Raw genomic sequence first — 54,019 nt, forward strand, 5'->3', positions numbered from 1 at the left:
GCGTGGAGTTCGAGGACCTGTGCCGGCAGCGCGACCAGGCCCGGGAGTCGCTGCGGTGCCTGACGGACCGGATCGGCGCGGCCCTGCAGGCGGTCGGCGTCCCGCCGGCCGAGGAGCTGGCGCTGCTGGGCGCGCGGCGCGAGCCCGTCGCGGGCTGACGGCGCGGCGCGGCGGCGCCGGTGACGTGACCGGCCCCGCGTGATGAGAGGCTGACCCTCACGGTGATCGCACCGGCGCGCGCCAACAGGGAGGTCAGCGGTGGACGAGGTCCGTGAGGTCGTTCAGGTCGAGGGTGGCGTCGTCGTCGGGCACGACGGTTCCAAGTGTGCGCAGGAAGCGCTGCGGTGGGCCGGTCGGCTGGCCCACCGCGCCGACGTCGACCTGCACGTGGTGCGCGCCTGGTCGATGACGACCGCACCGCGGCCCGCGACCTGGGAGCCGGGCTACGTGCCGCCGCTGCCCGACTGGGAGCAGGCGGTGCACGACGAGCTCACCGCGCACGTGGCCGCGGCCGGTCTGGACCCCGCGGTGCGGGTCACCGGCCACGTCGTCCACCGCGCGCCGGTGCCCGGCCTGCTCGCCGCCGCCGAGGGGGCGGCCCTGCTGGTGGTCGGTGCGCGTGGCCGCGGTGGCTTCTCCGGGCTCCTGCTCGGCTCGGTCAGCGACCAGCTGGTCCACCACGCCGCCTGCCCGGTCACGGTGGTGCGCACCGGGGCCCAGGGGCGGGACTTCACCGCCGACGAGGTCGGCGCCGCCGTCGGGGAGTGACCCCGGCGGCCCGGGGCGGGCGTCGGGCAGACTGCCGCTGACCTGCGGACCCACCGCGGGCAGGCGGCGGGAGGAGACGCGCGTGCGCGACTTCGCGGGCACGACGGTGGTACCGGTCGGCGAGGGGCCGGAGGACGTGCTCGTCGACGCGGCTGGGCGGGTCTACACCGGTCTGGCCGACGGCCGGGTCGTGCGCACGGCAGGACCGGGCGCCCCGGTCGAGACGGTCGCCCGCGTGCCGGGCCGTCCGCTGGGCCTGGAGTTCCTCGGGGCGGACGAGCTGCTGGTGTGCGCGTCCGACGCCGGGCTGCTGGCGGTCTCGCTGGCCGACGGGGCGGTGCGGACGCTGGTCGACCGGGTGGCCGGCCGCCGGCTGGAGGCGGTGAACAACGCAGCCGTCGCCGCGGATGGCACGATCTACTTCACCGACTCCTCCCAGCGGTTCCGCATCCCGCAGTGGCGGGCGGACCTGGTCCGGCGGACCGCCAGCGGCCGGCTGTTCCGCCGCACCCCCGACGGCACCGTGACCGAGCTGCTCGGCGGGCTGGAGTTCGCGAACGGGGTCGCGCTCGCCGCGGACGAGTCCTGGGTGGCGGTCGCCGAGACCGGCGCGGCGCGGCTCCGGCGAGTGTGGCTGACCGGCGCCCGGGCCGGCGCGAGCGAGGTGTTCGTCGACGACCTCCCCGGCCACCCCGACAACATCGCGCTGGGATCCGACGGGCTGGTGTGGATCACCCTCCCCAGCCCGCGCGTCGCGGCGCTGGCCGCCATCCACCGGCTGCCCGCACCGCTGCGGGCGCTGCTGAGCGCGCTGCCGCCGGCTCTGCAGCCCAGCCCCGGCCGGACGCTGGGGGTGCTCGCCGTCGACGACCACGGGGCGACGGTGCACCGGTTCAGCGGGGAGATCCCCGGGTTCGAGATGCTCACCGGGGTGCGCGAGTCCGGCGGCACCCTGTGGTTCGGCAGCCTCACCGGCAGCACGGTGGCCACGGTCGCCGTCTGACGGCCGGGATCAGTCCGGCGCCGTCGTGCCGTAGACGGCGGGGAGCCAGATGCCGAGCAGGACCTCGACGACGTCCTGCTCGGCGACAGCGGGGCCGTCCCCGCTGAAGATGGCGTAGAGCACCCGCTCGTTCATCGAGGTCAGGGCGACGGCGAGGTCGCGCGCAGCCGGCCCCGGCGGCGCGGCGCCCCGCGCGCGCTCGGCGTCGATCGCCGCCGCCGAACGCTGCACCCAGCGCTCGAGCACCGCCGACCACAGCGCGCGCACCTCGTCGTTGGTGGAGCGGGCCTGCGCCCAGGCGACGGTGAGCGAACGGTGGGTCCGGAAGGTGTCGTAGTAGGCGCCGATCGCGCGTGCCCAGCCGTCCCGCGCCCCGGCCGCCGGGGTGTCGAACGCCCGGCGCATCGCCGTGTCGGCCTCGGCCACGACGCGATCGAGCAGCGAGAGCAGTACCGCGTCCTTCGACGAGAAGTAGAAGTAGAACGTCGGGCGGGAGATGCCGGCGCCGCGCGCGAGGTCGTCGACCGAGATGGCCGCCAACGGCCGTTCGGCGAGGAGGCGCTCGGCGGTGGCGAGGATCGCGAGCTCCCGGTCGTCGCCGGAGGGCCGGACTGGACGCCGCCCCCGCCCAGCGGCGGGCACATGACTCGCGGCAGCCGGCACGGAGCGGAGGATAGCCGCACTCGGCCCCGGCTCGACATCCCGTTGACTCGCTCGACACTGCGTCGATAGCGTCGGCCGGCCACCCGCGGCGCGGGGTGCGGCCGAACGGCCCGGCGGAGCGAACCGGAGAGTGCTGGCATGACCACCGAGCACGTGGACGTCCTGATCGTCGGCGCCGGGCTCTCCGGTGTCGGGGCCGCCTGCCACCTGGAACGGGAGCGGCCGGGGACCAGCTACGCGGTGCTGGAGTCGCGGGCGGCGCTGGGCGGGACCTGGGACCTGTTCCGCTACCCGGGCATCCGGTCGGACTCGGACATGTTCACCCTGGGCTACTCCTTCCGCCCGTGGCGGGAGCCCGAGTCGATCGCCGACGGGCCGACCATCCGCCGGTACATCGAGGAGACCGCCCGCGAGTACGGCGTCACGGAGAGGATCCGCTACCACCATCGCGTCGTGTCGGCGGAGTGGTCGAGCGCCGAGGCCCGCTGGGCGGTCACCGCCGAGCGCGCCGACACCGGCGAGACGGTCACCCTCACGTGCACGTGGCTGTCGGTCTGCTCCGGCTACTACCGCTACGACCAGGGGTTCCGGCCGGAGTTCCCGGGCGAGCAGCGCTTCCGGGGGCAGCTTCTCCACCCGCAGCACTGGCCCGAGGGCATCGACCTGACCGGCAAGCGGGTCGTCGTCGTCGGTAGCGGCGCCACCGCGGTCACGCTGGTGCCCAACCTGGCGGAGCAGGCCGAGCACGTGACCATGCTGCAGCGCACGCCCAGCTACGTCATGTCGCTGCCCGGCCGTGACCCGATCGCGCAGAAGCTGCGGGCGCGGCTGCCGGAGCGGGTGGCCTACTCGGTCGTGCGGTGGAAGAACGTGCTCACCAGCACCGCGCTCTACCAGCTCAGCCGGCGCCGGCCGGCCCTGGTCCGCTCGCTGATCCGTCGCATGACGCAGAAGCAGCTGCCGGGGGTCGACGTCGACACGCACTTCAACCCGCCCTACGACCCCTGGGACCAGCGGCTGTGCCTGGTGCCCGACGGAGACCTGTTCCGAGCCCTCCGCCGGGGCGCGGCGTCCATCGTCACCGACCGGATCGCGACCTTCACCGAGGAGGGGATCGAGCTGACGTCGGGCGAGCACCTGGCGGCCGACGTCGTCGTCACCGCGACCGGCCTGAACCTGCTGCCGGTCGGCGGGATGCGGATCGTGGTCGACGGGGAGCCGGTCGAGCTGCCCGAGCGGGTGTCCTACAAGGGCATGATGCTCTCCGGCGTGCCCAACTTCGCCATGGTCATCGGGTACACGAACGCCTCGTGGACCCTCAAGGCCGACCTGGTCAACCGCTACGTCTGCCGCCTGCTGGACCACCTCGACGAGCACGGCTACGCGTCGGCCACGCCGGTCGCCCCGCCGGAGGGCGGGGGAGCGCCCTTCCTCGACCTCGCGGCGGGCTACGTCCAGCGCAGCCTCGCCGGCCTGCCGCAGCAGGGGCGCCGCACACCCTGGCGGCTGCACCAGAACTACCTGCGGGACGTCGCCATGATGCGCCGGGGCTCGCTGGAGGACGAGGGCATGACCTTCCAGCCGCGCGTGCCTGCAGCCGCCCACGCGGATCGGGTCGTGGCCTGATGGGGCCCTACGCCTTCGCGGGCGGGACGGCGGTCGTCACGGGCGCCGCCAGCGGGATCGGCGAGGCGCTGGCCGCGCAGCTGGCCGACCGGGGCAGCCACCTGGTGCTGCTGGACCGCGACGCCGACCGGCTGGCGGCGGTGGCCGGGCGGATCGCCGCCGACCACCCGGCCCTGCGGGTGGCGACGCACGTGGTCGACCTGGCCGACGACGAGGCGACAGCGCGGGTGGCCCGGACGCTGGTGGCCGAGCACCCCGAGACCACGCTGCTGGTCAACAACGCGGGGGTCGCCCTGGGCGGTCGCTTCGACCAGATCGGGCTGGCGGACTTCGAGTGGGTCCTGGCGGTGAACCTGCGCGCCGTCGTCCGCCTCACCCACATGCTGCTGCCCGTGCTGAAGACCCACCCCGGCGCCCACGTCGTCAACGTCTCCAGCGTCTTCGGCATCTTCGCCCCGGCCGGGCAGGTCGCGTACGCGACGAGCAAGTTCGCCGTCCGCGGGTTCAGCGAGGCGCTCCGCCACGAGCTCGCCGACGACGGCATCGGCGTCACGGTCGTCCACCCGGGTGGGATCCGGACGCGGATCGCCGAGAGCGCCCGCACCGGCGCGGGCGTCTCGGTGGAGGAGTACGAGAAGGGGCGGGCGCAGTTCACCAAGCTGCTGCGGATGCCGCCGGAGGACGCCGCCGCCCGCATCGTGGCGGCCGTCGAGCGCCGCCGCCCCCGGCTGCTGATCGGCTGGAGCGCCACGGTGCCCGACGTGCTGGTCCGCCTGCTGCCCGGCACCTACTGGCGGCTGATCGCTCGCCGGGCGACCGCGCGGCCGAGGGGCTGAGCGCCGGAAAAGGTATTGCCGGTGCCAGTAGAACGGGGACGTGACCGACCCCTCCTGCCGGATCGTCGAGCTCGGCCCCGACGACGACCTCTTCCCCTCCTGGTGCGAGGTGTGGGCCGCCTCCGGCCGGGCCGCCCGGCCGCAGGACCCGCCCCGGCCGGCGCAGGAGGACGTCGCGCTGGGGCGGGAGCTCGTCGCGCCCGGTGGCTCCCGGGACGGCACCCACCGGGCCGCCCTGGTGGACGGCGCGGTCGCCGGCGCGCTCCGGCTGATCCTCCCGCGCAAGGACAACCCGACGCTGGCGGTGGTGGACCTCGCGGTGCACCCGGCCTCCCGGCGCCGTGGCCTCGGGAGCGCGCTGCTGGCCGAGGCCCGGGTACTCGCCGCCGCGCACGGCCGCAACTCGCTGGTGAGCGAGGTGGACGAGCCCGGCCCCGGGGCGCCGGGCCGCGCCTTCGCCGAGCGGCACGGCTGGTCCTGCGACCTGGTGGAGACCCGCCGGGAACTGGTGCTGCCGGTCGACGAGGACCGGCTGGGGGCGCTCGAGGCCGCGGCCGGCGCCGGGTACGAGATCGTCACCTGGCGGGACCGCACCCCGGACGCGCTGCTGGCCGACCGGGCGCTGCTGGAGCGGCGCATGACCACCGACGCACCCCACGGCGATCTGCCGGTGGGGGAGGAGGAGTGGGACGGGGACCGGATCCGCGAGTACGAGCGGACCCACGTCGCCCGGGGCCGGACGGTGCTCAGCGCGGGCGCGGTGATCGGCGGCCGGCTGGTCGGCTTCACCGACCTGCAGATCCCGCTCGCCCAGCCGGCGCTCGCCCAACAGGGCGGCACGCTGGTGCTCCGTGAGCACCGGGGGCACCGGCTCGGCGCCCGGATGAAGGCGGCCGTGCTGCGGGAGCTGGCAGCGGGGTTCCCCGGCGTCCGGCGGATCAGCACCTACAACTCCGAGGGCAACACGCCCATGGTCGCGGTCAACGAGGCGCTGGGTTTCCGCCCCGCCGGCGCGCTGTCGTCCTGGTCGACCCGTCTCTGAGCCGGGCGGTCCCACCGCCGCCGGCCGCGTGCGGTTGACTGCCGGGGTGGACCGTTCCATCCCTGCGGAGTTCGTCCGCGCCCACACCCGGCCGGTCCGGCCGGACCTGGTGCCCGAGGTGGAGCTGCTGGTCGCCGCCGACGTCGTCGCCCTGTGGGAGGCGATGGAGGCCGAGCACGGGCGCACCTCCACGGACCCGCCGTTCTGGGCCGCGGCCTGGCCGGGCGGCCAGGCGCTGGCCCGCCACGTGCTCGACCACCCCGGCCTGGTGGCCGGGCGCACCGTGCTGGACCTGGGGGCGGGCAGCGGCCTGGTCGCGGTCGCGGCGGTCCTGGCCGGCGCGACCGCGGTGCTCGCCAGCGACGTCGACCCGTTCGCGCTGACCGCGATCGCCGTCAACGCCGAGCGGAACGGCACCCCGGGCATCACGCCCGCCGGCGACGTGCTCGGGGGCGAGCCGCCCGACGTCGCGGTCGTCCTCGCCGGCGACGTCTGCTACGACCGGGAGATGACCGACCGGGTGCTGCCCTTCCTCGAGGCGGCCCGGGCCGGCGGTGCCGAGGTGCTGATCGGTGATCCCGGGCGGGTGTACCTCCCCGAGGACCGGCTGGAAGCGCTGGCGGTCTACGACGTGCCCGACACCGAGCCGTCGCCCACCGGGCCGGTGCCGGTGCGCCGGACCACGGTCTGGCGGCTCCCCTGACGGTCACCTCCCGTTCCTTTTCCCGCCAGGGGATTGTCACGAACGGATAACGCTGGTTACCGTGGGTCCCGCCCGGCCGGTCGTTCTCTCCCCATCCGGGGGAGGTCCGCCGGGCGCCGCCGAGTCGCCCGCCGAGGGCGAGCCGGGGACCCACCGAAGTACTGGGGTGAATCGCGCGCCGGGGCACGTCCTGGCGCGGGTAGGGCCGCTTCCCGCCCGAATCCGTCAGCTAACCCGGTAGGCGGCACGACGGAAGAAACGGAGAGCCGCCGCATGGCGAGCCTGCGGGCCCACCTTGCACGGAACCGCAGCCGGTACGGAGCCTCGCGCGCGCCTTCCCCGCGCTGAGCGCCCGGGCGTACGCCCGACACCGCTGCCCCTCGACCATCCCCGCAGCAGTTCCCGCCGCCGTCGCCGGCCCTGCCGCCCCCTGCCCCTGGAGCAGTTCCTCCCCATGAACCTTCGCGCCACCTCGATCACCCGTGCTCTCCGCCCCACGACCGGGCGCCGTTCGACGAAGACGGTCCGCCGTTCCGCGCTGCTGCTCCTGGCGGTCGCCGCGGCAGGCGGCCTGCTGGCCAACGGCGTCGTCGCCGACGAGCCGGTCGCCCAGGCCGAGCCGGAGCTGGCCTCCGTCAGCGTCGCCGAGCAGCTCGGCATCACCGACGAGACCCCCGCGCCCGACGTGACGGTGGCCGCGGCCGACACCCTCGGCCAGCTGGCCGCGAGCCGCAGCGAGCGCGCGGCCGAGCAGGCCGCCGCAGCGGAGGCGCGGGCCGCGGCCGAGCAGGCCGAGCTGGACCGCCGTGCCGCCGAGGAGGCCGCCCGCCGCGCCGCCGAGGAGGAGGCCGCGCGCAAGGCCGCTGCCGAGGAGGCCGCCCGCAAGGCCGCTGCCGAGGAGGCCGCCCGCGTGCAGGCGGCCCGGGAGCAGGCCGCCCGCACCCCGGCGCCGGCCGCACCAGCCCCGGCCCCGGCCCCGGCTCCGGCTCCTGCCCGGAGCGCTCCCGCGCCGGCCGCCGCGGCCCCGGCCGGCTCCTTCCAGGAGTACGCGATGGGCAAGCTCGGCGGCTCGGGCAGCGAGTTCAGCTGCCTGGAGAGCCTGTGGGGCAAGGAGAGCGGGTGGAACCCGAACGCCCAGAACCCGCGGAGCACCGCCTACGGCATCGCGCAGTTCCTCGACTCCACCTGGGCCGGGACCGGCATCGCCAAGACCTCCGACGGCTACCGGCAGATCGACGCCGGCCTGATCTACATCAACAACCGCTACGGCTCCCCGTGCGGCGCGTGGTCGCACTCCCAGGCCACCGGCTGGTACTGAGCGGGCCTCTGCCCCCGCCCCTCGCCCGCGCGGGGCGGGACCCTGCGGCGAGGCCGTTCCAGCACGTCACCACGCTCGGGGTGGTCTTCGGACGGGGGCGTCCCCGCTGAGGCATTGGAGGCTTTACCTGCGTCGTCGGCCCCGAGGACGCAGGTAGAGCTTCCAATGCCCGGGGTCGGCTCAGCGCAGCCGAGCCTCGGCTCCAGGCCTAAGGTCGGTGCAGCGTGCACGGAGGGGGAGCGATGACCGAGGCCGACGACGCCGACCGGACCACCCCGCAGAGCGGGATCGTCGGGCGGTCGATCGACGAGTTCGTGAACCAGCTGCGGTTCTTCTCCGATCGCGCCCGCAACCTCGCCGGGAATGCGACGTCCCGCCTCCCGCTGCCGGCCCTGCCCAGCCCGCCCGGGGCGATGTCGGCGGCCCAGCTGCGCGCCGTCAAGGAGATGGTGACCGCGCAGCGCACCTCGATCGCCGCCATGCGCGCTCAGCTCGACGCGTTCGACCAGCAGCTCGCCGTCTTCGAGCGGATCCTCGACCCCCTGGTCGAGTGGAGCACGACCTGGGCGCGGCTGGAGGAGGCCGTCGGCGACATCGTGCGCCGGGAGCCGCCCGTCGAGCAGTGACGGTCAGCCCGCCAGCGACCTGACGAGCAGCACCGCGCCGGAGAGCAGGCACAGCACCAGGGCGGCGCGGCGCATGGCCGGCAGGGCCAGCCGCCGGCGCAGGGGTCCGGCGAGGAGGAAGCCGGTCAGCACGAACGGCACCAGCCCCGCACCGGTGAGCAGCCCGCCCCCGTCGAGCTCGCCGCCGGCGACCAGCACGCCGAGGGACAGCAGCGTCGTCCCGACGAAGAACACCGACAGGTTCGCCCGCTGGGCGGCCGGGGTGGGCGCGCGGTAGGTGACCACCAGGGGCGGTCCGGGCGTCGCCGCGACAGTCGAGAGCGTCCCGGAGGCGAAGCCGGCGACGGTGAGCGCGCGCCGCCCGCCCGGCAACCGCACCCCGGCGAGCGACGCGCCACAGGCGAGCAGCACGACGACAGCAACCGTTATCCCCAACAACCGGCCGTCGATGACCTGCACCAGCCCCAGGCCAGCGACAACGCCGGGGGCCGAGGCGAGCATCGCACCGCGGAGGTTGTCGAGCTCCAATGCGGACCGTTCGCGCCACACCACCGGCAGCAGCGCGGTCAGCGTGCCCACCAGCAGCGGGCCGGGCACGAGAGCGGGCTGCACCAGCAGCACCAGCGGTCCGGCGAGGAGGCCGAAGCCCATGCCGGTCGCCGTCTGGACGACGGACGCCACCAGCACCGCCAGGCCGCACGCCAGGAGTGCGAGCGGGTCGGTGGCCAGCTCCACGCTCAGTAGCCGTCGTCCTCGTCCTCCGGCGGACGACGACGGAGCAGGCCGGTGACCGAACCCACCCGGCTCTGCGCCTGGCGCAGCCCGTGGACCAGGGGCATGAGGTCGTCGTGGATCCGGCGCAGCGTCTCGGGCACGGTGTCGACGGCGGGGTCGTCGAGCACGCGACCGACCCGCTCGATGCCGGGGCGCAGCGCCCGCACCGGCTCCTCCAACTCCTCGAGCAGGCTCTCCAGGCGTTCGGTGATCCGCTGCGCGGAGGCGATCGTCTCCCGGGCGGACGTGGTGGCGGCGGTCAGCTCGCGGACCGTGCCGTTGAGGTCGGCCAGCGTCCGGGGGAGCTGGGAGAGCGCCTCGGTCTGGGCCTGGAGCAGCGCGAGCAGCTCGCCGAACCCGGGGATGCGGGGCATGCCGAGACCGCGGAAGGGATCCACCTGGCAACCGTCGGCGACCGGTGCCGCGGGCGCAACCCGGCGACCGGGCGTAGCGCCGGCGACCGGCCGCGCCGGGCGGTGGGGACCCTTGCGCGCGGTCGATCAGGCGGCGTCGGTGAACGCGACGCGCGCCCACCGGTCGAGCGCCAGCAGCTGCCAGGCCCGCTGGACGAGCGGAGGCGCGTCGCGCAGCTCCACCCGGACTCCGGCGTCGGCCAGGGACCGGGCCCAGCGGGCGATCGCCCGGCAGCCGGCCACGTCGGCGAACCGGAGCCCGGAAAGATCCAGGGTGCAGGCGTCGCCCTCGATCGGGACGGCCCCCAGGATCCCCGCCAGCCGCTCCGCGCAGGCGACGTCGAGGTCCCCGACCAGCGCAATCCCGTACCGGTCGACGTAGGCGCGGAAGGCCGGCGGCGCGGACGGTGCGCTGAGCTGCGCCGCCGGGCGCACGTGGTCGCACCCCCGCGGCGACGCGCCCTCGCTCAGCGGAACGTGCGCGTGCATGTGCACAGCGTAGGCGCTTCGGGGGCGGCGGGCCAGGCCGAACGGCTCACAGCGCCTTGAGGATCGCCTCCACCTGCTCCCGGGCGTCGCCGAAGAGCATCCGGCTGTTGTCCCGGAAGAACAGCGGGTTCTGCACGCCGGCGTAGCCCGTGTTCATGGACCGCTTGAACACGACCACGTGCTCGGCCTCCCACACCCGCAGCACGGGCATGCCGGCGATCGGGCTGGTGGGGTCGTCGGTGGCGGCCGGGTTGACGGTGTCGTTGGCGCCGATGACCAGCACCACCGAGGTGTCGGCGAGGTCGTCGTTGATCTCGTCCATCTCCAGGACGACGTCGTAGGGCACCTTGGCCTCGGCCAGGAGCACGTTCATGTGCCCGGGCAGGCGCCCGGCCACCGGGTGGATGCCGAAGCGCACGTCGACGTCCTGCGCACGCAGCTTGCGGGTCAGCTCGGCGACGGCGCTCTGCGCCTGGGCGACCGCCATGCCGTAGCCCGGGGTGATGACCACCGACTTCGCGTTCCGCAGGAGCTCTGCGGTCTCCTCGGCCGAGATCTCGGTGTGCTCGCCGTAGTCCACGTCGGAGGCGGCCGCCGCGCCCTCGTTGCCGAACCCGCCCGCGATGACCGAGAGGAACGAGCGGTTCATCGCCTTGCACATGATGTAGGAGAGGTAGGCGCCGGAGGAGCCGACCAGGGCGCCGGTGATGATCAGCAGGTCGTTGCCCAGCAGGAAGCCCGATGCGGCAGCGGCCCAGCCGGAGTAGCTGTTGAGCATCGAGACGACGACGGGCATGTCACCGCCGCCGATCGAGGCCACCAGATGCCAGCCCAGCGCCAGGGCGAGGACCGTCACGACCGACAGCACGAGCAGGTTCGGCTCGACCACGAAGACGACGGTCAGGACGGCGAACAGCGCCAGTGCGCCGAGGTTCAGCCAGTTGCGCCCCGGGAGCATCAGCGGGTTGCTCTTCATGCGCGCGGAGAGCTTGAGGAAGGCGACGATCGAGCCGGTGAAGGTCACCGCGCCGATGAAGACCCCGACCACGACCTCGCCGGAGTGGATGCCGGCCTCGGCCCCGGTGAGCAGGGGGCCACCGTCCTGCGGCTCGACGCCCTCGACCGACAGGTAGCCGTTCCAGCCGACGAGGACTGCGGCCAGGCCGACGAAGCTGTGCAGCAGCGCGATGAGCTCCGGCATGCCGGTCATCTCGACCTTGCGGGCCCGCCACAGACCGATCGCGGCACCGATCGCCACGGCGACGACGAGCAGGGTGAGCCCGACGGCCGAGATGTCCTGCGTGGCCACGCCGATGGTGGCCGCCAGGGCGATCGCCATGCCGGCGATGCCGTAGGCGTTGCCCGCCTTGGCGGTCTCGTGCCGCGACAGCCCGGCCAGGCTCAGGATGAACAGCAGGGCGGCGACGATGTAGGCCGCGGCCGCGGCGCTGGTGGCGGTCATCGCGCGGCCGGGAGGGTGGTGCGGGCCGGAGCGCCCGTGCCGCGGGAGAACATCCCCAGCATCCGGCGGGTGACGGCGAAGCCGCCGAAGACGTTGATGCTGGCCACCAGGGTGGCGATGAAGGCGAGCGCCAGGACGACGCCGTCGCCGCTGCTCAGCTGCAGCAGTGCGCCGACCACGATGATCCCCGAGATCGCGTTGGTCACCGACATCAGCGGGGTGTGCAGGGCGTGGTGCACGGCCCCGATGACGTAGAAGCCGACGACGACGGAGAGCGCGAACACCGTGAAGTGCCCCACCAGCTCGTCGGGGGAGTAGGCGGCCACCAGGAACAGCAGCGCCGCGGCCAGTCCCACGAGGGCGAACCGCCGCGCCGGCGCGGGCGTCTTCTGCGGCACGCTCGGCGCCCCTGCGGTGGCGCCGGCCGGGGGAGCGGGCGGAGGTGGTGGTGCCGCGGAGACCTGCACCGGTGGCGGGGGCCAGGTCTTCTCGCCCGCGCGCACGACGGTGATCGCCCGCTGCACGACGTCGTCGAAGTCCAGGACGAGGTGCCCGTCCTTGGCCGGGGTCAGCAGCTTCAGCAGGTTGACCAGGTTGGTGCCGTACAGCTGGGAGGCCTGCGCGGGGAGCCGGGCGGGCAGGTCGGTGTACCCGATGATCGTGACCCCGTTCTCGGTCACGACCACCTCGTCGGGCACGGAGCCGGCCACGTTGCCGCCCTGTGCCGCGGCCATGTCCACGATCACCGAGCCCGAGCGCATGGCGGCGACCATCTCCTCGGTGATCAGCCGCGGGGCGGGCCGGCCGGGGATCAGGGCGGTGGTGATGACGATGTCGACGTCCTTCGCCTGCTCGGCGTACATCTGCGCCGCCCGCCGGTTGAAGTCCTCCCCCATCTCCCGGGCGTAGCCGTCGGCGCTGACCTCCTGCTCCCCCGCGGGGACGGCGACGTACTCACCACCCAGGGAGCGCACCTGCTCGGCCACCTCCGGGCGGACGTCGGTGGCCCGCACGATCGCGCCCAGGCTGGACGCGGTGCCGATCGCGGCCAGCCCGGCCACACCCGCGCCGGCGACCAGCACCTTGGCCGGGGGGACCTTGCCCGCCGCGGTCACCTGGCCGGTGAAGAACCGGCCGAACACGTTGGCCGCCTCGACGACCGCCCGGTACCCGGCGATGTTGGCCATCGAGGACAGCACGTCCATCGACTGGGCCCGGGAGATCCGGGGCACGGCGTCCATGGCCAGCGCCGTGATCGGGCGGGCGGCGAGCGCGTCCACCAGGTCGGGGTTCAGCGCGGGGGCCAGCAGGCTGATCAGCGTCGCGCCGTCGGCCAGCCGCCCGATCTCGCTCAGCGAGGGGGCGTTCACGCGCAGCACGACCTCCGCACCCCAGGCCTCGGTTCCCGAGCCGACCCGCGCACCGGCCTCCGCGTACGCCTCGTCCGGGAAGCTGGCGGCCGCCCCGGCGCCGGTCTCGACCACGACCTCGTAGCCCAGCCGCACCAGCTGCGTGACCGTCGCCGGGGTCGCCGCCACCCGGGTCTCGCGGGGCCGCGTCTCGCGCGGGACTCCGATCTGCATCGTGGCGCTCCATTCCTCGGTGGGCAGGCCTCGTCGCCTGCTCGCCAGTGCTGGGGTCGTGCGCGGTGCTCGGTTGGTTGGACGGATCTTGCCTGCTGACGCAGGGTCGCGGTGCCCGGCTCCGTGAGTGTGAGGCACGGCACGTCCGCAGCCCGGCCGCGCGGTGACCGACCGTGTGTCCCTCCCCCCGACGGGGGGCTACGCCCCGTTGCCGGGTGCAGACCACCCCCCCGACCCGCCGAAGGTCTCCTGTCGGAGCGGACATGGACGTCCGCGCCGCGGGAGGGGAGGACCGTGTCCGTCAGCATGAACCGGCCCGGCGACGACCGCGTCCCACCGGAGATCGTGACCTCGGTCTTCTACAGCGCCACCGTCAGCGACACCCTCGCCATCGTGGTCGCCGAGATGGTGGCCGGGCGCCCCAGGGTCAGCTGGGGCAACGTCGGCGCCGTGGAACTGCTGGGCTACGGCCTGGACGATCTCCGCGCGCTCCCCGTCGAGCACCTGTTCCCCAGCCTCGGGGGCGGGGAGCTCAAGCTGCTGCTGCGGCGGGAGCGGACGGCCCGGATGACGCTGCCCGTCCGCACGGCGAGCGGCGCCGCCATCGAGGCCCAGGTGACCACGACGCCCTCGCCCCGGGGCGGGATGTGGACCGTGCGCATCGTCGACACGGCCAACGAGCAGGAGCGCGCGCTGCGGGCGACCGCGGACGCCCACGAGCGCCGCTTCTCCACGCTCACCGAACGGTCGCCGGTGCCGACGCTGCTCTCCGAGCAGGGCATGCGGCTGGCCCACGTCAACGACGCGTTCTGCAGCCTCGTCGGCCGTCGCGCCGAGGAGTTGCTGGGCACCGGCTGGATGGCCACGGTGCACGAGGACGACCTCGACACGGTGATCGAGCAGGTCTCGGCGGCGCTGGACGGCGAGGAGGTCGAGGCGCAGGCCCGCCTGCTCCGCGACGACGGCACCGTGCGCACGACCGTCATCCGATTCGCCCACCTGTTCACCCCGGGCGTGGGCGCGGGATTCGTCGGCACGATCGAGGACATCACCGACCGGCTCGCGTTCGAGGCCACGCTGGCCCACCAGGCCAACCACGACCCGCTGACCGGGCTGCCGAACCGGACGCTGCTGGCGCAGTACGTCGCCGAGCGGTTCGTGCCGGGCGCCGGAACCCTGGCCTGCCTGTTCCTCGACCTGGACAACTTCAAGGTCGTCAACGACTCGCTCGGGCACACCGCCGGCGACGAGCTGCTCACCGAGGTCGCCAGCCGGCTGCGGTCGGTGGTCCGCCCGGGGGACCTGGTGGCGCGGTTCGGTGGCGACGAGTTCGTGGTCGTCTGCGAGGAGGTCGACCAGACGGCCGCGGTCGCGCTCGCCGAGCGGATCACGGCCGAGCTGGCCCGGCCGGTGCGGCTCGGGGGCGTCGACGTCCGCCCCTATGCGAGCGTCGGGGTCACCGTCCAGACCGAGGAGCACACCGGCGCCGAGGAGCTGATCCGGGACTGCGACATCGCCATGTACCAGGCCAAGGCCGGGGGCAAGGGGCGGATCACCGTGCTGGACCAGCGGGCGCGCGAGGAGGCCCGCGACAAACTGCGCCTGGTCGCCGAGCTGCGGGACGCCATCGAGCGGCGCGACATCACGCTGCTCTACCAGCCGATCTTCAGCACCGAGGACGGCCACCCGGTCGCCGTCGAATCCCTGGCGCGGTGGACGCACCCCGAGCGCGGCCCGATCAGCCCGGCGGTGTTCGTGCCGCTGGCGGAGGAGAGCGGGTTGATCGCCGGCCTGGGGCTGCTGGTGCTCGACGAGACCTGCCGGCAGCTGGCGGAGTGGGACCGCCGCATGGGGGGCGCCGCGCCGCCCCGGGCGAACGTCAACGTCTCGGCCCTGCAGCTGGATGCCAACCTCCCTCCGCAGGTGGCCGACGCTCTCCGGCGGCACGGGCTGGACGCGTCCCGGATCTCCGTGGAGATCACCGAGTCGGCGCTGATGCAGGACCCCGACTCGGCCCGGGAGACCCTGCACCAGCTGCGCGACCAGGGCGTCGAGCTGGCGATCGACGACTTCGGCACCGGCTACTCGTCGCTGGCCTACCTCCGGCACCTGCCGGTGGACTGCCTGAAGGTGGACCGCTCCTTCGTGGCGGAGCTGGCGCACGGCCACACCGAGATCGCCTCCGCGGTCATCGCACTGGCCCGCAGCCTCAACCTGAGCACCGTGGCCGAGGGCGTCGAGACCCCGGAGCAGGCGACCGAGCTCGGCCGGCTGGGTGCCACCTACCTGCAGGGCTTCAGCCTCTGCCCACCCATGACCGGAGCGGACACCGCCGCCTGGTTCGCGACCCACGGAGCGTGCGCCCGATGACCGTGACCCCGCTGCCGGCCCGGGCGGAGGTGCCCCCCGTCTTCGACCTGGAGAAGGTGCTCGCGGGCATCGACACGATGGCGGCCCAGCGCCCCGTGGCGGCGCAGATCGTGTCGGTCGCCAACTCCGACGACACCAGCGCGAAGGCGCTCTCCCACATCCTGGCGTCCGACGTCGCCCTGGCCGGCCGGGTGATGAAGCTGGCCAACTCCGCCTACTTCGGCATGCGCGGACGGGTCACCTCGCTGCAGTTCGCCGTGACGGTGGTCGGCTTCACCACCGTCCGGACGATGGCGACCGTCGCGCTCACGGAGCTGGACGACGAGTCGCGGCTCCCGGAGAACTTCTGGGACGTCACGACCTGCCTGGCGCTGGCGGCCTCGACCTTGGCCCAGCGGTTCGGTGAACGCTCGCAGGAGGCGCTCTGCGTGGGCCTGCTCGCCCAGATGGGTGCGGCGCTCCTGCACCACAACGACCCCGAGGGCTACGGGGCGCTGGTGGCCGAGCACCCGGCCTTCGCCGCGCGGCGCACCGCCGAGCTGCACCGCTACGGCATCAACAGCGTGCGGTTGACCGCCGTCGCCCTCGAGCAGTGGGGCTTCCCGCACAGCATGACCAACCGGCTCAACCAGGTCGACGACCTCACATCGGTCGAGGGTGGCCTGCTGCGCGCCGCCTTCGAGGTCGCCGCGCGCCTGACCACCGAGGACTACGAGGCGGTGCCGATCGTGCGGCTCACCTGCGGGCAGGTGCGCGAGGACGACCTGGTGCCGGTGCTCGACTCCGTCCGGGCCGATGCCGACGAGCTCCGCCGGGCGATGCTCGGCGACTGAAAGAGGACCCCCTCCTCCCCACCCTTCGCAGGCTCAGGGCGGGACCCGGGAGGGGGCCACGCGACGGAGCCCCGCCCCCCCGGGATGGGGGACGGGGCTCCGTCGGCCCCCTGCAGGGCCCCGCTGCGAGCGTGCGAGCGGTGGGGGGCAGGGGGTGTTTCTTCAGACCGCGTAGGGCGCGCCCAGCGGGTCGACGGTCTCCCGCTCGCCCACGGTGCGGGCCAGCCGGGCGGCGGCGAAGTCGCCGTCGCCGAGCAGGTGGTCGATGGCGGTGAGCCGGCTGGTGTAGTGCCCGACGGAGTACTCCGCCGTCACGCCGATGCCACCGTGCAGCTGGATGGCCTCCTTGCCGACGTGCCGGCCGGCGCGGCTGGTCTGCAGCCGGGCCCGGTCGGCGGCGGAGACGACGTCGCCGCCGGCATCCGTGACCATCGACGCCCACAGCGCGGTGCTCCGGGCCAGCTCCAGGGACACGTACATGTCCGCCGCGCGGAAGGTGAGCGCCTGGAACTTGTTGAGCGTGACCCCGAACTGCTTGCGGGTCTTGAGGTACTCCGCGGTGATCCGCAGCGCGGTGTCCATCGCCCCGATCGCCTCGTGGCTGTAGGCGATGCGCGCCTCGGCCAGCGCCCGCTCGATCGCGGCCGTCTGGTCTCCGCCGGTACCGAGCAGGGCCGCCGGGGTGCCGTCGAAGCGGACGTTGGCGGCGCGGGTGCCGTCGTGGGTGCGGTAGCCGGTGCGGGTCAGACCCGCGGCGTCGCCCTGCACCACGAACAGCCCCGTGCCGCCGTCCACCGCGGCGGAGACGACGAGGACGTCGGCGCGGGCGCCGGTGGGCACCGGCTCCTTGACGCCGGTCAGGGTCCACCCGTCGCCGGACTGCGCGGCGGTGACCGCCGACGCCGACGCGCTCCACCGCGTGCCGATCTCCGCGTGGGCGAAGGCCGGCACGCAGGTGCCCTCGGCGATGGCCGCGAGGAGCTCGCCCTTCTGCTCGTCGGTGCCGACGGCGGCGATCAGCCCACCGGCCAGCACGACCGCCTCGATGAACGGCTCCGGGGCGATGACCCGGCCCATCTCCTCGGCGACGATCGCCACCTCGATCGGCCCGGCGCCCATGCCGCCGTGCTCCTCGGCGAAGGGCAGACCGAGCAGCCCCATCTCGGCCAGCCGCGACCAGGTCTTCTCGTCGAAGCCCGGGTCGTTCGCGACCACCTTGCGACGCTGCTCGCTGTCGGCGTACGTGCGCGCCAGCAGGCCGCGCACGGCCTCCCGCAGGTCGTTCTGCTCGCTGTCGAAGTCGAAGTTCACGTCAGATCACAGCCCCAGGATCGTGCCGGCGATGATGGTGCGCTGAACCTCGTTGGAGCCTCCGTAGATGGAGACCTTCCGGTAGTTCAGGTAGTGCGGCGTCGCGACGCGCGCCCAGTCCGGCACGTCGGAGCCCTCCTCGGCGAACGAGGCGACCGAGAGCGGGCCGGCGATGTCGACCAGCAGTTCGGTGGCGGCCTGCTGCAGCTCCGACCCCTTGAGCTTGAGCACCGACGAGGCCGGGTGCGGCTTGCCGTCGGCGGAGTTGGCGACGACGCGCAGCGCGGTGAGCTCCAGGGCCACCACCTCGTTCTCGATCTCGGCGATCCGCCGGGCCATGAACGGGTCCTCCAGCAGCGGGCGGCCGTCGACGGTGATCTCGCGGGCGTAGTCCTTCGCCTGGGCGAGCATCTTCTTGGTCGCGCCCACGCGGGCGATGCCGACGCGCTCGTTGCCGAGGAGGAACTTGGCGTAGTCCCAGCCGCGGTTCTCCTCGCCGATGAGGTTCTCGGCGGGGACGCGCACGTCCTCGAAGAACACCTCGTTGACCTCGAAGCCGCCGTCGATGAGCTCGATGGGGCGGAGCGTGACGCCGGGGGTGTCCATCGGGAAGACCAGCATCGAGATGCCGCGCTGCTTCTTCTCCGCGGTCGGGTCGGTGCGGACCAGGCAGAAGATCCAGTCGGCGTGCTGGCCCAGGGTCGTCCAGGTCTTCTGCCCGTTGACCACCCAGTCGTCGCCGTCGCGGACGGCGGTGGTGCGCAGCGAGGCGAGGTCGGAGCCGGCGTCGGGCTCGGAGAAGCCCTGGCACCACCAGATGTCGAGGTTCGCCGTCTTGGCGAGGAAGCGCTCCTTCTGCTCCTGGTTGCCGAAGGCGGCGATGACCGGGCCGATCATGCTGGTGTTGAAGGCCAGCGGCTCGGGGACGCCGGCCAGCTGCATCTCCTCGCGCCAGATGTGGCGCTGCAGGGGCGTCCAGTCCCGGCCGCCCCACTCGACCGGCCAGTGGGGCACGGCCAGGCCCGCGGCGTTGAGCGCGCGCTGGGCCTCGACGTACTCCTCCTTGGTCACGTGCCGGTGGGACGTGACCTTGTCGCGGATCTCCTGCGGCACCTGGGTGGTGAAGAAGGTCCGCATCTCCTCCCGGAAGGCCTCGAGCTCCGGGGACAGCTGCAACCGCATCGGTCCTCATTTCCTGACGGCGGCACTCGTCGTCGCGCCCGCCGTCTCGACGTGTGCCTCGGACGATCCCACATGCGGTACCGGCCAGTAGATGCGGCACCCCCGGCGGGGCGAAAAGCGGGCGGCACCGGTTCCCGGAGAGGACTCCCCCCGGGAACCGGTGCCGCTGCCCGCGCTCTAGGACAGGGTCGACCAGAACGCGCAGTTGGCCTCGGCGGCGACGTCGACCGGGCCGATCCCCCCGTCGGAGGCGATGTCGAGGCCCTGGACGTCGGCCGGGGCCCGGTACCGGGTCCACGTCGGGACGCCGGGGCCGTTGGGGTTGCCGTGGGCCGCGAAGTTCGTCCAGTAGCGCACCATCGCCGTGGAAAGCTGCTCCTGTTCGGCGTCCAGCCCGTCGCCGAACAGCCCCGGGAACAGGTACGGCAGCTCGGTCGCGTGCTGCGCGTCCTCCGGGTACGCCGGGTACGGGAAGTCCAGCAGCGGGTCGGCCGTCTCGTCGCGGAACTGGTAGGCGAACACCGGGGCCGGCACCGGGGGACGGGCCAGCGTGTCGTAGGCGTCGACGTGCTCGCACGTCGACAGCGCGCTGCCGGCGTCGCTGTTGACGGCGGCCAGGGCGCGCAGCGGTGAGGGGTAGGCGCTCGCCGGGTACTGCGCCAGGACGGCTCCGGCGCCCTCGCCGAAGACGCTGCCGAGGACGACCCGGTAATCGGCCTCGGTGAAGCCGTCGGCGTCGTTCGCCAGCGCTGCCACGGCCGGGTTCAGCGGCGTGAACAAGGTGTTCTCGTCGCTGAGGTTGCCGTGCATGACCGGCACGCGCGCGTGGTCGCCGGCCGCGATCGCCTCGGCCGGCTGCACCGGCAGCGCCGATCCGCCGACGACGAAGGAGCCGCCCGGCCAGGCGGTGAGCAGCTCCTGCACCGGCGTGGCCCGCAGGCACGCGGCGACGTCCGCCGCACTGGCGCAGCCGACGGCCTCCGCGACCGAGGCGCCCGTGGCCTCGGCCGTCTCCAGGGTGTCGTACGGGGTCGTGCAGCTGTAGCTCTGCGCGATGGCCCGGTCGAACAGACCCCGCGCGGTCGGCGAGGTGAGCTGGGCGCAGACCGCCGAGCCGCCGGCGGACTCGCCGAAGATGGTGACCCGCCCCGGGTTGCCGCCGAAGGCGCGGATGTTGCGCTCCACCCAGCGCAGCGCCGCCTGCTGGTCGAGCAGCCCGGCGCTCCCGGAGGCGACGTCCCCGTTCTCCCGCGAGAGGTCCTCCTGGGCCATGAAGCCCAGCGGGCCGAGCCGGTAGTTGATCGTCACCACGACGACGTCGCCCTCGACGGCGAGCTTCGCGGCGTCGTAGGCCGCGCCCGTGCCGGTCCGCCAGGACCCGCCGTGGATCCAGACCATGACCGGCAGGTTCCGCCGCTGGGTGTCCAGCCCCGAGGGGGTCGTGACGTTCAGGTAGAGGCAGTCCTCGTCGACCGACGACCAGGGGTTGGTGGCGCTCGGTTCCTGTGGGCAGGGGCTGCCGGGTGCCGTGGCGTCCCGGACGCCCTGCCAGGGCTGTGCCGGTGCCGGCGGGCGGAATCGGAGCTCGCCCACCGGCGGGGCGGCGAACGGGATGCCCTGGAACAGCCGGTAGTTCCCGGTCGAGGTGCCCTCGACGGCGCCCTCCGTGGTCGGCACGACCAGGGGCGCGGGATCGGGTGCGGCGCCGGCCGGCCCAGCGGCGGCGAGGGCGCCGGCGGTGAGAGCCGCGCCCGCGGCGACGGCGAGCAGCGAACGGCGGAAGGATCGGGGGACGTGGGTGCGCACTGGACCTCCTGCGGTCGGCGAGCCCACCCGGTGTGAGCTACGCCACCATGCGCGCACGGTAGCGCGAGGTCCCGCGAGCGGGGCGCCGAGGTGATCGGCCGGGTGCCGTTACCCGGATCGCTCCCGGGGAATGGGCAGTGCGTGGCCGTTCCCCTGACCGAGCGCACCCGCGGCACGCTGGGCCCACCGGTCTCCACGCCGTCCTACGACCGGGGCCGGCTGCGCGTCGGGATCGTGCACCTCGGGGTGGGCGGCTTCCACCGCTCCCACCAGGCGATGTACCTGGACCGCCTCATGGAGCAGGGGCGGGCGCTCGACTGGGGGATCTGCGGCGTCGGCGTCCTCCCGGCCGACCGGCGCATGGCCGAGGCGATGGCCGCCCAGGACTGCCTCTACACGCTGGTGGTGCGGCATCCCGACGGCACCGAGGAGGCGCGGGTGGTCGGCTCGCTCGTCGAGTACCTGTTCGCCCCCGACGACCCCGACGCGGTGGTGGCGCGGATGGCCGACCCTGCCGTCCGCGTCGTCACCCTGACCGTCACCGAGGGCGGCTACAACGCCTCGGCGGTGACCGGGGAGTTCGACGGGACCGACCCCGGCGTGGTCCACGACCTGCGGCCGGGTGCCGCGCTGCGGACCTCGTTCGGCCTGGTCGTCGAGGCGCTGGTGCGCCGGCGCGCCCGCGGGCTCCCGCCGTTCACGGTCGTCTCCTGCGACAACATCCCGGGCAACGGTCGGCTGGCGCGGGCGAGCTTCGCGGCCTTCGCCCGGCTGCGGGACCCGGAGCTGGGGGAGTGGGTGGCCCGGGAGGTGCCCTTCCCGGACTCGATGGTCGACCGGATCACGCCGGTCACCACGGATGCCGACCGGGCCCGGCTGGCCGACCGGTTCGGCATCGAGGACCGGTGGCCGGTGGTGTGCGAGCCGTGGACGCAGTGGGTGCAGGAGGACTCCTTCGCCTGCGGCCGCCCGCCGCTGGAGGAGGTCGGCGTCCAGCTCGTGGACGACGTCGCGCCGTACGAACTCATGAAGCTGCGGCTGCTCAACGCCGGGCACCAGGTGCTCGCGCAGACCGGTCGGCTGGCGGGCCTGCGGTACGTCCACGAGGCCTGCGCCGATCCGCTGTTCCGCCGGCTGCTGGAGGGCTACCTGCGCGAGGAAGCCGCGCCGACCCTGCGCCCTGTTCCCGGCATCGACCTGGAGCGGTACCGGCAGTCGCTGCTGGAGCGGTTCGCCAGCCCGGCGATCGCCGACACGCTCGACCGCATCCGCGCCCAGGCCTCTGACCGGATCCCGCAGTTCCTGCTGCCGGTGCTGCGGGCGAACCTCGCCTCGGGCGGCGAGATCCGCCGCTGCGTCCTCGTGCTGGCCGCCTGGGCCCGCTCCCTGGAGGGCCCGGACGAGGAGGGGCGCCCGCTGGAGGTCGTGGACTCCCGCCGTGACGGGTTGGTCGCCGCGGCGAAGGCGGCGGACCCGCTCGCCTTCGTCGCCGACCGCACCCTGTTCGGGGATCTCGTGGACGACGCCCGCTTCGCCGCTGCCTACCGCGCCGCGCGCCTCGCGCTGCGTGGCCACGGTGTCCGGGCGGCCCTCGCCGACCTCGCCTGAGGGTCGGCGCCCGGGCCGGCGGCCGGCTCCCGGGGGCGGGGTCAGTGCTCGATCGGCAGCCCGGTGTAGTTCTCGGCGAGCTCGCGGGCCGCGGCCTCCGAGGAGCAGACCCGGCGCAGCTGGGACAGCTGCAGCTGGGCGTCGAAGTCGTCACCGGAGGTGTGCAGCATCGAGGTCATGAACCAGGAGAAGTGGGTGGACCGCCAGACGCGGGCCAGCGCCCGGTCGGAGTAGCTGTCGACCAGGTCCGTCTGCTTCTCGGCGAGCAGCCGCACCAGCGCCTGCGCGAGCAGCGTCACGTCGGCGACGGCGAGGTTGAGCCCCTTGGCGCCGGTCGGCGGGACGATGTGGGCGGCGTCCCCGGCCAGGAAGAGCCGGCCCCGGCGCATGGGTGCGCTGACGAACGAGCGCATCGGCAGGATCGACTTCTCGGTCACCGTGCCGGTGTTGATCTCCCAGCCGTCCAGGGCGAACCGGCGGGAGAGGTTGTCCCAGATCCGGTCGTCGGACCAGTCCTCGATCTTCTCGGCGGGGTCGACCTGGAGGTAGAGCCGGGAGACCCTGGGGGAGCGCATCGAGTAGAGCGCGAACCCCTCCGGGTGCCAGGCGTAGATCAGCTCGTCGGTGGCCGGTGCGGCGTCGGCCAGGATGCCGAGCCAGGCGTAGGGGTAGGTGCGCTCCCACGTGCGCGCGCCGGGGCCGGCCTGCACGACCGGCCGGGAGACGCCGTGGAACCCGTCGGTGCCCGCCACGACGTCGCACTCGAGCACCTGCGCCACGCCGTCGGAGTCGGTGAACCGGATCCGCGGGGAGTCGGTGTCGACGTCCTCGACCGCGACGTCGGAGACCTCGAACAGCAGCGGCGGGCCGCCGGCCAGCTGCGCGGCGATGAGGTCCTTGGTGACCTCCGTCTGGCCGTAGACCCACACCGTGCGGTCGCACAGCGAGGGAAAGTCCAGCTGGTGGCGGGTGCCCGGGTACTGGAGGTGGATGCCCCGGTGCTCCAGGCCCTCCCGGTGCAGCCGGTCGCCCAGCCCGGCGGCGGTCAGGGTGTCGACCGTGTGCTGCTCGAGGATCCCGGCCCGGATGCGTGCCTCCACGTACTCCCGGGAGCGGTTCTCCAGGACGACCGAGTCGATGCCCTGCAGCGCCAGCAGTCGGGACAGCAGGAGGCCGGCGGGGCCGGCGCCGATGATGCCTACCTGGGTGCGCACGCCGACGAGTGTGGCTCCCTCCCGGGCTCCCCGGGACCCGAGCCTTCCGGTCAGTGGAATTCGAGCGAGCGGGCGAGCTCGCGACCGATCCCGCGGGCCGCCATCTCCAGGGCGGGGACCAGACGGGCGACGTCGCGCCGGTGCGGGGGCACCACGATGCCCAGCGCTGCGACGGCCAGTGGTCCGGCCTCCCGCTCCACCTGCACCGGCACCGCGACGGAGGCCGTGCCCGGCGACATCTCCTCGCAGGTGCGGGCGTACCGGCGGCGCCGGATCTCGGCCAGCTCGCGGGTGAGCCTCGCCGGATCGGTGACGGTGTGCCGGGTGAGCGGTCGCAGCGAGCGCAGCGCCTGGTCGACCACGTCGTCGGGAGCGGCGGCCAGCAGCACCTTGCCCACGCCCGTGGCGTGCAGCGGCAGCCGGCTGCCGACCTGGCTGACCACCGGCACCGACTCCCGGCCCGAGACCCGGTCGACGTAGAGCGCGTGCAGCCCTTCCCGGACGGCCAGGTGCACGGTGTCGCGGGTGGTGGTGTGCAGGTCCAAGAGGAACGGGGCGGCGACCTGGCGGAGCTCGAGCTGGACGGGGGCCAGCAGGCCGAGGTCCCAGAGCTTGCGGCCGATCTCGTAGCGGCCGTCGGGGCGGCGGATCAGCGCGCCCCAGTCGGTCAGCTCGCCGAGCAGCCGGTGGGCGGTGGTCAGCGGCGTGCCCGAGCGGTCGGCGATCTCCGAGAGGGACAGTCGCGGCGTGCGGCTGTCGAAGGCGTCGAGGATCCCCAGCGCCCGCGAGGTGACCGACCGTCCCGGGGTGGCGCTGCGACCGGCCATGCTGCTCGTCTCCCGTCCAGTGGAAAGCTGGACTTGGGAGCGTAGCCGGGCGGCCGTACCGTCCGGCCATGACCGGGACCACGTCCGCCGACGGCCTGCACCTGCCGCGGTACCTGCGCGAGGACGCCGCGGTGCGCACCCCCGTGGGCTTCCCCGGCTACCGGAGCACCGCCCTGCGGGCCCCCCTGCGGACGCCGGTGGACCTGCCGCACCGGCTCACCGAGGTCACCGGTCCGGTGCTCGGCGAGGACCGCGTGCTCCCGCACGACGCCGACCTCACCCTGCGCAACGGGGGCGAGGCGATGGGCCAGCGGATCCTCGTCCACGGCCGCGTGCTGGACAGCGACGGCCGCCCGGTGCCCGACGCGCTCGTGGAGGTGTGGCAGGCCAACACGTCCGGCCGCTACCGGCACGTCGTCGACAACTGGCCCGCGCCGCTGGACCCGCACTTCGACGGTCTCGGCCGGGTCGTGACCGACAGCCTCGGCCGGTACGAGTTCCTGACGATCAAGCCCGGCGCCTACCCGTGGGGGAACCACCACAACGCCTGGCGCCCCGCGCACATCCACTTCAGCCTCTTCGGCCGCGCCTTCACCCAGCGGCTGGTCACCCAGATGTACTTCCCGGACGACCCGCTGTTCGGCCAGGACCCCATCTTCAACTCCATCCCGCCGGCGGCGCGGCACCGGGCGATCAGCCGGTTCTCCCTCGAGCGCACCCAGGACAACTGGGCGCTGGCCTTCGAGTGGGACATCGTGCTGCGCGGGACCGACCAGACGCCGTTCGAGACCGACGACGACGGAGATGTCGCGTGACCGTGAACCCGCTGGACGTCCCGCCGGACCCGCCCACCCCCTTCCAGCCGCGCTCCGGGCAGCGCGGCAGCGGCTTCCTCACCGGCCCGTTCCGGCTGGGCACCACGCCGAGCGCGACCGTCGGCCCCTACCTCGCCATCGGGCTCACCTGGCCCGACGGCGAGTTCGCCGCCGCCGAGGGCACCCCGGGCGGCTTCTGGCTGCGCGGTCGCGTGTTCGACGGCGCCGGTGAGGTCGTGCCCGACGCCATGATCGAGACCTGGCAGGCCGATCCCGACGGCCGGTTCCCCTCGCCCGAGGACCCCCGCGGCGCGGCGTCCTACCCGGGCTTCCGCGGCTACGCCCGCGCGCAGACGATCACCGGGGACTTCTCGGTGTTCACCCTCAAGCCGGGCCGGGTGCCCGACGGCGAGGGCGGGCTGCAGGCGCCGCACATCGACGTCTCGGTGTTCGCCCGTGGGCTGCTCGACCGGGTGGTCACCCGCATCTACTTCGCCGACGAGGCCGAGGCGAACGCCGAGGACGCCGTGCTGCGCTCGCTGCCCGACGAGGCCGCGCGGCAGACGCTGCTCGCCGCCCCGGGCGGTGACGGCTACCGCTTCGACGTCCACCTGCAGGGCGAGCGCGAGACGGTGTTCTTCGCGGTATGAGCCCGCCCGAGGGCCCTCGACGCGGTAGGAACGGGACGTGACCGGTCTCTTCAGCGCGACCTTCGCCCGCGGCGGCGCGGCGACCGCCGTCTCCGACTCCGCCTGGTTCGACGCGCTCCTCGACGTGGAGGCCGCCCTGGCGCGCGCCGCCGCGGCGACGGGGCTGGTGCCCGCCACGGCCGCCGACGCCGTCACGCGCGCCTGCGCCGAACCCGCGGCCCTCGACCTGGCCTCCGTGGTCGCGCACGCCGCCGATGCCGGCAACCCGGTGCCGCCGCTGGTGCGGGTGCTGCGGGCCGCGGTGGGGGAGCGCCACGCGGTGGCCGTCCACGTCGGCGCCACCAGCCAGGACGTCGTCGACACCGCGCTGGTGCTCATGAGCCGCCGGGCGATCGCCGCGATCGACCGTGATCTCGCGCTCGCGGCCGAGGCGGCGGCCGGGCTGGCCCGGGCCCACCGCGACGACGTCCTCATGGGACGCACCCTTCTGCAGCAGGCGCTGCCCACCACCTTCGGCCTGAAGGCCGCCGGCTGGCTCAGCGGGCTGGACGGCGCCCGGCTGCGGCTGGCTGAGGTGGTGGCGTCGCTGCCGGTCCAGTACGGCGGGGCGGTCGGCACCCTGGCCGCCACCGACGGGTCGGGGACGGCGCTGCGGGCAGCGCTCGCCGCCGAGCTCGGGCTGGTCGCCACCGCCGCCCCCTGGCACACCGTGCGGCTACCGGTCGCCGACCTGGCCGGCGCGCTCGGCGCCACCGCCGGCGTGCTGGCCACCGTGGCCGTCGACGTCGTGCTGCTCGCGCAGAGCGAGGTGGCCGAGGTCGCCGAGACCGGCGCCGGCCGGGGCGGCTCGTCCGCCATGCCGCACAAGCGCAACCCTGTCGCAGCCATCTCCGCCCGCGCCTGCGCCCGGCGGGCCCCCGGCCTCGTGGCCACCCTGCTGGGTGCGATGGAGCAGGAGCACGAGCGCGCCGCCGGCGCCTGGCACAGCGAGTGGCCGGCCCTGACCGACCTGCTGTCGACGGTCGGCTCGGCCGCGGCCTGGCTGGTCGAGAGCCTCGCCGGCCTGCGCCCCGACCCCGCCCGCATGGCGGCGACGGTGGCCGCGGCCCGCGACCCGGAGCTCGCCGGGGCGCTCGCCGACGCCCTGACCCCGCTGCTCGGCCGCGACGCGGCGCACGACGAGGCGGCGGCCGCCGTGCGGGAGGCCGAGGCCACCGGGCGGCCGCTGGCCGACGTGGTGGCCGGCCGGGACGACGTCGACCTCGCCGCACTGCTCGGCGCACGGCCGGACGTCGGCGAGGCGGGCGCACAGGTCGACGAGGTCCTGGCCGAGCACACCCACCTCACCGAGGGAGCCCGATGAGCGCCGTCCCCGTCGCCCACACCGTCACCGGACCCGCTGACGCGCCCGTGGTCGTCCTGTCCAACTCCCTGGGCGCGGCCCGCGCGATGTGGGACCCGCAGGTACCCGCGCTGGCCGAGCGGTTCCGGGTGGTCACCTACGACGGCCGCGGCCACGGCGAGTCACCCGCGCCGGCCGGGCCGTACTCCCTCGACGACCTGGTCGACGACGTCCTGGCGCTGCTCGACCGGCTCGGGGCGCAGCGGGCGCACGTCGCCGGGGTCTCGCTCGGCGGCATGGTCGGCATGCGGATGGCGGCCCGCGAGCCCTCCCGCGTGCAGGGACTCGCCGTGCTGTTCAGCTCGGCGAGGACCGAGCCCCAGGGCTTCCTCGACCGGGCCGCGCAGGCCCGCGCCGAAGGCACCGCCGGCTTCGCCCCGACGGTGGTCTCCCGCTGGCTGACCCCTGGCTTCGCCGCGCAGCACCCCGACCTCGTGGCCCGGCTCGAGGCGATGGTGGCCGGCGCCGACGACGAGGGCTACGCCGCGTGCTGCGAGGTGGTCGGCGGCATCGACCTGCGCGAGGACCTGCGGCGCATCACCGCCCCGACGCTCGTCGTCTCCGGCGCCGAGGACCCGGCGCTGCCGCCCCCGCACCAGGAGGCGATCGCCGCGGGCATCGCCGGGGCGGAGCTGCTCACGCTCAGCCCGGCCGCCCACCTGGGCAACCTGGAGCGCGCGGCGGAGGTCACCGGCGCGCTGCTCCGCCACTTCGACGCCGCCGGAGGCGCCCGATGAGCGAGCTGCCCGACACCGACGCCGCCCGCCGCGAGGCCGGCATGCGCACCCGCCGCGAGGTGCTGGGCGACGCGCACGTGGACCGCGCCGTCGCCGCCACCACCCCGTTCACCGCGGACTTCCAGGACTTCATCACCCGCACCGCGTGGGGCGACCTCTGGCAGCGCCCCGGGCTGGCCCGCCGGGACCGCAGCCTGATGACGCTGTCGATCACCATCGCGCTGCGGCACTGGGAGGAGTTCGCCCTGCACGTGCGCGCGGCCGTGAACAACGGGCTCTCCGACGAGGAGATCGCCGAGGTCATCCAGCACGCCGCCGTCTACGCCGGGGTGCCCGCGGCCAACCACGCCTTCAAGGTCGCCGGCCCCATCCTCGCCGAGCTCCGCGGCACGTCCGCCTGATCGCTGGAACCGGGGCCGGCGATCAGGCGCGGACGAAGTCCAGGGGTACCGAGCGGGTGCCCCATTCCGCCCAGATCGCCATCTCCGGGTCGCCGGCGAGCCGGAAGCTGGTGCTCCGCGACAGCGCCTCCTCCAGGGTGATGCGCATCATCATCCGGGCCAGCGGCGCACCGGGGCAGCTGTGGGTGCCCCGGCCGAAGGAGATGTGCTTGTCGATGTTGGTCCGGTCCAGGACGAAGGACTCCCCGTCGGAGAAGACCCGTTCGTCGCGGTTGGCCGACGTGTAGACCAGCGCGATCGGGTCGTCCTTGCGGATGAGCTGCCCGGAGAGGACGACGTCCTCGCGCGCCGTGCGGGCCATGCCCCGGTAGGGCGAGTAGAGCCGGAGGAACTCCTCGATCGCCGCCGGGATCAGCGACGGGTCCGCGCGCAGCCGATCCTGCAGGTCCGGGTCTCGCGAGAGGTGGACGAACATGTTCCCGGTGAAGACGCTCGGCGCGACCATGCCGGTGACGATGAGCTGGCGGACGCAGCCCAGCACCATGTCCGCGGGTAGGGGAGCGCCCTCGTACTCGGCGGCCAGCAGGGCGGCGGTCAGGTCCTCCGCGGGGTCGTAGCCTCCCGAGGACCGCTCGTCGATGATGTCCTGCGCGATCTCGTAGAGCCGCCGGCTGAGCTTCTTGACCACCTCGTGGTCGAGCACCTGGATCGCGTCGACGTACGTCCCGCTGACCTTCTTGATCTCCTCCGACACGTCGACGGACAGGTTGAAGAAGTGCGCGAAGACGTGCGCGGGGAACTTGTGCGCGTACTCCTTGCAGACGTCGACCCAGCGGGCGTCGACCAGCGGGTCGAGCAGCTCGACGGCGACCTGGCGGACCCTCGGCTCGAGCTGCCGCATCTTCGGCGGCGTGAAGAACGCGTTGATGACCCGCCGGTAGGCCATGTGCTCAGGTGGGTCGAGGTGCAGCGGCGGGCGGACGCCGGTGAACGCGAACTTCGGGATCGCGTTCTGCTTCGAGGTCGTGAAGTGCTCGATGTCGGTGATCACCGAGAGCACCTCGTCGTAACCCAGCGCGGCCCAGAAGCCGCCGTACTCCTGGCTCCGGGCGACGGGGCAGCGCGAGCGCAGCTCGGCGTACTCCTCGTGGGCGCTGGTGAACGTCTCGCCCGGGCGCACCGGGTCGAAGTCGTGGGCCGCTCGCCGGGTGTCCTCCGCAGTCATGGCCGGAGGTTAGCCCCGCCGCGGACATTTTCGCCAGGGCGTTGACGGGTGTGCGGCATTCGGCAAACATGTGCCGTGGCTGGTGGCGTGACGTCCATCACCAAATCGGAACGCCGGTCGATCGGAACGCCCGTGATCATCCGGCCCTTACGGCGCGCCCAGAGAGACAGGTCGACGCGATGACGCCCCACATGACCACCGCTTCGTCGACGCCGGTCGTCGAGGTGAGCAACCTGATCAAGCGATTCCGTCGCGAGAGCGGGGCCGTGGTGAACGCGATCGACGACGTCTCCTTCGAGGTCGCGGCGGGAGACTTCGTCGTCCTGCTGGGCCCCAGCGGGTGCGGGAAGACGACGTTGCTGCGGGCCATTGCCGGCCTCGAGACGCCTGACCAGGGCGTCATCCGCATCGGCGGCCGAGCGGTGTTCTCGGCGGCCGACCGTGTGGACGTGCCGCCGGAGCGCCGCGACATCAGCATGATCTTCCAGTCCTACGCCCTGTGGCCGCACATGACGGCGTTCAAGAACGTCGCCTATCCGCTGCAGAGCCGGCGTGGCCGGAAGATCGCCAGGGACGAGATCGCCCGGCGGGTGCGGCAGGCGCTGGAGCTGGTCGGGGTCGGGGAACTCGAGAAGCAGTACCCGGGCCAGATGAGCGGCGGCCAGCAACAGCGGATCGCACTGGCGCGCGCCCTGGTCAACAACGACGAGCTGGTGCTCTTCGACGAGCCGCTGTCCAACGTCGACGCGAAGGTCCGCGAGCAGCTCCGTTTCGAGCTGGTGTCGATGCAGCGCAAGCTCGGGTTCTCGGCGCTGTTCGTGACCCACGATCAGACGGAGGCCATGGAGCTGGCGCACCGGATCGCGGTGCTGGACAGCGGGCGCGTCGCCCAGTTCGGCAGTCCCCAGGAGATCTACCACCGGCCGGCGACCCGGTACGTCGCGAAGTTCATCGGGGCGATCAACGAGGTCCTCGGCTCGGTTGCCGCGACCGACGGCGAGGGCGTGGTCGTCGACACGCCGTACGGGCGGTTCGTGGGGACGGCGGGGGGTCGGCGGTTCACCGTCGGGGACCGCGTCGCTGCGATGTGGCGCCCCGAGCGGGGTGTCCTCAGCCGGGAGGAACCTGCGACGGTCAACCGGTGGCCCGGTCGGGTCAAGGCGCCCCTGTTCGTGGGGTCCCACACCGAGTACGTGGTGAGTGTCGGCACGTCGGAGACCGACGTCCGGCTGTGGAGCCCCCGGTCCGATCTCGTCGCCGCCGGCTCCGAGGCCTGGGTCTCCGTGGACGCCGACGACGTGCTCGTCCTGCCGGTCGACGGATCCACCGTGTCGTGGGCCGACACCGCGTCCGTCCCCGTCGCCCCCGCGATGGTGCCGGCGTCGTGAGCGCCGCCGACGTCTTCCTCGGGCGCGCTCCCGCCCGACCCCGTTCCGCCCGCCGGCTGCCCAGCGCGTTCGACACGACCACCCTGGTCATCGCCGCCGTGCTCATCGGCATCGTCGTCGTCCCGCTGGGTCGCGTCCTCGTCCGGCTCTTCTGGGTCGACGGATCGCTCACGCTGGAGCCCATCCGACGCACCTTGGCCATCCCGGATCTCGGCAAGCTGCTGCTCGACACGTTCGTCCTCGTGCTGGCCAGCGCGGTGCTCGCCTTCGTGATCGGTGTGGCCCTCGCCTGGCTGAACGAGCGGACCAACGCCCGCATGGGCCTCCTGACCGATGCCCTGCCGCTGCTGCCGTTCCTGCTGCCGCCCGTGGCCGGCGCGGTCGGCTGGACGATGCTGCTGTCGCCGCGCGCCGGGCTGCTCAACAGCTGGATCCGTGACTTCGTCGCCCTGTTCGGCGTGGACATGCGGGCGGGGCCGCTGGACATCAACTCGTGGTACGGGCTGATCATGGTGATGGCGTTCTACGCCGTCCCGTTCGTCTTCATGAACGCCTCGGCCGGGCTGCGCAACCTCGACCCCGCCCTCGAGGAGGCCTCGCGGCTGTCCGGGGCGAGCACCTTCCGCACGCTGCGCAAGGTCACCCTGCCGGCGGTCGCGCCGAGCCTCGGCGCCGGCTTCCTGCTGGCCGTCTGGTTCGGCGTCGGGATGTTCTCGATCCCCGCCATCATCGGCACGCCGGCGAACATCGATGTCATCTCCGTCCGCATCGTGGAGCTGCTGACCTTCACCTTCCCGCCGCAGACGGATCTCGCGATCGGCCTCTCCGGTTTCGTCGTCCTCTTCGTCGGCCTGGCCTACTGGCTGCAGCTGCGCATCCTCCGGCGGGGCCGGTACGCCACGGTGGCCGGCAAGGGGGCCCGCGCGAAGACGATCGACCTGGGCACGTGGAAGTGGCCCGCCCGGCTGATGGTGCTCGGGTACGTGCTCGTCTCGACGATCCTGCCGATCGTCGCGCTGGTGCTCGTCTCGCTGAACGGCTTCTGGACGCCGAACATCGCCTGGGACTCCCTCAGCTTCGCCGCGGTCACGGAGGCGGTGTTCCAGGACGCGACCACGCTCAAGGCGCTGCGGAACAGCCTGGGTCTGGGGCTGGTCGGCGGACTCATCGGCATCCTCGGCGCGGCGATGATCGCCCTCTACGTCTCCCGCAGGCGCACGGCGCTGGCCAAGGGCATCGACGTCGCGGTCAAGCTCCCGGCCGCCATCTCCAACATGGTGATAGCCGTCGGCATCCTGCTGCTGCTCGCCGGTGCACCGTTCCACCTGACCGGCACGCTGCTCATCCTGCTCGTCGGGTACCTGGCGCTGTACCTGCCGCAGGCGTCGATAGCCGCCGACGCCGCGGTGAGCGGTGTCGGCAAGGAGCTGCCGGAGGCCTCGGCCATCTCCGGCGCGCGACCGTTCCGCACGTTCCGCAAGGTGTACGTGCCGCTCATGATCCCGGGCCTGGTCGCCGGCTGGGCGTTGCTGTTCATCCGCATCGTCGGCGATCTCACCGCCTCCGCCATCCTGGCCGGCACCGCGAACCCGGTGGTCGGGTTCCGCATCCTCGAGGTGTTCACGAGCGGCTCCTTCGCTCTTCTCGCCTCGCTGTCGACGGTGCTCGTCCTCATCACGGCCACCGTGCTGGTCGCCGTCCTCGCCTACACCCGCCACAAGTCCAAGCTGGGCGTCAGCGCCCGGGTCGGAGGTGTGTGATGGCGACCCCGGTCCTGGCCGACGAGGCCGAGTTCCTCGCGCCTGACCCCGGCCTCCGGCCGGAGAGCCTGCTGCTGACGTTCTTCGGCGCACACCTCCTCGGCCGCCCCCTGATGGTGGCCTCGGCGAGTGTCCTGGACGTCATGCACCGCGTCGGCGTCTCGCCGCACGCCACTCGCTCGGCGCTGACCCGGATGGTCAAGAAGGGCCTGCTGGTCAGCGAGCGGCAGGGGCGGCCGGTCTACTTCGGGCTCACCCCCCGGTCGGAGGAGGTGCTCAACGACGGAGCGGTGCGGATCTGGCGCAGCGGCGCGGTCAACCGGCACTGGGACGGCCGCTGGACCCTGCTGAGCTTCTCGCTCCCCGAGTCGTGGCAGCGGCAGCGGCACGAGCTGCGCTCGCGGCTGCTGTGGGCCGGCTTCGGTCCGCTGCAGGGCGGGTTGTGGGTGGCGCCGGCAACGATCGACGTAGAGCACCTGCTCGACGGACTCGAGGCAGCGCGGCACGTCCGGGCCTTCGTCGCCTCGCCGGCGAACGGCACTGACGTGTCCGCGATGGTGGCCGACGCGTGGGACCTGCGGCAGCTGGCCGGTCGGTACGAGACCTTCATCGAGCGGTGGGACGGCGGAGCAGCCGACCGTGCCTACACCGATCCGCTGGGCCGCCAACTGGCACTGCAGGCGGAATGGCTGCGAGCGATCCGGGCCGATCCCCGGCTGCCGGTGGAGCTGCTCCCCGCGCCCTGGCCGGCGGAGCGCGCGCAAGAGCTGTTCCACCGGCTGCACGCGGAGGTCGAGGTGCAGGCACGGGCGACGGCCGCGCAGCTGCTGCACACCATCCCGGTGCCGGTGCGATGAGCGACTTCGACCCGTTGGCGTCGGACGCGCCGGACGAGGCCCTCGCCACCTACGCGGAGCTGCGTGCGCAGTGCCCCGTCGCGCACACCGACGCCTACGGCGGCTTCTGGGCCCTGACCCGCTACGCCGACGTCGCGGCGGCGGCGTCGGACTCGCGCACCTTCATCTCCTCGGTGCGCGCCGTCGTGCCCAGCGACCCCCGCGGCCTGCGCCGTCCGCCGCTGAACTTCGACGCCCCGGCGCACACGCCGTACCGCAAGGCGCTCGACCGCACCCTGCAGCGGTCCCGGATCGCGAAGCTGGAGCCGCGGCTGCGGGTGCACGCGGCCCGGGAGCTGGCTCCGATGGTCGCGCGGGGGGCCGGCGACGTGGCGCAGGAGTACGGCGCCCGGTTCCCGGCCTGGGTCACCACCGAGTGGCTCAACCTGCCCGACGACATCGCGCCGCACCTGGCCGACACCGCGACCGCGTGGGTCCGCGCCTGGCGGCGGATGGACGGCCCGGTGGTCAACGAGATGAGCGAGCGCATGTACGGCATCGCCCGCGACCTCGTGCGTTCCCGCCGCGAGGCGCCGCTGCCCGTCGAGGACGACCCGGCCAGCTCGCTGCTGGCCGAGCGCGTCGACGGCCGGCCACTGGACGAGGAGCACCTGGTGGGGGCGCTGCGCCAGAGTCTGGTCGTGGGCATGGTGGCGCCACCGATCCTGCTCGGGTCGATCTGCGTGCACCTCTCGCGCGACCAGGAGTTGCAGGCCCGTCTGCGCACCCACCCCGCTCTCCTGCCCGCGGCGGTCGAGGAGTTCCTGCGCCTCTACACCCCCTACCGCGGCTTCGCCCGGACGGTGGCGCACGAGGTCGAGCTGCACGGCCGGACGATCCGTCCGACCGAGCCGGTGACCCTGGTCTACGCCTCGGCCAACCGGGACGCCGCGCAGTTCCCGGACCCGGATAGCTTCGTGCTCGACCGGCCCAACATCGCCTCCCACCTCGCGTTCGGCCGTGGACGGCACCGGTGCGCCGGCATGCCGCTGGCCCGCCTCGCCGTCCTCGTCGCCCTGGAGGAGCTGCTCGCCGGCACCACCGGCTTCGAGCTGGACGGTCCGCTGGAGGGGGCCCGGATGCCCGAGATCGGCTACGTGTCGGTGCCGCTGCGGCTCACGGGGGGAGCGGCGTGAGCGACGAACGCCCGCTGGCGGGCATGGTCGTCGTCGACCTGACCAACGCCCTGGCCGGCCCCTACGCGACCCTGCTGCTCGCGGGCCTCGGCGCGCGGGTGGTCAAGGTCGAGAACCCCCACCGCGGCGGCGACCCGGCCAGGAACAACTCGCCCTACGTCACGCGCGAGGGCCTGGGGGTCCGCCGCAGCGCACCGGAGGACATGTCGGTCTCGATGCTCGTGCGCGGCCGCGGCAAGGAGAGCGTCACCCTCGACCTGCGCGACCCGAGAGGGCGCGAGGTCCTCGCCGACCTCGTGCGGCGGGCGGACATCCTGGTCGAGAACTACAGCGCCGGCGTCACCGCCCGGCTCGGCATCGACGCCGCCTGGGCGCGCGAGCTCAACCCGCGCCTGGTCTACACGTCGATCAGCGGATTCGGTGCCGACGGCGGACCGGGCACCGGCAAGGCGATGGACACGATCGTCCAGGCTCTCTCCGGCGTCATGATGACCTCCGGGGCGCCCGGGGAACCGCCCGTCCGCCTGGGACTGCCGATCGCCGACCTCCTGGCGCCGCTGTACGCGGTCATCGGCACCGTCTCGGCGGTGCTGCAGGCGCAGCGCACCGGCGCGGGGCAGTACGTCGACGTCTCGATGCTGGGGGCCCTCACCTCGCTGGTGGCCTGCGAGCCGTTCGACGCGTTCGAGCAGATCGGCCTGCCGCTGCGCACGGGCGCCACCGTGCCGAGGCTCGCGCCGTTCGGGACGTTCGAGGCGAAGGACGGCTGGTTCGCGCTGTGCGCGCCGGTCGACCCGTTCGCCCACGGTGTGCTGCGGGCGATCGGCCGCCCGGACCTGGTGGACGACGCACGCTTCGCCGACCGCGACGGGCGGGTGGCGCACGCCGACGAGCTGCACCGGCTGATCTCCGACTGGGCGGCGGGCCGCCCGGTCGCCGAGGTCGTCGCGCACCTCGACGCCCACGGCGCTCCCGCCGCCGAGGTGCGCGACCCGAGCGCCGCGGTCCGCGATCCCCTCGTGCTCGCCCGCGGGGAGGTCGTCCGGCTCACCGAGCCCGGCCCCGCCGGCCCGGACCTGTACGGCACCGGCGTCCCCATCGTCTTCTCCGGCCGGCCGAGCACCCTGGAGGGCGCCGCGCCGCAGCTGGGCGAGCACTCGCGCTCGGTGCTGCGGGAACTGTGCGGCTACGACGAGGACCGCATCGACGCCCTGGTCGAGGCGGGGGTGGTCTGAGATGACAGCGGTCCGCCGGCTCGCCGAGCTCTACACCGGCCGCCCCCAGCACGTCCGTGACCTGGCGGCGGGTGGCCGGCCGGTGGTCGGGGTCGTGGGCGCCGACGTCCCGGCCGAGCTGGTCGAGGCGTCCGGCGCCCTCGCCTACCGGCTGCACGGCGCACCGGACCGGGTGTCGGAGGAGGCGCGGTCGATCCTGGGCGCCGCGCTCGACCCGGTCGTGCACTCGGTCCTCACCCAGCTGCTCGACGGCTCGCTCGCCTTCCTCGACGGGCTGGTCGTCTCCCGGGACTCGCAGGCCTCGCTCCAGCTGTTCTACGCGCTGCGCGAGCTGCGCCGGATCGAGCCCTCCCGGCAGCTCCCACCGGTCGTGCTCCTGGACCTGCTGCACCTGCCGACGCCGCACACCGCGCGCTACGACGAGGTGCGGCTCGCGCAGCTGGCCGATCAGCTCGCCGGCTGGACCGGGACGGCGGCCACGCCCGGACGGCTGGCCGATGCCGTCCGCGCCGTGGGCCGGGTCCGGGCGCTCCTGCGCCAGGTGAGCGGGCTGCGCGCGGAGGGGCGGCTGACCGGGACGGTGGCCCTGCACTCGGTGGGGGTGGCGACGGCGCTGCCCACCGCCGACGCCGCGCCGCTGCTCGAGCAGGTGGTGGCGGAGGCGACGGAGCCCCGGACCGCCCGGAGGGTGTTCCTCACGGGCAGCGGTCAGGACGTCGACGACCTCTACCGCGCGCTGGAGGACCAGCTCGACTGCCTGGTGGTGGGGGAGGACCACGACTGGGGCCCTCTCACGCTGCCCACCGGTCCGGCTGCTCCCGACCTGGCGTCGCTGGCCCTCGTCTACCGGGACCGCGGTCCAGCTGCGCCGACCGCGTCGATCGGTCGTCGGGCCGCCGCCACTGCCCTGCGGGTCCGCGACAGCCGCGCCGACCTGCTGCTGGCCGTCGTCCGCGAGCACGACGAGGCGCCCGCGTGGGACTTCCCCGCCCAGGCCGCGGCGGTCGCCGTCCCCGCCGTGCTGCTCGCGCGGCAGCCGTACCGAGTCGCCGTCGACGACCTGCGGGCCGCTGTCGGGGTGCCCGCCCGGAGCAGGTCGTGAGCCGGCTGGCCGCGGCCGCCGCCGCGACGACGTACCAGAAGGAGTGGTTCGCCACCATCCGCGCGCGTGTCAGGGCCGGGGAACCGCTCGCCCTGGTGAACGCAGACGCCCCGCAGGAGCTGCTGCGCGCGATGGGCATCCCCTACGTGGTCAACCAGTGGTGGGCGTCGGTGGTCGCGGCGAAGCAGCGCGCCGACGACTCCCTTCAGGTGCTGCGCGGTCGCGGCTACCCCGACTACAGCCGCCAGTACGACGCGGTCGCCCTCGGCTCGCACTTCCTCGCCGATGCCCCGTGGGGCGGGCTGCCGCAGCCGACGGTCGTCATCGCGGAGAACAGCGGCGACGCGGCACGCAAGGTCTTCGACCTCTGGGACGAACTGCCGGGGACCGACTTCTACCCGCTGGAGCGGTCGTCGGCAGTCCAGGCGCCGCCGCGGTGGTGGGAGCTGGTGCCGCGCCGCTGGGAGGAAGCGTTCGGCGCCGAGCGCATCGACCTCCTGGCTGGGGAGATCACCGACCTGGCGGCCTGGCTCACCGAGCGCACCGGCCGGACCCTCGACCACGACCGGCTGCGCGCCGTGATGGACCTGGTCAACGAGCAGGCCGAGTGGAACCGCCGGACGCGGGACCTGATTGCCACCGCGCGGCCCACGCCGGTGCGCGTCGGCGACACAATCCCGGCGGTCATGGTGCCGCAGTGGCACCGCGGCACGGAGTGGGGCCGGGACGCGGCCCGCAGCCTGTACGAGGAGGTCGCCGGCCTCGTCGAGGCGGGCTCCGCCGTCGTGCCGGACGAGCGGCTGCGGCTGATGTGGCTGGGGCGCGGGCTCTGGTACGACCTCGGCCTCTACCGCCGGTTCGAGGAGCGCTACGGCGCGGTCTTCGTCTGGTCGATGTACCTGGCGATCGCCGCGGACGGCTACCTCCGGTACGGCCCCGACCCGGTGCGTGCGCTCGCGGGCCGGTTCGCGGGGCTCACCGACCAGCTCTACACCCCGCCGTGGAGCACCGACTGGTACGTCAAGGAGGCGCGCGCGCACGGCGTCGACGGCGTCGTCCACCTGGTCGCCGACGACGTGCCCGGCAGCTGGTTCACCACCAGGGCACTCGAGGACGCCGGCATCCCCGTCCTGGAGATCCACGCCAGCAACGCCGATCCGCGCACGGGCGGGGTCGATCGGATCGACGCGGCGGTCAGCGGATTCATCGAGCACCGGTTCCCGCAGCGGCCGCACCCGGAAGGGGGGCCGCCCATGCAGGCCGACGTCCCCACCGGTTGACGACGACCCACCCGCCATCCCTCCCAGACCCCCGCGCCGAAGCGGGACGAGAAAGGACACCTCAATGCGCATCAGGAACTCGAGCACCGTGGGGCACGGTGCGGGCCCCGCTCCGGCGCTGGCCCTGACCATGGCCCTGACCCTGGTCCTCGCCGCCTGCGGGGGAGGGAGCGGCGGGGGGAGCGACGAGGTCGCGGCGCCGACCCTCGCGAGCTCCGACGAGTTGGACGAGCTCGTCGCCGCCGCCGAGGAGGAGGGCTGTCTCACCGTGTACGGGACTGTCGACGAGACGATCCTGCAGTCGGTCACGGACGCCTTCTCCGAGCAGTACGGCATCCCGGTCTCCTTCGTCCGTCTCGTGTCGGCGGACCTGAGCCAGCGCTTCGCCACGGAGGCGCAGGCCGGCGCGACGGTCGCCGACGTCGTGCTCCTGACCGTGTCGCCCTTCTACGGAGAGGCGTTGGGCAACGGGTGGCTGCAGCCGGTCGACGAGGCCGGGCTGCCGGCCTTCCCGGGCGAGTTCCCCGACGACTACACGGCCGACGACGGCGCGACGCCGGTCATCAGCCTGGTGCCGACGACGATGGTCTACAACACCGATCTGGTCACCGAGCCCCCCACGTCGTGGGAGGCCTACGCGGATCCGGCGAACAAGGGGGAGCTGCTGCTCGCCGAGCCGTCCTCCTCCCCGGCGAACGTCTCCTTCTGGCAGCTGATGCGGGAGGAGTACGGCGACGACTTCCTCCAGGCCGTCGCGTCGAACGAGCCGCGCTGGTACAACTCCGCGGTCCCGGCCACCCAGGGGGTGGCCGCCGGTGAGGGTGCGCTCGGCTTCCCGGGTGTGTCCGCCATCGTGGCCGGCCTGCAGGAGCAGAACGCCCCGGTCGATGCGGCCGTGCTGACGCCGACCACGGGTCCGGAGATCGGCCTCGGCCTGGCCGCGGACAGTCCGTGCCAGAACGCGGGAAAGCTCTTCGCCAACTACCTGCTCTCCGAGGAGGGCAACTCCTACTTCAACGAGGTGTCCGACGCCATCTCCCCGTTCGGGGAGGACGCGCAGGACTTCGTCCGGCCCACCCCGGTTCCCGAGGCCGAGGCGGCCGAGATCAGCGCTCTGCTCGGGGCTTCCTGATCCGGGCGGGCTGTGCCCGCCTCCGCGCCGGCGCAGCCCGCCCGGACCACCCCCGACCGGTCAGCTCCGCGGAGCGGGCCGGATGCCCCTGTTCCGCCGTCCGTCCCCGACGACCGTCGGAGGCGAGGCGCCACCCGCTCGTGCCCACGGGCGGGTGCCACCGACCCCTTCCGGGTCCGATCGAGGGAGATGACGCATGCTCCGACGAAGCCTGCTCGCGGCTGCCACGCTCACCGCCGCCGCCGGCGGCATCGCACTCGCGCCACCTGCCGCTGCCGACGGCAGCCCCTGCACCACCGGCGCGGACGGGGTCCGCGTCTGCACCGGTGCGACCACCGCCGAGGACGGTGCGCAGGCGCCGTTCCGCTACGAGGTGCCGGCCGACTGGAACGGCACGCTGCTCCTCTGGAGCCGGGGCGGGCCGGTGCCGACGCCGCCCATGCCCGGCCCCGACAACCTGCGCGCGACCCTGCTCGACCAGGGGTACGCCCTCCTTGCGTCCACCTACTCGCACTTCGGGTGGGCCGTCGAGGAGGGACCTGCTGACCAGATGGCCGCGCTGGACGTCTTCGAGACCGAGATCGGCAGCCCGGAACGGACGATCGCCTGGGGTGGCTCGCTGGGCGGGGTCATCACCGGCGCGATCGCCGAGCGCTTCCCCGACCGCATCGACGGGGCCATCCCGCTGTGCCACGGGCTGGGCGGCACGGTGGCGCAGTGGAACCAGCTGCTCGACGCCACCTTCGTGGTCGACGAGCTGATCGCGACCGGTGACGACCTCGACCTGGTTCACCTACCGCCGTACCCCGGCCCCACCCCGCCGGACGCCGCCACCACCGCGGCGCTGCTGCAGCAGGCGCAGTCCACGCCGGAGGGACGCGCGCGCATCGCCCTGGCGGCGGCCATGAACAACTCGCCCCTGTGGGTGGATCCGGCCGATCCGCGTCCTGACCGGCGTGATCTCGCGGCGCAGCAGGCCCAGATGCACCACGCCCTGCAGAACGCGGTCCGGCTCGGCATGGGGGTGCCGCGCCAGGAGCTCGAGTACCGCGCCGGCGGGAACTTCTCCTGGAACGTCGGGGTGGACTACCGGGAGCAGCTGCAGCGGTCAGGGCACCGGCAGCTCGTGGAGGCCCTGTACCGCGAGGCCGGGCTGGACCTGCGGAGGGACCTGGACCTCCTCGCCACCGCGCCACGGATCGCGGCCGACCCCGACGCCGTCGCCTACGCCCTGGAGAACCTCGCACCCAGCGGTGAGCTGCTCGTGCCGGTGCTGACGATGAACACCACGGGCGATGCCTCGGCCCTGGCCGCGCACAGCCGCACCTACGAGGACGCCGTCCGCCGGGCAGGAGATGCGGGGATGCTGCGCACGGCCTACGTGGATGCCCCCGGTCACTGCACCTTCACCGCGGCTGAGCACCTCGCGGCTCTGCGCGCGATGGAGCACCGGCTCGACACCGGCCGTTGGGGGCAGGCGGCGACGCCCGGGGCGATGAACCGGGTCGCCGAGACCAGCGCTGTGCCCGGCCCCGCACGTTTCGTGCGGTACCTCCCTGAACGGCTCCTGCGTCCGTGCAACGCGGGTCAGATCTGCTCCGGGCAGCCCTGACCGCTCACACCGGCGGGGGGGGGGGGGGGGGGGGGGGGGGGGGGGGGGGGGGGGGGGGGGGGGGGGGGGGGGGGGGGGGGGGGGGGGGGGGGGGGGGGGGGGGGGGGGGCCGGCGGGGGGCGCTGCCCGCGCCGCGCCACTCCCCGCCCGCGCCCCCCGCCCCCCCCCCCCCCCCCCCCCCCCCCCCCCCCCCCCCCCCCCCCCCCCCCCCCCCCCCCCCCCCCCCCCCCCCCCCCCCCCCCCCGCCGGTGTGCATGGTGGGCGAAGATGAGCGGGATGGAGACCGAGGGCAGGGTGGATCCGGGGGACGACGTGGTTCTCCGGCCCGAGAGCCTCCTGCTCACCTTCTACGGGGCCCACGTCCTCGGCCGGCCGGTCATGGTGGGCACCCCCAGCCTGATCGACGTGATGGAACGGGTGGGGGTCTCCCCGCACGCCACCCGGTCGGCGATCGCGCGGATGGTCACCCGGGGTCGCCTGGTGGGCAAGCGGCGCGGTCGGCAGGTGTACTACGGCCTGACCCCTGCCTCCGTGGCGGCCCTCCACGAGGGCTATGTCCGCATCTGGCGCACCGGCGCCGTCAACCGGCACTGGGACGGCCGGTGGACGCTGCTGAGCTTCAAGCTGCCCGAGTCGTGGCAGCGGCAGCGGCACGAGCTGCGGACGAGGTTGCTGTGGGCCGGTTTCGGTCCGCTCCAGGGAGGGCTCTGGATCGCGCCGTCGGTGCCCGACCTGGATCGTCTCCTCGCGGGGCTGGAGGCGGCCGAGCACGTGCGCGCCTTCGTGGCCCAGCCGCACACCGGGGTGGACCCCGCCGCCATGCTGGCCGATGTCTGGGACATCCCAGGTCTGGCCCGTCGGTACCAGAGGTTCCTCGAGCGCTGGGACGGCGGGGTCGCCGACCGCACCCATACCGATCCGCTCGGCCGGCAGCTCGCCCTCCAGGAGGAGTGGCGGCTAGCACTCCGGCAAGAACCGCACCTACCGGTCGAGCTGCTGCCGCAGCCGTGGCCGGCGGAGCTGGCGCAGGAACTGTTCCACCGGTTGCACGCGGAGGTGGAAGTGCGGGCGCGGGCGGTCGCCGGGGGCGTGCTCGACACCATCCCGGCGCGCGAGGACTCCGCCCTGGAGCCGGACGCAGGAGGGGAGTGAGACCGGTTCATCGGCTCCACCCCCTCCTGCGTCCGCTCAGCCGCCGTAGAAGCGGAAGACCGGCTCGGCGATGCACACCGGCTTGGCGGCGCCCTCGGCCTCGATCACGGCGGCGACGGTCACCTGGAGACCGCCGGCCACCTCCTCGACGTCCTGCAGCGTGGCGGTCAGACGCAGCTTCGAGCCGACCGGCACGGGGGCGGGGAAGCGGACCTTGTTCAGGCCGTAGTTGACACCCATCGTCGCGTCGCTGACGACGAGCACCTCCGACCACATGGGGATGAGCAGCGACAGGGTCAGGTAGCCGTGGCCGATGGGCCCGCCGAACGGGCTCTCGGCCTTCGCGCGCTCGACGTCGACGTGGATCCACTGGTGGTCGCCGGTCGCGTCGGCGAAGAGGTTCACCCGTTCCTGGGTGACCTCGACCCAGTCACTCGTGCCGAGCTCGGTGCCCTTCAGCGCGGGGAGTTCGGCCATCGTCGTGGTGGTGCTCATGCGGGGGTCTCCTCGGTGTGCAGGTATCGGTTCCGCAGGTCGGGCTTGCGGACCTTGCCGGTGGCGGTCTTGGGCAGCTCGTCGGCGAACTCGACCAGGCGCGGCACCTTGAAGCCGGCCAGCCGCCGCCGCAGGGCGGTGCGGACGACGTCGGCATCGCGTTCGGTGCCCGGTGCCACCACCAGCACGGCCAGGCCGACCTCTCCCCACTTGTCGTCGGGCACACCGATGACGGCGGCCTCGACGATGCCCGGCAGCTCGAGCAGCGCGGACTCGACCTCCGCGGGGTAGATGTTCTCCCCGCCGGAGATGATCATGTCCTTGTACCGATCGCGGATGTAGAGGAAGCCCTCGGCGTCGACCGAACCGGCGTCCCCGGTCCGGTACCAGCCGTCGACCAGCACCTCGGCGGTCCGCTCCGGGTCCTGCCAGTAGCCGGCCATGACGTTGGGCCCCCGGACGAGCACCTCGCCGACCTCGTCGGGTGCGGCGTCGGTGCCGTCGGGCCGGGCGATCCGGACGTCGGTGAAGAACACCGGCTTGCCGGCCGAACCCACCTTCCGCACGGCGTCAGCGGAGTCGAGGACCGTGCACCCCGGGGCGGCCTCGGTCATCCCGTAGGCCTGCTGCATGGTGACCCCTCGGTCCAGCCAGGTCCGCAGCGTCGGCAGGGGGACGGCGGCTCCGGCGGCGCCGATCGTGCGCAGCGCGGAGAGGTCGCGGGTACCGAACTCCGGGAGTCGGGCCATCGCGTCGAGCATCGTGGGGACGGCGAAGAACGAGTTGATCCGCTGCTCCTCGATGACCCGCAGCGTCTCCGCCGGGTCGAAGCGGCGCACGACCACCGCGCAGCCGCCCCGCAGCAGCGTCGGGTTGACCGTGCCGTTGAGACCGCCGATGTGGAACAGCGGGGCCAGTGCCAGCGTGCGCTCGTGCTGGTCGAAGTCGAACCCCAGCAGCTGGTTGACCGCGTTCCACGTCATGTTGCCGTGGGTGAGCACCGCGCCCTTGGGCCGGCCGGTGGTCCCGGAGGTGTACATGATCAGGCAGGGGTCGTCGAGGGTCACCGGCTCGTCCCGGGCATCGGCGTCGGCCTCGGCGAGCAGGTCCTCGTAGGGCAGGGAGCGGGCCCCGCCGTCGGTCGGGGGTTCGGCCGCCACCCAGTGCCGGACGTCGGGCAGCCGATCGCGCAGCGCGTCGGCGAGGCTGCCGTGGTCCGGTCCGTGCACGACGACCGACGCGCCGGAGTGCGTGAGGACGTACTCCGCCTCGGGCGGGGCCAGCCGGGCGTTCACCGGCACCCAGATCGCACCGAGCTGACCACAGGCGTAGAGGGTCTCCAGCGCCGACGGGTGGTTGCCGCCGGTCCAGGCCACCCGGTCACCGCCACGCACGCCGAGCCCGGCGAGGGCCCCGGCGGTCCGGCGCACGCGGTGCGCGAATCCGGCGTGCGTCGTCGTCGCCCCGTCGAACCAGATGGCATCGCGGTCGGGGGAGATGCGCAGCCGTCGTTCCGGCCACGAGCCCAGGCCGGCGTTCCTCACCGCAGCCCCAGGGCGCGGATCGCGTTCTCCTTCATGACCAGCGGCCGGACCTCGTCCTTGACGTCGAGCTTCGCGAAGTCCGCGACCCAGCGCTCGGGTGAGAGCAGGGGATAGTCCGACCCGAACAGCACCTTGTGCCTGAGCAGGCTGTTGGCCGCCCGGACCAGCTGCGGCGGGAAGTACTTGGGCGACCAGCCGGAGAGGTCGATGTAGACGTTGGCCTTGTGCTGGGCGACGGCGATCGCGGCGTCCTGCCAGGGCACCGACGGGTGGGCCATGATGATCGTCAGCCCGGGGAAGTCGGCGGCGACGTCGTCGAGCAGCATGGGGTCGGAGTAGCGCAGTTTGATCCCGCGCCCGCCCGGCAGGCCGGAGCCGATGCCGGTCTGGCCGGTGTGGAACAGGGCGGGGACGCCGAGGCTCTCCAGCTCGGCCCACAGCGGGTAGTGGCGCCGGTCGTTGGGCTCGAACGCCTGGATCGAGGGGTGGAACTTGAACCCCCGTACACCGTGCTCCTCGACGAGCCGCCGGGCGGCGCGGATGCCGGCCGCGCCGCGAGCGGGGTCGATGGAGCCGAAGGGGATCAGGACGTCGGGGTGCTCGGCGGCGGCCCGGGCGATCTCCTCGTTGGAGAGGGTCGGGTGCCCGGTGGCAAGCTCGGAATCGACGGTGAAGACCACCGCCGCCATCCGCTGCGCCCGGTAGTGCTCGGCGAGCTCCGGCACGGTCGGGTGGTGCGGCTCGCCCTTGAAGTACTTGGCTGCGGCCGACAACAGCTCGTCGTCCATCGAGAGATGCCCGTGCAGGTCCTGCTCGACGTGCACGTGGACGTCGATGGCGACGAGGTTCTCCAGGTCGAGGCCCGTCACTTCGGGGGCTCCGGGAACTCCTGGCCGACCTTTTGCTGCGACCCGGCGAACGCCCCCGGCCACACGCCGGCGACGGCGTCGGCCGACCAGCCGGTGCCGTCGGCGAACTCCACCACGACCTCGCGTGGGTGGCTCCACAGCGCCAGCCGGTCGCCGCCGATGCCGACGACCTGGCCGGTGATGCCGGCCGCCGCGTCTGAGGCCAGGAAGGCGACCACGCCGGCGGCGTCCTCGGGCGGCCCGAGGCTGAGCTCGCGGCGGCCGTACTCGGCCAGCGGTCCGCCGGTCGGCATGGCCTCGATGTAGGGCTTGAGGAAGGGCGCGGTCTCGGTCATCGCCGTGATGGCCACCGGGACGATCGCGTTGACCGTGATCTGCGCCCGCGCGAGCTCCATGGCCCAGGTGCGCACCATGCCGACGATGCCGGCCTTGGCCGCGGCGTAGTTGGTCTGGCCGAAGTTGCCGACCTGGCCGGTGGGGGAGCCCACGCAGATGATCCGGCCGCCCTCGCCCTGTTCGCGCAGCCGGACCGCGGCTGCGCGCGTGCACGTGAACGTGCCGCGCAGGTGGGTGGTGATGACGGCGTCGAAGTCGTCGTCGGTCATCTTCCAGAGTGTGGTGTCCCGCAGGATGCCGGCGTTGTTGACCAGGATGTCGAGCCGACCGAACTCCGACACCGCCCGGTCCACCAGTGCCTGCGCGGCCTCGCTGGTGCCCACCGGCACGACCTCGGCGACCGCGGTGCCACCGGCGTCGGTGATCGAGCGCACGGCCTGGTCGGCGACGTCGGGGTCGACGTCGTTCACGACGACGGAGGCCCCGCGACGAGCCAGTTCGGCGGCGTACGCCAGACCCAGTCCCCGGCCGCTGCCGGTGACGATCGCTACCTTGCCCGACAGGTCCACGAGTCTCCCTCGTTCGAAGTGGACGGCTGGGAACGTCGCCGACGCTAGATCGATATTGTGGAGGATGTCAACGATGAAGGAGCGATGGACGTGAACACCAGGGTGGCCGGCCTGACCGACGACGTCGGCTTCCTGCTCACCCGCGCGAGCGGGCTCTTCGTCCGGGCGACCAACGCCGCCCTGGTCTCGTACGGGCTGCGCGTGCGGTCGTACTCGGTGCTCCTCCTCGCGTCCGACGCGCCGGCGGGTGTGTCCCAGCGGGACCTGGCCGAGGTCCTGGGTCTCGACCCCAGCCAGGTGGTGCTGCTGGTGGACGATCTGGCCGATTCCGGCCTGGTGGAGCGGCGCCCCTCGGACGTCGACCGGCGGACGAAGCTCGTCGCCGCGACGGCGGCCGGGCGCGTGGTGCGGGAGCGGGCTGCCGCCGACGTCGCCACCGCGGTGGCGACGCAGCTGTCCGACCTGACCGGGACCGAGCAGTACCTCCTGCGGGACCTGCTCGGGCGCCTGGTGTGGGGCAACCGGGCGGCCGGTCCCGCCTGACGGCGACTTCCGCGCCGTCGCGCGCGGGGGGCTGGCCAGGTTTCGATGTGACGTGCATCATGCCTGGTGTCAACCGTTGAGAATCTCACGCACCGGGAGTCGCCGTGACGCGTCGCTGGATCCCTGCCCTGCTCGCCTCGATGCTGGCCGTCGCCGCGTGCGGAGGGGGTGAGGCGGACGGGCCGGACGCCGCCGGTTCGGCCGGCGGCGACGGTGAGCTGCGCGAGGTGACCGTCGGGATGCTGCCGATCCTGCCCACGGCCGCCCTCTACGCAGGCATCGATGAGGGCTTCTTCGCCGATCGCGGCATCGAGGTCACCGTCGAGACCGGTCAGGGCGGAGCCGCCCTGCTGCCGGCGGTCATGGGCGGTCAGATCGACTTCGCGACGAGCAACCCGGTGTCGTTGCTCCAGGCGCGCGGGAGGGGGCTGGACGTCCGCGTGATCGCCCACTGGACCTCGGCGCTGTCCGAGGGTGGCACCGACGTCAACGGCGTGGTGGCGACCGCCGCGTCCGGCATCGAGTCGGCCGCCGACCTCGAGGGGAAGACCGTCGCGGTGAACACGCTCAGCGGGATGGGCGGCCTGACCATCCGGGAGGCGGTGCGCCAGGACGGCGGTGACCCCGACGCGGTCGACTTCGTCGAGCTGCCCTTCCCCGACATGCCCGCCGCCCTGGAGGGCGGCAACGTCGATGCCGTGTGGGTACCCGAGCCGTTCCTGAGCAGCCTGCAGGGCCGCGGCAACGTCGTCGCGACCTACTCCAGCATGGACTCGGTGCAGGGCCACCCGACCCAGCTCTTCTTCACCTCCGGGCAGCTGGTCGAGTCCGACCCCCAGCTGGTCGAGGACTTCACCGCCGCGATCGAGGAAACCCTCGAGTTCGCCGAGGAGAACCCGGACGCGGTCAAGGCCCAGATCTCCGTGGTGCTGCCGCAGCTGCCGCCGGAGGTCGCCGAGCAGGTGCGCCTGGAGGAGTTCGGAACCGACCTGCGGCGCGACCAGCTCGAGCAGCTGGGAGAGCTCATGGTCGAGGACGGCCTGCTCGAGGAGGACGCCGACATCGACGGGTTGCTCGCCGGCACGTGACCGCTCCGGAGCCGTCCCCCGGGGCCCGCCCGCAGCCGGCGCGGGCCCCGGGCCGCTCCGCCCACCGGGGGTGCTGCTCACGACCCGACCTGTCGGGTCGGCCCGCGCGGCGGCCGGCGGCGGCGCCCGACCACCGATCGGTCTTCCGCCACGCGGAAGACCCGTTCTGGTGACGAGGTGACGGCGGTCACGCTCGGGGCAGGTCGGAACGAGGAGGATACAGGACGGATGACGTCGATCGTGCGCAACCAGTGGTACGTGGCCGCCTACGGGCGCGAGGTCGGACGGGAGCTGTTCAGCCGCACCATCTGCGGCGAGTCGATCCTGTTCTGGCGGACCGAGGCCGGGGAGGTCACCGCGATGAGCGACCGGTGCGTGCACCGTCGGTTCCCGCTCTCCCAGGAGCCGAGCCACCTCGTCGGCGACACGGTCGTCTGCGGCTACCACGGCTTCACCTACGGCGCGGACGGCGTCTGCGTCGCCGTCCCCGGGCAGACCCGGGTACCGCGCACCGCGCGGCTGAAGAGCTATCCCGTGCTCGAGCAGGACAGCTTCGTGTGGGTGTTCATCGGCGACCCGGACCTGGCGGAGACCACTCGGATCCCGCGGGCGCCGTGGCTGGACATGGCGGGCTGGACGACGGTCTCGGGCATGGAACCGCTCGCCGCGCGGGCCAGCCTCCTGGTCGACAACCTCATGGATCTCTCGCACGAGACCTACCTGCACGGCGGCTACATCGGCACCCCCGAGGTCGCCGAGACCCCCATCACCACGGAGGTCGACGACGAGGCCGGGATCGTCTACGTCAGCCGGCACATGGCCGACGCCGCCTGCCCGCCCTTCTACTCGAAGAGCACCGGCATCGAGGGCCGGATCACCCGCTGGCAGGACATCGAGTTCACCCCGCCCTGCCTGTACAAGCTGCACAGCCGGATCGCCCCGGTCGGGGTGCTGCCGAACGACGACGGCACCGACCCCGATGCCTTCCACGTCGAGGTCGTCTACGCGATCACCCCGGAGACGGAGCATTCCACGCACGACTTCTGGGCCGTCGCCCGGGACTTCGCGCTCGACGACCAGGGCGTGTCGGACTTCCTGGCCGAGAACAACCGCACCGTCGTCCTGCAGGACGTCGTCGCGCTGAACGTGCTCGAGCAGGTGCTTACCGGCGAGGCCGACGGCTACCAGGAGCTCTCCATCAACATCGACACCGGTGGGCTGGCCGCCCGGCGGATCATCGCCCGGCTGGCAGCCGAGGCCGACGGTGCCGCGGCCGCCCCGGCACCGCGCGCCCCCGCCGGAGCCGGCCGGTGAGCGGCATGACCCTGCCGCCACCCCGGCACGTGCTCGGGGGCGAGCGGGTGCTACGGGTGAACTGGCTGCCCGGATCCGACCGGCTGCGCGGGCGGTGCCACTGCGGCGCAGAGGCGGAGGCCGAGGACCCGGTGCGGATGTGGGAGTGGCTGCTGGCTCACCCCGACCATCCTGCCGGGGGGCCGGACGGTCCGGAGCTGCCGGCCGAGCTCCCGCCCCCGCCCGCGCACGTGGTCACCGACCCGGCGGTCCTGCGGGCCCGGGAACGGTCTCGCATCCCCGTCCCCGCGTAGGTGGAAGGAGCTTCTCCGGTGCACAGCACCCACGACGAGGTGGACCTGCGGCTGCGGGTCGACCGGCGGACGACGGGCGCGGAAGGCGTCGTGGTCCTGGACCTGCGCCACCCCGGCGGGGGCGAGCTGCCCGCCTGGTCGGCCGGCGCGCACATCGACCTGCGCCTGCCGGGCGGGCTGACCCGCCAGTACTCGCTCTGCGGGAACGCGGCGGACCGGTCGGTGTGGCGGATCGCCGTCCTCCGGGAACCGGAGGGCCGGGGCGGGTCCGCGCAGGTGCACGACGACCTCGTCGAGGGAGCCGAGGTGGAGGTGCGCGGGCCGCGCAACCACTTCCCGCTGGTGCCGGCGCCGCGGTACCTGTTCGTCGCCGGCGGCATCGGGATCACGCCGATCCTGCCCATGATCGACGCCGCCGAGGCGGCCGGTGCCGACTGGGAGCTGCACTACGGGGGCCGCAGCCGGCGGTCGATGGCGTTCCTCGAGGCGCTCGAGGACGCGACCGGCTCCCGCGTCACGCTCCACCCGCAGGACGAGGTCGGGCTGATCGACCTGGAGGGGCTGCTGGCCGGGCCGCGGCCCGGCACGCTCGTCTACTGCTGCGGCCCGGAGCCGCTGCTGGCGGCCGTCGAGCAGCGCTGCCAGCACTGGCCCGAGGGGTCGCTGCACCTGGAGAGGTTCACCCCCAAGGACGTCGGCGAGCCCGTGCTCACCGACTCCTTCGAGGTGGAGCTGGCGGTGAGCGGGCTGGCGCTCACCGTCCCCCCGGAGAAGTCTGTCCTGGAGGTGGTCGAGCAGGCCGGGGTGGGCGTGCTGTCCTCGTGTCAGGAAGGAACGTGCGGAACGTGCGAGACGACGGTCCTCTCCGGCGTGGTGGACCACCGGGACTCGCTGCTCACGCCGGCCGAGCAGGCGGCGAACGACACGATGTTCATCTGCGTGTCCCGGGCGGCGTGCCCGAAGCTGGTGCTGGAGCTCTGACCGGCTCGCGCACCGCCGGCGGCAAGCTGCTGGCCGTACTCGGCTCGTTCACCCGGGAACGATCGGCGCTGACGCTGTCCGACATCTCCCGAACCGTCGGCGTGCCGCTGTCGACAGCCCACCGGCTGGTGGGGGAGCTCTGCTCCTGGGGCGCGCTCGAACGCGGCGACGACGGCCGGTACCGGATCGGCCTGCGCATCTGGGAGCTCGGCGCGCTGGCACCACGGGCCCTCGGGCTGCGCGAGGCCGCGCTGCCGTTCATGGAGGACCTCTACGAGGTCACCCACGAGAACGTGCAGCTCGCCGTCCGGGACGACCTCGACGTGGTGTTCGTCGAGCGGTTCGCCGCCCGGGACGCCGTCGCGGTCCTCACCCAGGTGGGGGGTCGCTTCCCGCTGCCGCCCACCGGCGTCGGGCTCGTGCTGCTCGCGCACGCACCGGCCGACGTGCAGGAGCGCGTGCTCGCCGGTCCGCTGCGCCGGTACACCGAGCACACGGTCACCGATCCGCGCCAGCTCCGCCGGGTGCTGGCCGAGGTCCGGCGCGCCGGCGTGGCCGTGAGCGACCGGCAGGTGACCACCGATGCGGTGTCGGTGGCGGCGCCGATCGAGGTGCGCGGCAGCGTGGTGGCCGCGCTGTCGATCGTGGTCCGTGGCAGCTCCTCGGCCGCCGTCCGGTCCATGACGCCCGGTGTGCGTGCGGCCGCGCGCGGCATCTCGCGCACGCTGGACCGCGCCGCGGACGGGGGCGGGCCCGGCGAGCAGCCGGCCGCCCTGCCCTGAGCCCGGCGGAGCGCCGGCCGGGCTCGCGCCGGCGCTCCGGGGGGTCAGACGGAGGCGGGCAGCGGCATCTCGCGGACGTCGTCGGCGACGGTGAGCGGGGCGCCGGTCGCGGCGACCACGTCGTCGGCGGAGACCCCGGGCGCCGTCTCGCGCAGGACCAGGCCGTCCGGGGTGACGTCGATGACGGCGAGGTCGGTGACGACGCGGTCGACGCAGGCCTTGCCGGTCAGCGGCAGGGTGCACTCCTGCACGATCTTCGGTGAGCCGTCGCGGGCCACGTGCTCCATCATGATGATCACACGGCGGGCGCCGTGGACGAGGTCCATCGCCCCGCCCATCCCGTTGACCATCTTGCCGGGGATGAGCCAGTTGGCCAGGTCGCCGCGGGGGTTGACCTGCATGGCGCCCAGCACCGCGACGTCCAGGTGCTGGCCCCGGATCATGCCGAAGGACATCGCCGAGTCGAAGAAGCTGGCGCCGGGCAGGAGCGTGACGGTCTCCTTGCCGGCGTTGATCAGGTCCGGGTCCTCCTCGCCCTCGAAGGGGTAGGGGCCGACGCCGAGGACGCCGTTCTCCGAGTGCAGGACCACGTGCACGCCCTCGGGCACGTAGTTCGGCACCAGGGTGGGCATCCCGATGCCCAGGTTGACGTACTGGCCGTCCTCCAGCTCCAGTGCCACACGGGCGGCCAGCTGCTCACGGGTCAGGGCCATCAGCGTGCTCCCTCGGTGGTGGCTTCCTCGCCGGCGGCGGCCGGGGTCTGCGCGCGGTCGGTGCGGGGCCGGGTCGTTCGCCGCTCGATCGGCTTGCGGTCGCCGCCGACGACCACCACGCGGTCGACGTAGACGCCGGGCAGGTGCACGTCCTCGGGCGTGATCTCGCCCGGCTCGGCGAGCTCCTCGACCTCGGCGATCGTGATCCGCCCGGCCATCCCGGCGAGCGGGTTGAAGTTGCGCGCCGACTCGTGGAACACCAGGTTGCCGTGCCGGTCGCCCACGGCGGCGTGCACCAGCCCGAAGTCGGCGGTCAGGGCGGTCTCCAGCACGTACTGCCGCCCGTCGAACTCCCGCACCTCCTTCGGCCGGCTCACCTCCACGACGGTGCCCTCGGCGTCGTAGCGGAGGGGGATGCCGCCCTCGGCGACCAGCGTGCCGACGCCGGTGGGGGTGTAGAAGGCGGGGATGCCGGCGCCGCCGGCGCGCAGCCGCTCGGCCAGCGTGCCCTGCGGGGTCAGCTCGACCTCCAGCTCGCCGGACAGGTACAGCCGGGCCAGCTCCTTGTTGCCGCCGACGAAGGAGCTGATCGTCTTGCGGATCCGCCCCGCGTAGAGCAGCACGCCGAGGGCCTGGTCGTCGACCCCGCAGTTGTTGGAGATGGTCGTCAGCTGATCCGTGCCCTGCTCGAGGATCGCGTCGATCAGCGCGTACGGCACCCCGCACAGCCCGAACCCGCCCACCGCGAGCGTCGCACCCGCGGGGATGTCGGCCACCGCCTCCGCGGCGGAGGGAAGCACCTTGTCCACGTCAGCCCTCCCGTTCCACGAGGACGGTGATCCGTCCGTGGTCCGTGCGCGCCCGATCCACCACGCTGCTCCCATCGTCGCCCGGTCGAGGTCCCCAGTATCGCGGCCCGCGGGTGCGCCGCGCGGCCACCGTCCCCACTGGACGGAAACGGGGAACGGTGTGACTGCTCAGCGCAGGACGGTGGTGAGCCGGACGCGCACCCCGCCGTCGCCGGGGTGGTGCGCGCCACCGGAGATGTCCACGTGGTCGCAGAGCTGCCGGGCCAGCCACAGCCCCATGCCTCCCCGGGAGAGGTCCGACCCGTGCGCCGGCCCGTACCCGGCGAACGGGTCGTCCCAGCCCGGCCCACCGTCGGCGATGGTGCACACGATCCGGTCCGCGGTGGTCCAGAGGCGGAGGCTCACCGGCGGCAGCCCGTGCCGGACGGCGTTGGAGGTCATCTCGTCCACGGCGAGCAGGAAGTCCTCGACCAGGTCGGCGGGCGCCGCGACCCCGGCGAGCTGGGCGGCGACGGCGTGCCGCAGGCCGATGAAGTCGGCGACGTCGGCGGCCGCGAACCGCGGCGGCGTCGCCTCGAGCGGCTCGTCGGGCACCGGCAGCGTGCGCAGGTAGCTGGCCGGTTCGGTGTACGCGGGGTTGAGGGTGCGGCTCGCGGGCGTCACCAGGTGCGTGTGGGTGCGGGTCGCGGTGGCGAGCACCGGCTCGGGGAGGCGCTGGGTGTCGAACGCGCAGACGCCCCAGAGGTCCCAGCCGCGCAGCGCCTCGTTGATGACGGCGTCGTAGCGCTCCCACTCGAGCCACTGGCGCGGCGTGGTCCCGAAGTCCAGCTCGCCGAGCACCCGGACCCGCGCCGCCCCGGCGGCCCGCTGGCCCTCGGCCAGCCGGCGGAAAGCGGTGATGGCGGCCGGCGTCCGCGGCCCGTAGGCGTCGCCGCGGTCGAGGACCAGTACCCGCTCGTCGTCCAGCGCCTCGCGCAGCGCGGCGGCGGCCGGGGGCGAGGCGGCGACCACCGCGGCGTCGCCGGCGGCCAGGCCCGCGCGGAGGAACGGGCCCGCCGTGGCGACGAGCTCCTCCAGGGAGTCGTAGAGCAGCGCGTCGTGGGCGAAGCCCTCCGCCGCGGGGTGGCCGTGGCCACCCGCTGCCGTCCAGTCCACCTGTGCCCCTGCTCGTCGCGTCCGTCGCCCCGGGTCCGTACTCCACGGTAGGCCAGTACGCGGTCGCGGCGCGCCCGCCCCCCGTGCGGGGGCCGGCCCGCGCCCGCGCGCCGGTGTCCCCCCGGGCGGTTGCCGCGCCGGCGCCGGC

At 73.9% G+C, this 54,019-nt stretch carries 51 protein-coding genes, 1 pseudogene and 1 riboswitch (1 of these 53 only partly in view); of the genes and pseudogenes, 33 read left to right on the top strand and 19 right to left on the bottom strand.

The features are described 5' to 3' along the window. The 3 genes from ACI79Q_RS12205 to ACI79Q_RS12215 all read left to right on the top strand — a co-directional run. Window positions 1-158: the 3' portion of a DivIVA domain-containing protein gene (locus ACI79Q_RS12205; RefSeq protein WP_456590719.1), read on the top strand. The gene continues 766 nt to the left of window position 1, outside the view; only the last 158 of its 924 coding nucleotides appear in the window; its start codon lies off the left edge, out of view; the stop codon is at window positions 156-158. Between the two features lie 100 nt (window positions 159-258). Continuing rightward, complete coding sequence (locus ACI79Q_RS12210; protein ID WP_456590718.1) at window positions 259-768, top strand: universal stress protein; 510 nt, start codon at window positions 259-261, stop codon at window positions 766-768. Between the two features lie 82 nt (window positions 769-850). After that, window positions 851-1,771, top strand: a complete 921-nt coding sequence (locus ACI79Q_RS12215; protein ID WP_456590717.1) for an SMP-30/gluconolactonase/LRE family protein — start codon at window positions 851-853, stop codon at window positions 1,769-1,771. 9 nt (window positions 1,772-1,780) lie between these two features. Here the strand turns inward: ACI79Q_RS12215 and ACI79Q_RS12220 are convergent, their stop codons facing one another. Beyond that, window positions 1,781-2,434, bottom strand: a complete 654-nt coding sequence (locus ACI79Q_RS12220; RefSeq protein WP_456614757.1) for a TetR/AcrR family transcriptional regulator — start codon at window positions 2,432-2,434, stop codon at window positions 1,781-1,783. A 138-nt stretch (window positions 2,435-2,572) separates the two neighbouring features. On the opposite strand from ACI79Q_RS12220, the gene ACI79Q_RS12225 reads away from it, so the two are divergent. The 6 genes from ACI79Q_RS12225 (at window position 2,573) to ACI79Q_RS12250 (ending at window position 8,585) form a co-directional block, all read left to right on the top strand. After that, a complete protein-coding gene (locus ACI79Q_RS12225; protein ID WP_456614758.1) occupies window positions 2,573-4,060 on the top strand; it encodes a flavin-containing monooxygenase in 1,488 nt (495 codons plus the stop codon). Then, entirely contained in the window at window positions 4,060-4,896 is an 837-nt protein-coding gene (locus tag ACI79Q_RS12230) for an SDR family NAD(P)-dependent oxidoreductase (protein ID WP_456590714.1), read from the top strand. The genes ACI79Q_RS12225 and ACI79Q_RS12230 overlap by 1 nt, the downstream gene beginning before the upstream one ends. Before the next feature lie 40 nt (window positions 4,897-4,936). Next, the gene (locus tag ACI79Q_RS12235) at window positions 4,937-5,938 is read left to right on the top strand and encodes a GNAT family N-acetyltransferase (protein WP_456614759.1); all 1,002 of its coding nucleotides are present in this window, start codon (window positions 4,937-4,939) and stop codon (window positions 5,936-5,938) included. 46 nt (window positions 5,939-5,984) lie between these two features. Beyond that, window positions 5,985-6,641 (top strand): class I SAM-dependent methyltransferase, encoded by a 657-nt coding sequence (locus ACI79Q_RS12240; RefSeq protein WP_456590712.1) that lies wholly within the window; start codon window positions 5,985-5,987, stop codon window positions 6,639-6,641. A gap of 117 nt (window positions 6,642-6,758) precedes the next feature. Beyond that, a riboswitch (cyclic di-AMP (ydaO/yuaA leader) is annotated at window positions 6,759-6,885 on the top strand. A 210-nt stretch (window positions 6,886-7,095) separates the two neighbouring features. Further along, a complete protein-coding gene (locus tag ACI79Q_RS12245; RefSeq protein WP_456590711.1) occupies window positions 7,096-7,959 on the top strand; it encodes an aggregation-promoting factor C-terminal-like domain-containing protein in 864 nt (287 codons plus the stop codon). A gap of 242 nt (window positions 7,960-8,201) precedes the next feature. Further along, the gene (locus ACI79Q_RS12250) at window positions 8,202-8,585 is read left to right on the top strand and encodes a hypothetical protein (RefSeq protein ID WP_456590710.1); all 384 of its coding nucleotides are present in this window, start codon (window positions 8,202-8,204) and stop codon (window positions 8,583-8,585) included. A 3-nt stretch (window positions 8,586-8,588) separates the two neighbouring features. Here ACI79Q_RS12250 and ACI79Q_RS12255 read toward each other — a convergent pair whose 3' ends face one another. The 5 genes from ACI79Q_RS12255 to ACI79Q_RS12275 form a co-directional block, all read right to left on the bottom strand. Continuing rightward, window positions 8,589-9,320, bottom strand: a complete 732-nt coding sequence (locus ACI79Q_RS12255) for a sulfite exporter TauE/SafE family protein (RefSeq protein ID WP_456600328.1) — start codon at window positions 9,318-9,320, stop codon at window positions 8,589-8,591. 2 nt (window positions 9,321-9,322) lie between these two features. Continuing rightward, window positions 9,323-9,757 (bottom strand): hypothetical protein, encoded by a 435-nt coding sequence (locus ACI79Q_RS12260; protein WP_456590708.1) that lies wholly within the window; start codon window positions 9,755-9,757, stop codon window positions 9,323-9,325. Between the two features lie 102 nt (window positions 9,758-9,859). Next, complete coding sequence (locus tag ACI79Q_RS12265; protein WP_456590707.1) at window positions 9,860-10,261, bottom strand: STAS domain-containing protein; 402 nt, start codon at window positions 10,259-10,261, stop codon at window positions 9,860-9,862. Between the two features lie 46 nt (window positions 10,262-10,307). Further along, window positions 10,308-11,723, bottom strand: coding sequence for a Re/Si-specific NAD(P)(+) transhydrogenase subunit beta (gene pntB, locus ACI79Q_RS12270; RefSeq protein WP_456590706.1), 1,416 nt, complete (start codon window positions 11,721-11,723; stop codon window positions 10,308-10,310). Further along, on the bottom strand, window positions 11,720-13,306 hold the full coding sequence (locus tag ACI79Q_RS12275; protein ID WP_456598145.1) for a Re/Si-specific NAD(P)(+) transhydrogenase subunit alpha: 1,587 nt from the start codon (window positions 13,304-13,306) through the stop codon (window positions 11,720-11,722). The genes pntB and ACI79Q_RS12275 overlap by 4 nt, the downstream gene beginning before the upstream one ends. Before the next feature lie 294 nt (window positions 13,307-13,600). On the opposite strand from ACI79Q_RS12275, the gene ACI79Q_RS12280 reads away from it, so the two are divergent. Both ACI79Q_RS12280 and ACI79Q_RS12285 read left to right on the top strand, forming a co-directional pair. After that, window positions 13,601-15,676, top strand: coding sequence for a putative bifunctional diguanylate cyclase/phosphodiesterase (locus ACI79Q_RS12280; protein WP_456590704.1), 2,076 nt, complete (start codon window positions 13,601-13,603; stop codon window positions 15,674-15,676). After that, a complete protein-coding gene (locus ACI79Q_RS12285; RefSeq protein ID WP_456590703.1) occupies window positions 15,673-16,509 on the top strand; it encodes an HDOD domain-containing protein in 837 nt (278 codons plus the stop codon). Before ACI79Q_RS12280 ends, ACI79Q_RS12285 begins: the two co-directional genes overlap by 4 nt. 162 nt (window positions 16,510-16,671) lie before the next feature. Here ACI79Q_RS12285 and ACI79Q_RS12290 read toward each other — a convergent pair whose 3' ends face one another. From ACI79Q_RS12290 to ACI79Q_RS12300, 3 genes are all read right to left on the bottom strand, one after another. Further along, window positions 16,672-17,820, bottom strand: coding sequence for an acyl-CoA dehydrogenase family protein (locus ACI79Q_RS12290; protein WP_456590702.1), 1,149 nt, complete (start codon window positions 17,818-17,820; stop codon window positions 16,672-16,674). A 6-nt stretch (window positions 17,821-17,826) separates the two neighbouring features. Then, on the bottom strand, window positions 17,827-19,002 hold the full coding sequence (locus ACI79Q_RS12295; protein WP_456590701.1) for an acyl-CoA dehydrogenase family protein: 1,176 nt from the start codon (window positions 19,000-19,002) through the stop codon (window positions 17,827-17,829). A gap of 177 nt (window positions 19,003-19,179) precedes the next feature. Further along, entirely contained in the window at window positions 19,180-20,808 is a 1,629-nt protein-coding gene (locus tag ACI79Q_RS12300) for a carboxylesterase/lipase family protein (RefSeq protein WP_456590700.1), read from the bottom strand. 141 nt (window positions 20,809-20,949) lie between these two features. Here ACI79Q_RS12300 and ACI79Q_RS12305 point away from each other — a divergent pair, with 141 nt between their 5' ends. Continuing rightward, entirely contained in the window at window positions 20,950-22,416 is a 1,467-nt protein-coding gene (locus ACI79Q_RS12305; protein ID WP_456590699.1) for a mannitol dehydrogenase family protein, read from the top strand. Between the two features lie 41 nt (window positions 22,417-22,457). Here the strand turns inward: ACI79Q_RS12305 and ACI79Q_RS12310 are convergent, their stop codons facing one another. Together ACI79Q_RS12310 and ACI79Q_RS12315 are read right to left on the bottom strand one after the other, a co-directional pair. Continuing rightward, the gene (locus ACI79Q_RS12310) at window positions 22,458-23,630 is read right to left on the bottom strand and encodes a 4-hydroxybenzoate 3-monooxygenase (protein ID WP_456590698.1); all 1,173 of its coding nucleotides are present in this window, start codon (window positions 23,628-23,630) and stop codon (window positions 22,458-22,460) included. A gap of 50 nt (window positions 23,631-23,680) precedes the next feature. Further along, window positions 23,681-24,457 carry an IclR family transcriptional regulator gene (locus ACI79Q_RS12315; protein WP_456590697.1) on the bottom strand — a complete coding sequence of 259 codons (777 nt, stop codon included), beginning with the start codon at window positions 24,455-24,457 and terminating at the stop codon, window positions 23,681-23,683. Window positions 24,458-24,525: 68 nt separating this feature from the next. Here ACI79Q_RS12315 and pcaH point away from each other — a divergent pair, with 68 nt between their 5' ends. The 5 genes from pcaH to pcaC are packed head-to-tail and all read left to right on the top strand — an operon-like array spanning window position 24,526 to window position 28,462. Next, window positions 24,526-25,272: a protocatechuate 3,4-dioxygenase subunit beta gene (gene pcaH / locus ACI79Q_RS12320; RefSeq protein WP_456590696.1), complete on the top strand. Its 747-nt coding sequence runs from the start codon at window positions 24,526-24,528 to the stop codon at window positions 25,270-25,272. Continuing rightward, complete coding sequence (pcaG, locus tag ACI79Q_RS12325; protein WP_456590695.1) at window positions 25,269-25,922, top strand: protocatechuate 3,4-dioxygenase subunit alpha; 654 nt, start codon at window positions 25,269-25,271, stop codon at window positions 25,920-25,922. Before pcaH ends, pcaG begins: the two co-directional genes overlap by 4 nt. 37 nt (window positions 25,923-25,959) lie before the next feature. Next, window positions 25,960-27,285 (top strand): 3-carboxy-cis,cis-muconate cycloisomerase, encoded by a 1,326-nt coding sequence (pcaB, locus tag ACI79Q_RS12330; protein WP_456600319.1) that lies wholly within the window; start codon window positions 25,960-25,962, stop codon window positions 27,283-27,285. After that, on the top strand, window positions 27,282-28,061 hold the full coding sequence (gene pcaD, locus ACI79Q_RS12335) for a 3-oxoadipate enol-lactonase (RefSeq protein ID WP_456613643.1): 780 nt from the start codon (window positions 27,282-27,284) through the stop codon (window positions 28,059-28,061). The genes pcaB and pcaD overlap by 4 nt, the downstream gene beginning before the upstream one ends. Beyond that, a complete protein-coding gene (pcaC, locus tag ACI79Q_RS12340) occupies window positions 28,058-28,462 on the top strand; it encodes a 4-carboxymuconolactone decarboxylase (RefSeq protein ID WP_456590692.1) in 405 nt (134 codons plus the stop codon). The genes pcaD and pcaC overlap by 4 nt, the downstream gene beginning before the upstream one ends. 22 nt (window positions 28,463-28,484) lie before the next feature. Here pcaC and ACI79Q_RS12345 read toward each other — a convergent pair whose 3' ends face one another. Then, a complete protein-coding gene (locus ACI79Q_RS12345) occupies window positions 28,485-29,687 on the bottom strand; it encodes a cytochrome P450 (RefSeq protein ID WP_456614760.1) in 1,203 nt (400 codons plus the stop codon). A 191-nt stretch (window positions 29,688-29,878) separates the two neighbouring features. Here ACI79Q_RS12345 and ACI79Q_RS12350 point away from each other — a divergent pair, with 191 nt between their 5' ends. The 10 genes from ACI79Q_RS12350 (at window position 29,879) to ACI79Q_RS12395 (ending at window position 42,380) form a co-directional block, all read left to right on the top strand. Then, window positions 29,879-31,075: an ABC transporter ATP-binding protein gene (locus tag ACI79Q_RS12350; protein WP_456614761.1), complete on the top strand. Its 1,197-nt coding sequence runs from the start codon at window positions 29,879-29,881 to the stop codon at window positions 31,073-31,075. Continuing rightward, the gene (locus tag ACI79Q_RS12355) at window positions 31,072-32,835 is read left to right on the top strand and encodes an ABC transporter permease (RefSeq protein ID WP_456614762.1); all 1,764 of its coding nucleotides are present in this window, start codon (window positions 31,072-31,074) and stop codon (window positions 32,833-32,835) included. Before ACI79Q_RS12350 ends, ACI79Q_RS12355 begins: the two co-directional genes overlap by 4 nt. Continuing rightward, the gene (locus ACI79Q_RS12360) at window positions 32,835-33,692 is read left to right on the top strand and encodes a PaaX family transcriptional regulator (protein ID WP_456614763.1); all 858 of its coding nucleotides are present in this window, start codon (window positions 32,835-32,837) and stop codon (window positions 33,690-33,692) included. The genes ACI79Q_RS12355 and ACI79Q_RS12360 overlap by 1 nt, the downstream gene beginning before the upstream one ends. Beyond that, complete coding sequence (locus ACI79Q_RS12365) at window positions 33,689-34,867, top strand: cytochrome P450 (RefSeq protein ID WP_456614764.1); 1,179 nt, start codon at window positions 33,689-33,691, stop codon at window positions 34,865-34,867. Before ACI79Q_RS12360 ends, ACI79Q_RS12365 begins: the two co-directional genes overlap by 4 nt. Beyond that, window positions 34,864-36,102: a CaiB/BaiF CoA transferase family protein gene (locus tag ACI79Q_RS12370; RefSeq protein WP_456614765.1), complete on the top strand. Its 1,239-nt coding sequence runs from the start codon at window positions 34,864-34,866 to the stop codon at window positions 36,100-36,102. The genes ACI79Q_RS12365 and ACI79Q_RS12370 overlap by 4 nt, the downstream gene beginning before the upstream one ends. A gap of 1 nt (window position 36,103) precedes the next feature. Then, window positions 36,104-37,204, top strand: a complete 1,101-nt coding sequence (locus ACI79Q_RS12375) for a 2-hydroxyacyl-CoA dehydratase (protein WP_456614766.1) — start codon at window positions 36,104-36,106, stop codon at window positions 37,202-37,204. Then, window positions 37,201-38,484 (top strand): 2-hydroxyacyl-CoA dehydratase, encoded by a 1,284-nt coding sequence (locus tag ACI79Q_RS12380; RefSeq protein WP_456614767.1) that lies wholly within the window; start codon window positions 37,201-37,203, stop codon window positions 38,482-38,484. The genes ACI79Q_RS12375 and ACI79Q_RS12380 overlap by 4 nt, the downstream gene beginning before the upstream one ends. A 64-nt stretch (window positions 38,485-38,548) precedes the next feature. Next, window positions 38,549-39,616: an ABC transporter substrate-binding protein gene (locus ACI79Q_RS12385; protein ID WP_456614768.1), complete on the top strand. Its 1,068-nt coding sequence runs from the start codon at window positions 38,549-38,551 to the stop codon at window positions 39,614-39,616. Between the two features lie 196 nt (window positions 39,617-39,812). After that, entirely contained in the window at window positions 39,813-41,228 is a 1,416-nt protein-coding gene (locus ACI79Q_RS12390) for an alpha/beta hydrolase family protein (protein ID WP_456614769.1), read from the top strand. 267 nt (window positions 41,229-41,495) lie between these two features. Further along, on the top strand, window positions 41,496-42,380 hold the full coding sequence (locus ACI79Q_RS12395) for a PaaX family transcriptional regulator (RefSeq protein WP_456614770.1): 885 nt from the start codon (window positions 41,496-41,498) through the stop codon (window positions 42,378-42,380). Window positions 42,381-42,416: 36 nt separating this feature from the next. Here the strand turns inward: ACI79Q_RS12395 and ACI79Q_RS12400 are convergent, their stop codons facing one another. Genes ACI79Q_RS12400 through ACI79Q_RS12415 form a run of 4 tightly spaced genes read right to left on the bottom strand, consistent with a single transcriptional unit; the run spans window position 42,417 to window position 46,193 of the window. After that, the gene (locus ACI79Q_RS12400; RefSeq protein ID WP_456614771.1) at window positions 42,417-42,875 is read right to left on the bottom strand and encodes a MaoC family dehydratase; all 459 of its coding nucleotides are present in this window, start codon (window positions 42,873-42,875) and stop codon (window positions 42,417-42,419) included. Beyond that, complete coding sequence (locus tag ACI79Q_RS12405) at window positions 42,872-44,419, bottom strand: acyl-CoA synthetase (RefSeq protein WP_456614772.1); 1,548 nt, start codon at window positions 44,417-44,419, stop codon at window positions 42,872-42,874. Before ACI79Q_RS12405 ends, ACI79Q_RS12400 begins: the two co-directional genes overlap by 4 nt. Then, window positions 44,416-45,288, bottom strand: coding sequence for an amidohydrolase family protein (locus ACI79Q_RS12410; RefSeq protein ID WP_456614773.1), 873 nt, complete (start codon window positions 45,286-45,288; stop codon window positions 44,416-44,418). The genes ACI79Q_RS12405 and ACI79Q_RS12410 overlap by 4 nt, the downstream gene beginning before the upstream one ends. Further along, window positions 45,285-46,193 (bottom strand): SDR family oxidoreductase, encoded by a 909-nt coding sequence (locus ACI79Q_RS12415; RefSeq protein WP_456614774.1) that lies wholly within the window; start codon window positions 46,191-46,193, stop codon window positions 45,285-45,287. The genes ACI79Q_RS12410 and ACI79Q_RS12415 overlap by 4 nt, the downstream gene beginning before the upstream one ends. 90 nt (window positions 46,194-46,283) lie before the next feature. Between ACI79Q_RS12415 and ACI79Q_RS12420 the strand changes: the two genes are divergently transcribed. The 6 genes and pseudogenes from ACI79Q_RS12420 (at window position 46,284) to ACI79Q_RS12445 (ending at window position 51,194) form a co-directional block, all read left to right on the top strand. After that, window positions 46,284-46,736, top strand: coding sequence for a MarR family winged helix-turn-helix transcriptional regulator (locus ACI79Q_RS12420; protein WP_456614775.1), 453 nt, complete (start codon window positions 46,284-46,286; stop codon window positions 46,734-46,736). 104 nt (window positions 46,737-46,840) lie between these two features. Further along, complete coding sequence (locus ACI79Q_RS12425) at window positions 46,841-47,824, top strand: ABC transporter substrate-binding protein (RefSeq protein WP_456614776.1); 984 nt, start codon at window positions 46,841-46,843, stop codon at window positions 47,822-47,824. 228 nt (window positions 47,825-48,052) lie between these two features. Beyond that, complete coding sequence (locus ACI79Q_RS12430) at window positions 48,053-49,138, top strand: Rieske 2Fe-2S domain-containing protein (protein WP_456614777.1); 1,086 nt, start codon at window positions 48,053-48,055, stop codon at window positions 49,136-49,138. Next, complete coding sequence (locus ACI79Q_RS12435; protein ID WP_456614778.1) at window positions 49,135-49,431, top strand: hypothetical protein; 297 nt, start codon at window positions 49,135-49,137, stop codon at window positions 49,429-49,431. Before ACI79Q_RS12430 ends, ACI79Q_RS12435 begins: the two co-directional genes overlap by 4 nt. A 78-nt stretch (window positions 49,432-49,509) precedes the next feature. After that, a pseudogene (locus ACI79Q_RS12440) lies at window positions 49,510-50,412 on the top strand (PDR/VanB family oxidoreductase); the annotation flags it as partial. Beyond that, the gene (locus tag ACI79Q_RS12445; RefSeq protein ID WP_456614779.1) at window positions 50,385-51,194 is read left to right on the top strand and encodes an IclR family transcriptional regulator; all 810 of its coding nucleotides are present in this window, start codon (window positions 50,385-50,387) and stop codon (window positions 51,192-51,194) included. The pseudogene ACI79Q_RS12440 and the gene ACI79Q_RS12445, both read left to right, overlap by 28 nt. Window positions 51,195-51,238: 44 nt before the next feature. On the opposite strand, the gene ACI79Q_RS12450 is transcribed toward ACI79Q_RS12445, so the two are convergent. The 3 genes from ACI79Q_RS12450 to ACI79Q_RS12460 all read right to left on the bottom strand — a co-directional run bounded on the left by ACI79Q_RS12450 (window position 51,239) and on the right by ACI79Q_RS12460 (window position 53,871). Beyond that, window positions 51,239-51,907, bottom strand: coding sequence for a CoA transferase subunit B (locus tag ACI79Q_RS12450; protein ID WP_456590690.1), 669 nt, complete (start codon window positions 51,905-51,907; stop codon window positions 51,239-51,241). Next, window positions 51,907-52,716, bottom strand: coding sequence for a CoA transferase subunit A (locus ACI79Q_RS12455; protein WP_456614780.1), 810 nt, complete (start codon window positions 52,714-52,716; stop codon window positions 51,907-51,909). Before ACI79Q_RS12455 ends, ACI79Q_RS12450 begins: the two co-directional genes overlap by 1 nt. Window positions 52,717-52,884: 168 nt before the next feature. Continuing rightward, window positions 52,885-53,871 (bottom strand): anti-sigma factor RsbA family regulatory protein, encoded by a 987-nt coding sequence (locus ACI79Q_RS12460; protein WP_456590688.1) that lies wholly within the window; start codon window positions 53,869-53,871, stop codon window positions 52,885-52,887. Between the last annotated feature and the right edge of the window lie 148 nt (window positions 53,872-54,019).

The sequence above is a fragment of the Blastococcus sp. SYSU DS0828 genome (genome assembly GCF_054050975.1).

What these genes read in the sequence shown, in the direction of transcription:
- ACI79Q_RS12225 (WP_456614758.1), top strand. Translation starts at nt 2,573, where the DNA reads ATGACCACCGAGCACGTGGACGTCCTGATCGTCGGCGCCGGGCTCTCC.
- ACI79Q_RS12230 (WP_456590714.1), top strand. Translation starts at nt 4,060, where the DNA reads ATGGGGCCCTACGCCTTCGCGGGCGGGACGGCGGTCGTCACGGGCGCC.
- ACI79Q_RS12245 (WP_456590711.1), top strand. Translation starts at nt 7,096, where the DNA reads ATGAACCTTCGCGCCACCTCGATCACCCGTGCTCTCCGCCCCACGACC.
- ACI79Q_RS12250 (WP_456590710.1), top strand. Translation starts at nt 8,202, where the DNA reads ATGACCGAGGCCGACGACGCCGACCGGACCACCCCGCAGAGCGGGATC.
- ACI79Q_RS12265 (WP_456590707.1), bottom strand. Translation starts at nt 10,261, where the DNA reads ATGCACGCGCACGTTCCGCTGAGCGAGGGCGCGTCGCCGCGGGGGTGC.
- pntB (WP_456590706.1), bottom strand. Translation starts at nt 11,723, where the DNA reads ATGACCGCCACCAGCGCCGCGGCCGCGGCCTACATCGTCGCCGCCCTG.
- ACI79Q_RS12275 (WP_456598145.1), bottom strand. Translation starts at nt 13,306, where the DNA reads ATGCAGATCGGAGTCCCGCGCGAGACGCGGCCCCGCGAGACCCGGGTG.
- ACI79Q_RS12285 (WP_456590703.1), top strand. Translation starts at nt 15,673, where the DNA reads ATGACCGTGACCCCGCTGCCGGCCCGGGCGGAGGTGCCCCCCGTCTTC.
- ACI79Q_RS12295 (WP_456590701.1), bottom strand. Translation starts at nt 19,002, where the DNA reads ATGCGGTTGCAGCTGTCCCCGGAGCTCGAGGCCTTCCGGGAGGAGATG.
- ACI79Q_RS12315 (WP_456590697.1), bottom strand. Translation starts at nt 24,457, where the DNA reads ATGGCCGGTCGCAGCGCCACCCCGGGACGGTCGGTCACCTCGCGGGCG.
- pcaH (WP_456590696.1), top strand. Translation starts at nt 24,526, where the DNA reads ATGACCGGGACCACGTCCGCCGACGGCCTGCACCTGCCGCGGTACCTG.
- pcaD (WP_456613643.1), top strand. Translation starts at nt 27,282, where the DNA reads ATGAGCGCCGTCCCCGTCGCCCACACCGTCACCGGACCCGCTGACGCG.
- pcaC (WP_456590692.1), top strand. Translation starts at nt 28,058, where the DNA reads ATGAGCGAGCTGCCCGACACCGACGCCGCCCGCCGCGAGGCCGGCATG.
- ACI79Q_RS12345 (WP_456614760.1), bottom strand. Translation starts at nt 29,687, where the DNA reads ATGACTGCGGAGGACACCCGGCGAGCGGCCCACGACTTCGACCCGGTG.
- ACI79Q_RS12350 (WP_456614761.1), top strand. Translation starts at nt 29,879, where the DNA reads ATGACCACCGCTTCGTCGACGCCGGTCGTCGAGGTGAGCAACCTGATC.
- ACI79Q_RS12360 (WP_456614763.1), top strand. Translation starts at nt 32,835, where the DNA reads ATGGCGACCCCGGTCCTGGCCGACGAGGCCGAGTTCCTCGCGCCTGAC.
- ACI79Q_RS12365 (WP_456614764.1), top strand. Translation starts at nt 33,689, where the DNA reads ATGAGCGACTTCGACCCGTTGGCGTCGGACGCGCCGGACGAGGCCCTC.
- ACI79Q_RS12375 (WP_456614766.1), top strand. Translation starts at nt 36,104, where the DNA reads ATGACAGCGGTCCGCCGGCTCGCCGAGCTCTACACCGGCCGCCCCCAG.
- ACI79Q_RS12385 (WP_456614768.1), top strand. Translation starts at nt 38,549, where the DNA reads ATGCGCATCAGGAACTCGAGCACCGTGGGGCACGGTGCGGGCCCCGCT.
- ACI79Q_RS12390 (WP_456614769.1), top strand. Translation starts at nt 39,813, where the DNA reads ATGCTCCGACGAAGCCTGCTCGCGGCTGCCACGCTCACCGCCGCCGCC.
- ACI79Q_RS12395 (WP_456614770.1), top strand. Translation starts at nt 41,496, where the DNA reads ATGAGCGGGATGGAGACCGAGGGCAGGGTGGATCCGGGGGACGACGTG.
- ACI79Q_RS12400 (WP_456614771.1), bottom strand. Translation starts at nt 42,875, where the DNA reads ATGAGCACCACCACGACGATGGCCGAACTCCCCGCGCTGAAGGGCACC.
- ACI79Q_RS12430 (WP_456614777.1), top strand. Translation starts at nt 48,053, where the DNA reads ATGACGTCGATCGTGCGCAACCAGTGGTACGTGGCCGCCTACGGGCGC.
- ACI79Q_RS12450 (WP_456590690.1), bottom strand. Translation starts at nt 51,907, where the DNA reads ATGGCCCTGACCCGTGAGCAGCTGGCCGCCCGTGTGGCACTGGAGCTG.